This is a genomic window from Janthinobacterium psychrotolerans (assembly GCF_001677885.1).
GTDB classification, from domain to species: Bacteria; Pseudomonadota; Gammaproteobacteria; order Burkholderiales; family Burkholderiaceae_D; genus Janthinobacterium; species Janthinobacterium psychrotolerans.
The window spans coordinates 1-47281 of sequence record NZ_LOCQ01000032.1 but is presented as its reverse complement, the minus strand read 5'-3'; the positions used below and the strand labels follow the sequence as shown (position 1 = coordinate 47281).

The window sequence follows — 47281 nt, the reverse complement described above, 5'->3', positions numbered from 1 at the left end:
ATCTATAACCACAACATCCCGCAGCGTGCTCTCAACAACGAAACGCCGATTCAGGCAATGAAGAAATGGCAGGCAAAAAAGCCAGAATTATTCGTTAAACGTGTTTATAACCAGGCGGGTCTTGACACCTAACCGGCCAGCGGCCGGCGGACGTGCTCAAGATGCGCGACAGTGATTTGAAAGACGGCGCCCTGCAGGTACGCCAGAACAAGGGCAACAAGCTGCTGCGCATCGTCCTTGAACATGATGGCGTCCCGTCCGAGCTGGCCAAGGTCATCGAGCGTATCCACGCGCGCCCTGACCGGCCGCGTACAACCTTCATCGTTTCGCTGCCGAATGGTTCCCAGGTCAAGAAGTGGCATTTGCGGCTGCGCTTCGATAACGCCCGGAAGTCTGCGGCAGAACTGGCGCTAAAGGCGGGTAACGAAGAGCTGGCCGGCCGCATCAAGGCGTTTCAATTCCGCGATATCCGGGCGCGCTCGGCAAGCGACATTGTTGACTTGAGCGCTGCAAGTTCTTTGTTGGGACATAGCGAAAAAGTAATTACAGAAAAGGTCTATCGACGCATAGGACAAGCTGTTAGGCCAACCCGGTAAATTATCTAAATATATTAAACCGCTGGCGGATACGCATGGAAAAATCCATCCTCAAATAAATTTATTAATTGAGCAGAACTATTAAATAGAGAGTTTAACTGCAAATCATTTGAATCAAGAGCGACCCGGCTCTTTGATTCAAATGAACCGCCAGTAGCTGATTTACTTATATTTTTCAATATATCATTCAACTTTTTTCTCTCTAATTTTTTAAGAAAGTTATTTGATAAAATATAAGATTGCCTTCGAATATCTTCAAATATAAATTTTATTTGGGTGGATAACTCAAAACCTTTTTTTTCATCAGTATAATAGTCTATACATAAGTCGCGAAGAGACTTCAAATCTTCGTCCAACTTATCGAGGCGAGTTCGAAGATCTTTTCTTGCATCCTGTTTTGCAGCTGATGACCGCTGAATTCTATAGACAACTATCCAACCCAATACAACCATCACAGATGGCAAAATTATTTTTATTAACTCAAGATTGTTTGGGCCACACTCAATGGGCACGAGCTTGCTCCTCCGAAATATAATCCCATATCATAGATTGATATATCTCTCTTGAGTCAACAAAAATAAATCTTTCTTTTAATTCCTTTTCAGTTTTTCTATTATTTCGCAAGAGGCCTGCAAAAGCCTCATCTAGGAAAGAAGAACCATATCCTAATGTGTCGTCTAGATTAATTTCAATGGCGTCTCTTGAACCTTCAAGAAGCGGCACCAAAAATTCCTCTCTAAATCTTTCACCAGAATTCGGCCCATCTTCCGGGACACGCCCGGCGGGAAACTCTGAAAACTGACTTGCAACTGATAATTTTCTCATAATCAAAAACCCTTCATTCGGATTTCAATTTTAATGTCCATTGAACTAACGTGCCTTTTATCGATTGCCGGTGTGTAACTGCTTTATCTTTTTTTGAAAACGCGTTATATGTATAACTACCCGCGCCACTTTGCGCTCGAAAACCGCCTTCATCTTGATTTTTAATAAAATCCAACATCTGTGGCAAGCCTTTTCCACGGTATTCCAATCCTGTGCTAGATCGACTAGTGCTACTCGCTAGTTTAATTAGGGTCTTATCGTGACTAGACTGCCGACCGATCATAAACAGCTTCCTAAGATAGTCTTCCATTTTCGGCTTATCTAGCAATGATTTAGGAATTCCAATTCCAAGATCACAAATGGCAACCTGCAAAATATCATCACGAGCTTGAGAAAACATCCACCAATTATTAAGAAATTCGCTTTCTTTTGGATAGGCATGCTTTTTTGTATTCGTAACAGCTTCGCTCATACAATCATAAAGATTTGATCGGACAAGAACACCTCCCATTGCCTCACTATGCTGAAATAACAACGCCTTAAAAGCACTAGTTGTTGCATCGGAACCTGTTGCATAATGCCAATTAACAACATTATCAGCAGTAACGGCCAAACCAGAGCTTCTACCCAGCTTTGAAAGCAATCCGAGATGCTTAAATAATTGCTCCACTATATTATCTTTAGGTAGTTTACAGCTTATCACTCCAGGAAACCGAACTAAAAGATTATCTAAATTAGCCATCATGTAAAGAGTGCCGCATGGATGGAGTTTAATCGTATCCGTAAAGTCAATTTTTACCTTCAAGCCGGCATCGAGATTGCGTTCCAATTCTCGTAAAAAGAAAATTATGCTATCTCGATGACGATCATCATTTAAAATAAAAACTTTTGGAGCTGGCACTAATATTGGCTTATTAAGACGAACTATTTCAAGCCGCCGAAGGTGTTCCACATTACGCTTCAGGCCTGATGCTCTCAACTGATGTCGCCTAATACGAATTTGTTCACTATTTCGATGAAGCCGGGCTTTAGTAGAAATTATTTTCATTGTTTTAGTGCCAAGGCGATTGACGCATGTCAAGTAAAAAATTCAAGCCTACGACACAAGATGTGGGCGTCGGCTGACAAAGCAAGTGGCTTGAGAGCTCAGTACTTGCATTAATCGTACACTATTGAGGTAAGTTTGAGCATGAGTGTGAGGAGGCGAACATGACATTGATCACATACGCGAAAATTGACACCGTGCAATATTTGACAGGCATGCGCATGATACCCAAGGAGAGTTGCGGAAGTCGCTTCCGCAACAACAGGCAGGAATGTTGACACAACTTCTATGAAATCACTCATTAAAAATCATGAAAAAATTAAAAATTCATAATAATCAATGAGTTACAACATTATTTGGCGGAAGCGGTGAGATTCGAACTCACGAACAGTGTAACCCGTCGCTAGTTTTCAAGACTAGTGCCTTCAACCACTCGGCCACGCTTCCAGAGCCTGCATTATACATAAAGCTTGCGGGCTTACCAATGGCTGCGCTGAAGATGGGGCAATTGTTGATGGGATGTTTACAAGTTCCAGTTCAGCCGCAGCACGCACTCGAACTCTTCGGCTGCCAGCGGGCGCGAGAACAGGTAGCCTTGCACTTCGTCGCAGCCCGCACTGTTCAGGAAGGCCATCTGTTCGGCCGTTTCCACGCCTTCCGCGATCACCTTGTGGTGCAGCTGCTGGGCGATGCTGATGATGGTGGTGGCAATCGCACAGTCGCTGGCGTCGGACGGGATGCCGGTGGTAAAAGACCGGTCGATCTTTAACGTGTCGATCGGAAAGCGCTTCAGGTACGACAGGCTCGAATATCCGGTGCCGAAGTCGTCGAGCGACAGCGCCACGCCCAGGGCCGTGATACGGTCCATGATGCCGATCACGCGCTCGATGTTGTGCATCAGGGTGCTTTCGGTGATTTCCAGTTCCAGCCAGGCCGCTTCCAGGCCATAGCGTTCCAGCATGGCGGCCACCCGGCCTGGCAGGGCCGAGGTGAATTCGCGGGCCGAGACGTTCACCGCGATGCGGATCGGCGGCAGGCCGGCCTGTTTCCATGCTTGCGCCTGGGCGCAGGCCGCTTCCAGCACCCATTCGCCCACTTGCACCACCAGGCCGGTCGATTCGGCCAGCGGGATGAATTCGGCCGGCGGGATCATGCCGTGCACGGGGTGGCGCCAGCGCACCAGCGCTTCGGCGCCGATCATGCGGCCGCTGCCCAGCGCGTATTTCGGCTGGTAGTGCAACAGTAGCTGGTTTTCCGCCAGGGCGTGGCGCAGGCCGGTTTCCAGGCGCATGCGCGCTTGCATGCCCAGGTTCATGTCCTGGCTGTAGAAAGCCACGCTTTCGGCGTCGCCGCCGCCGTCCTGCTTGGCCCGGTACATGGCGATGTCGGCCAGGCGCAGCAGGGTTTCGGCGTCGTGGCCGTCTTGCGGGTAGACGCTGATGCCGATGCTGGCGCCCACGCGCAGGTCGTGGCCTTCGATCAGGAAAGGTTGCACCAGGGAGGCCAGCAGCTTTTGCGCCACCGTGCTCGCTTCGAAATGCTGGCTGATGTCGAACAGGCCGACGGCGAATTCATCGCCGCCCAGGCGCGCCACCAGGTCCTGGTCGCGCAGCACCTGGCGGAAACGCACGGAAACCTGGCGCAGCAGTTCGTCGCCGATGCGCCGGCCCAGGGTGTCGTTGATCAGCTTGAAACGGTTCAGGTCGATGAACAGCATGCAGCCGAGCATCTTGCTGCGCTGGGCCACGGAGAGGGCCTGGTCCACCAGCTTGGTCAGCAAGGTGCGGTTCGGCAGGCTGGTCAGCGCGTCGTAATAGGCCAGATGATGCAGCCGCTCTTCGGCGATCTTGCGTTCGGTAATGTCGGTCAGGTAGGCGATCAGGCCAACCGGGCGCTCGTCGAGGTCGCGCAGCGGCGACAGCGACAGGCTGGCCCAGAAGATCTCGCCCGACTTCTTCCTGCGCCGCACTTCCATCAAACGTCCGCCCTGCTCCAGGAAAGCGTCGTGGAAACCGGTGTCTTCGTCGTCGTACAGGAACAGGATGTTGCGGCCCACCGCTTCCACCGACGAGTAGCCGAACAGGCGTTCGGCGCCCTTGTTCCAGCTGGTGATGTAGCCGGTCAGGTCCATCGTCAGCACCGATTCGTGCAGCTGGTCGAGGATCTGCGTCTGCTGCGCCAGCAGGGCTTCGACTTGCGCGAACGCATGCGTGGAACGCTGCGCCAGCGAGTGTACTTGCAGCACGCCGGCCGTCAGCGAGGCCAGGCTGGACAGGTCGCGTCGGTCGGTGTCGTCATAGCTGGGCTTGCCGGCGACGCGGTAGTGGCCAAAGCAATGGCCGTCGAAACTGATTTCCTGCAGCAGCGCCGCCTCGTTTTCGGCCAGCAGCGCGACGGGGACCTCGCCGCTGGCGGACGGCAGGAATTCGCCGTGCGCGCTGGCCATCACGCTGCCGGCGATGCGGCCCAGTTCGGTAACCAGCGCCGCACCGCGCAGGCGCACCACCGCGTCGCACAGGGCGGCGCTGTCGCTGAGGGTAGTCGACACCGGCAGCATGGTCATGCTAGATGTTCCGGCTGACGGTGATGGCCCACTGGTAGGCCTGCAGCAGGCTGCGCCAGTAGGTTTTGCCATCGACGCCGGCGCGCGCCAGGCTGGCGGACGCTGGCGTGGCGCCGCTTTCGGCCAGCGCCAGCATGGCGCCCAGTTCGCCGCTGCGCCCGAGCAAGGCGGCACTGACGGCCGGGTCCAGGTTCAGGGTGGCGATAATGTCGGCCATGTCCATGCCCAGCAAAATGTCGAGCAGGGAAAATACGCCGGTCATGAAGGCCAGGTCCTGCGCCGCGCGGTCGCCGCCGCGCAGCTGGCACAGCGACTCCATCTGCGCCGCGCGCACGGCCGCCAGCGGCAGCAGGGCATTGAGCTTGCCATCGTCCTGCTGGCGCGCATACAGCAGCAGTTGCAGCCAGCGCTGCAGCTGGCGCCGGCCCAGCAGGGTGATGGCCTGGTTGAAACTGGTGATGGTCGCCGTGAAACCGAAGGCGGCCGAGTTGACGAGTTTGAGCAAATGATAGGCCAGCGCGGGATCCTGCTTCAGCGGCACTTCAAGCTCCTGCACGTCGGCGTCGCGCGCCAGCAGGCCCAGCAGCGCCAGCAGGCGGCGGCGCGAGGTGCCCTGTTCCGCTTCGCTGTCGCGCCGTGCGCCGTGCAGCGCATAGTCGCCGGCAAACCAGCTGGCGCCCAGCGCGCAGACCGCCGCCAGGCTGGCGGAATCGGCAATATTGTAGGCCAGGTGGGGACCAGGCAAGCTCATCAGGTGCTGCAGGCCCGGCAGCTCAGCGGACGCATCGATGCCGAGCGCGCGCGCGTCGACCTGGGCCGCCGTCACCGGGCCGGCGCCAGGGCCGTCCAGCACGATGCGGTAGCCGGCATCGCGCCATTGCAGGCAGCGTTGTTGCATGTGTTGGTTGCTTGCCGCGGTGGTGCTCAGGCGGAAAATGGTGCGCTGTGGCACGAGTTGCGGCAACAGCTGCGCCAGCGTGGCCTCGTCGAGATGCGGCTCGCCAACGGGAATGATGCAGTCGAGCGGCGCCAGGTGCGCATAGACATCGGCGGCGCACAGCGCGGCCAGCAAGGCTCCCTGTGCCTGCTGCGGCACATGGAAGCTGACGGCGACCCACTCGTTATGTGCATTGGCAACTGCCTGCAATCCCACCAAAGGAAACAGGTTTGATTCAGACGTTGACATCGATCATCTCGCGTGGATAAGGCAAAAAGTGTTCATGAACTGGCGGTCGACAGGCAACTGCCATAAGACATGACAGTTCGACAGCAAGAATCATTCTATCTGAATCTCACAGATGAAACAGTTTTATATTAGCAATAAGTGTTCAAAAAAAACATTCCATCAAGAAAGTGCAATCGACGGTTGCCGGCGCCCGTCAGGCGGCGCCGCCGTCGAATTGCGCGTGCTCGACCGCATATTTGATCAGTTCGGCCTGTCCTTCGATGCCCAGCTTGCGCTTGATGTTCAGGCGGTGGGTTTCCACCGTGCGCACGCTCAGGTCCAGGTCGCGCGCGATCTGCTTGTTGGACTGGCCGGCGGCGATATGCTGCAGCACCTGCTGCTCGCGCAACGTCAGAAACGTATCCTGCACTTGCGGCCGCGACAGTTGCCGCGCCAGCGCCGCGCTGTAATAAATGCCGCCGGACACCACGGTCTCGATGGCGAAGACGATATCCTTGCCCGGTGCATCCTTGAGCACATAGCCGCGCGCGCCGGCGGCGATCGCCTGCGACACATATTCGAGCTTGTCGTGCATGGACAGGATCAGCACGGCGATCTGCGGAAACGCCTGCTTGAACAGGCCGGTCGCCTCGATGCCATTGATGCCGCGCATATTGATGTCCATCAGCACCAGGTCGACCTGGTGCGCGCGCGCCTGTTGCAGCGCTTCGTCGGCGCCGCCGGCCTCGGCCACCACGTCGAAATGCGGCACCGCTTCCAGGCGCGCGCGCAAGCCGTCGCGTACCAGCGGGTGGTCGTCGACCAGCAGGATGCGTATTGTGTCGGTCATGATTTTTTGTTGTCCCCAGGGGTAAATGGCAGGCGCGCCAGCACCACCGTGCCGCTGGCGGACGAGGCAATCTGCAGGCTGCCGCCGATGGCTTCCATGCGCTCGGTCATGTTGCGCAGGCCGATGCCGCGCTGCGGATGCAGGGCGATGCCGTCGGCGTCGAAACCGCCGCCATTATCGGCGATGCGCAGCTCGACCGCACCGTCCGCGCCAGTCGCCTCCTGCAGGCTGACCAGCACCTCGCTGGCATCGGCATGGCGCTCGCTGTTGGTCAGCGCTTCCTGGGCGATACGGAACAGCACGGTGTTGACCATGTCGGGCAGGCCTTCGCCGGCGCCCGCCGGGCTGGCCGTGAAGCTGGCCTGGGCGCTGCTGCTGTCATTGTATTCGTGCACCAGGTGGTCCAGCGCCGCCGCCAGGCCCAGGTCGTCCAGAATGGCCGGGCGCAGGTTGTGCGAAATGCGCCGCACTTCGCCGAGCACCTTGTTCAGCTGCTCGGCGGCCCGCTCAAACGTGGCCGGCGCACGGGCCTGCTGGTCGGCATTGCCCGCCAGGCGCGCGATGCCGGCCTCGATCTGCAGCTTGATCGACACCAGCCACTGGCTGATGCCGTCATGCAAATCGCGTGACAGCCGCGCCCGCTCCTCCTCCTGCGACTCGACTACTCTTTGCGCCAGCACTTTCAGTTTCGCATCGGCCACGCGCAGTTCGCGGATATTCAACACCAGGCCGCAGCCGGCCACCACCAGCGCACCGAGGATGGCAATGGCCGCGATCCACAGCATGGTCGAGCGGATATTGGCAAACTGCTGGGCGCCCACCTTGGCCAGCGCCTGGTCCACATCATCCATATAGATGCCGGTGCCCATCATCCAGCCCCATTCCGGCATCAGGATCACATAGCCGAGCTTGGGCGCCGATTTGTTGCTCGACGGCTTGACCCAGTTGTAGCGCTCGAAGCCGCCGCCACTGTTGGCACGCTGCATCAGGCGCTGGATGGTGAGATTGCCATCCGCGTCGCGCAGCTCCCAGAGGTTCTGCCCCACCAGTTCGGGCTGGCGCGGGTGCATCAGTGAGTTGCCCTGCAGATCGTAGATAAAGAAATAGCCGTCGTCGCCATAGCTGAGCGCGGCCAGGATGCGCTTGGCTTCCTCCTGCGTGGCGGCGTCCTTGCGTCCCGACTTGACCAGCTTGGCAATCGAATGGCTGGCCAGGGTCACGTAGTGCTTGAGTTCCGATTCCTTGCTGGCCAAATACGCCTGCTCGATGGTGGCGCGCTGCTGCTCGGCCAGGATCAGCGCCTGATGGCGTACGGCAAAGGCGATCGCGCACATGGCCAGGATCAGCGGCGTGATGGCCAGGAAGATGACTTTCTGTCGTAGTTTCATGACCTGGCGCAATGGTAGTGGAAGTAAACAGTCGAAACTGCGATTTTACGCGCTGCCTGCGCCTGGCCCTGCGTAGTAATACTGAGTGACACTGCGTAGTGCTGCGCTTGTCAGCATTATACGATTGGTGAATACTCGGCATAAGCTGCGCTGACTGAGCAAACTGGCAACGACCAGTGCAATACAGGGTAAGGACACAGGGTGCAGCGCCCGTCAATTTCTGGAGGAAGCATGAACCGCATTTTCAAACAGCTCGGCTGGGCAGCGCTTGCGCTGGCCGGCGCGGCGTCACTGGGCGTGGTCGCCCTGCAACGCGGCGAACCGATCAGCGCCATCTGGATCGTCATCGCCGCCGTCTGCGTCTATCTGATCGCCTACCGTTTCTACAGCCTGTTTATCGCCGACAAAGTGCTGGGCCTCGACGCCCGCCGCATGACGCCGGCCTACAAGCACAACGATGGCCTCGACCACGTACCGACCAATAAATATGTGCTGTTCGGCCACCATTTCGCCGCGATCGCCGGCGCCGGCCCGCTGGTCGGCCCGGTGCTGGCCGCGCAGATGGGCTACCTGCCCGGCATGCTGTGGATCCTTGCCGGCGTGGTGTTTGCCGGCGCGGTGCAGGACTTTATCGTGCTGTTCATTTCCATGCGCCGCGACGGCCGCTCGCTGGGCGACCTGATCAAGGCCGAACTGGGCGAGATTCCCGGCATGATCGCCCTCCTGGGTTGCTTCATGATCATGGTCATCATTTTGGCCGTGCTGGCCCTGATCGTCGTCAAGGCGCTGACCGGCTCGCCATGGGGCAGCTTTACCGTGATGGCCACCATTCCCATCGCCCTGTTCATGGGCGTGTATTCGCGCTTTATCCGCGTCGGGCGCATCGGCGAAGTGTCGGTCATCGGTTTCATCTTGCTGATGCTGGCCATTATCGGCGGCCAATATGTGCAGGAACACGCGGTGCTGGGCGCCATGTTCACCTTTACCGGCACCGAACTGACCTGGATGCTGATCGGCTACGGCTTTGTCGCTTCCGTGCTGCCAGTGTGGCTGCTGCTGGCGCCGCGCGATTACCTGTCGACTTTTCTTAAAATCGGCACCATCCTCGGCCTGGCGATCGGCATCATTGTCGTCGCGCCTTACCTGAAAATGCCGGCCATGACCAAGTTCATCGACGGCTCCGGCCCGGTCTGGTCAGGCAATCTGTTCCCCTTCCTGTTCATCACGATTGCCTGCGGCGCCGTGTCCGGCTTCCATGCCTTGATCTCGTCGGGCACCACGCCGAAGATGATCGAAAACGAAAGCCATGCCCGCTTTATCGGCTATGGCGCCATGCTGATGGAGTCCTTCGTTGCCATCATGGCCCTGGTGGCCGCCTCGACCATCGAGCCGGGCATTTATTTCGCCATGAACAGCCCGGCCGCGCTGATCGGCACCACGGCCGAGTCCGCCGCGCAGGCGATCTCGCAGTGGGGTTTCTATGTGACGCCCGAGATGCTGACGCAAACGGCCAAGGACGTCGGCGAGCACACCATCATCTCGCGCGCCGGCGGCGCGCCGACCCTGGCGGTGGGCATGGCGCAAATCTTGTCCGGCGCCATCGGCGGCAAGGCCATGATGGCCTTCTGGTACCACTTCGCGATTCTGTTCGAAGCGCTGTTCATCCTGACCGCCGTCGATGCGGGCACGCGCGCCGGCCGCTTCATGCTGCAGGACTTGCTGGGCAGCTTTGTGCCAGCGCTGAAACAGACGGAAAACGTGATCGCCAACCTGCTGGCTACCGGCCTGTGCGTGGCGGCCTGGGGTTATTTCCTGTACCAGGGCGTGGTCGATCCGCTGGGCGGTATCAACACCTTGTGGCCGCTGTTCGGCATCGCCAACCAGATGCTGGCGGCCATTGCGCTGATCCTCGGCACCTGCGTGCTGTTCAAGATGAAGCGCGGCCAGTATGCATGGGTGACGATCACGCCGACCATCTGGCTGCTGCTGTGCACCCTGACGGCCGGCTGGCAAAAGATTTTCGACGCCAATCCGCGCGTCGGCTTCCTGGCCCATGCCGACAAGTACTCGACCGCGCTCGACGCCGGCCAGTTGCTGGCGCCAGCCAAGTCGGTAGCGCAGATGCAGCAGATTATCTTCAACGATTACCTCGACGCAGGCCTGGCCGGCTTCTTCGTGATCGTGGTGGTCAGCGTGCTGTTCTTCGGCATCCGCACCATCATGAAGGCGCGCGCCGACAGCCGTCCGAGCACCCGGGAAACGCCTTACCAGGCCATGCCGACGGTGCCATAATGATCGACGAGCTCCTCAAGGCAGGCCGCTATCTCGGGCAAAGCATGCGGCTGATGTGCGGCCTGCCCGAGTACGATACCTACGTGGCGCACCGGGAAGTGACCCATCCCGGCGAGCCGATGATGACGTACGAGGAATTCTTCCGCGAACGCCAGGAGGCCCGTTATGGCGGCGCCGGCAAGCGCGGCGGTTGTTGCTGATCTATTCCCCCGCGCCGACAACCTTGTTGGCGTCGGTGGTGGTGTCGGATTGCGCGAGGTGGAGCCTCGCCAATCCGACCTGCCGCCCTTCCTTCCGGTTCCCCCCTCTCCCCCCTTCCCCATCCTTAGACCCACATCAACATCCGGGTCCATCATCACGCTTATATTTTTCCCATGGGAATTAATTAAAAAATAGCAATAATTGCCCCGGAGGATGTCCGTCCCCATGTTCAATTTTCAACGCGCCAGCATCAGCCAGAAACTGACCATGATTGCGGTGTTGTCCTCCGGCAGCGCCTTGCTGCTGGTGTTCCTGGCGTTTGCCGCCACGGCCGTGGTGAGCCACAAGGAAGACGAAAGCCGCCAGTTGCTGTCGCTGGCTGGCGTGATCGGCGCGGCCGGTGCGGGACCCATGCTGGCCGGTAAAACTACTCAGGCGCAGCAGTTGCTGGCGGCCCTGCAGGCGCGCGACGAGATCGTGCAGGCGGCCTTGTATGACCGTCACGGCAAGGTGTTTGCCCTTTACCGCGCCGGGCACCCGCGCCTGGACAGCGCGCCGGCCGAGGCGATGGCGCCGGCGCTGTTGTCCGAACTGCTCGACGCGCCCGTGATGCCGGGCGCGCGCGCGGCGCTGGCGCGCTCGATGCGGCTGTACCGACCTGTGCTGTACCACGACGAGGTGGTCGGCGCGATCATGATCGAAACCGACCTGTACCAGATGTGGCGCGAGATCGCGCGCCATTTGGGCGCCATCAGCGGCGCCACCTTGCTGTCTTTCCTGGTGGCGCTGGTACTGGCCGGGCGCTTCAAGAGCCTGATCGCCGAGCCGATTACCAAGCTGATCGAGACGGCAAAAAAAGTCTCGAGCAGCCAGACCTACGGCCACCGCATCGCCCACCAGCGCAGCGACGAACTGGGCCTGCTGATCGACAGCTTCAACGACATGCTGGCGCAGATCGACAGCCGCGACACCACGCTGGCCAACTACCGCGACCAGCTCGAACGGCAAGTGGGCGTGCGTACCGAGCAGCTGGAAAAGGCCAAGGATGCGGCCGAGGCCGCCAGCCAGGCGAAAAGCGCGTTTCTCGCCACCATGAGCCATGAAATCCGCACCCCCATGAATGGCGTGCTGGGCATGACGGAGTTGCTGCTGGCCAGCCCTTTGAGCCCGCAGCAGCGCCACTACACCAGCATGGTGCAGCGCTCGGGGCAGAACTTGCTGGTGATCATCAACGACATCCTCGACTTTTCCAAGATCGAGGCGGGCAAGCTCAGCGTCGAATATATCCGCTTCAATTTCCGCGAGCTGCTCGACGACATCGAACATGTGTTCGCGCCGCAGGCGCAAGCAAAGGATATCCACCTGGAATTTGATATCGCCAACGATATTCCGATCGCCGTTTGCGGCGACCCGAACCGCCTGCGCCAGATTATCGTCAATCTGCTGGGCAACGCCATCAAGTTTACCGAAACCGGCAAGGTGACGGTCAAAGTGGAAGTATGCCGCGAAGACACCCCCAGCGTGGGCTTGCGCTTCGAAGTGCACGATACCGGCATTGGCGTGTCGAGCGAGGCGCGCATGCGCATCTTCGATTCTTTTTCGCAGGCCGATGGTACGACCACGCGCAAGCACGGCGGCACCGGCCTGGGCCTGGCCATTTCCAAGCAGCTGGTCGAACTGATGGGCGGCACTATCGGGGTCGATAATGCTTTAACGCAAGGCTCCATCTTCTGGTTCGACGTAAATTTCGATAAGCGGCGCGTCGACAGCGACGACCCGTCTTTCAATCTGAACACTACGCGAGGGATACGCGCCTTGATCGTCGACCATACACCGGCCACCCGCGCCGTACTCGAACGCCAGCTGGCCAGCTGGCATATCGCCAGCGACAGCGCCAGCTCGGCCGGCGACTGCCTGGCCAGGCTGCGCGCCGCGGTGGACGCCGGCCAGCCCTATGCGGTCGCCCTGCTCGACATGGAATTGCCGCGCACCAGCGGCCTGGCGCTGGCCGCCACCATCAAGAGCGACCCGCAACTGGCCGAGCTGAAACTGCTGCTGCTCAGTACCGAACGGGGCGCGGCCGATCCGGTGCAGCGGCGCGAAGCGGGAGTCGCCTTCCAGCTGATCAAGCCGGCCCGTGAATGCGACCTGTTCGACTGCATCGTCACGCCGCCACGCGCCAGCGAGGGCCTGCGCATCCATCCGCCGCATGCCGCCAGGCACACGACGCGCCGACAACGGCGCCGCGTGCTGCTGGCCGAGGACAACCCTGTCAACGTGGAAGTGGCGCTGGCCATGCTCGACAGCCTGGGGCTGGACGTTGTGTGCGCCCACAACGGCGAGCAAGCGCTGTATGCGGCCCAGGCCGAGGATTTCGACCTGGTGCTGATGGATTGCCAGATGCCGCTCATGGACGGCTTTGCGGCGACGGCGGAAATTCGCCGCCAGGCACTGCACGATGGCCACGCGCGCATGCTGCCCATCGTGGCGATCACCGCCAACGCGCTGCAGGGCGACCGCGAAGCGTGCCTGGCGGCCGGCATGGACGACTACCTGAGCAAGCCGTTTACCCAGCAGGAACTGGCCAGCACGCTGGCGCGCTGGATCGCCCTGCCGCGCGCGGCCACCGTGCACCATGCGGACGAGCTTGTCGCCAAGCCTGCATCCAGGCCGCAGGCGGTGAGCATCCCCCCGGCAGTTTTGAATCTGCAGGCGCTGGACAATATCCGCGCCCTGTCCGGTGTCGGCGGCGAGGTGCTGCTGGAAAAAGTCATCCACGCTTTTACCATTGACACGCCGCGCCAGCTGGCCTGCTTGCGCACGGCCATCGCCGCGCAGGATACCGAAGCAATGCGCAAGGCTGCGCACAGCCTGAAGTCCGGCAGCGCCAACATCGGCGCCGACGCGCTGGCGCTGCAGTGCAGGGACATGGAAAAGCTGGGCCGCACCGGCAGCACCGGCGGCGCGGCCAGCTTGCTGCAGGCGATGGAACAGCAATTCCTGGCCGTCGGCGACGCCCTGGGCCGGCTGCTCGTGAAGGAACACTGACATGACAGCGCCTCTTTCCGACAAACGCGGCCTGGTGCTGGTGGCTGACGACGACCCCGTGATGCGCATGCTGATGCGGCAAATGCTCACGCAAGTGGGCCTGGATGTGATCGAAGCCGAAGACGGCGTGCAGGCGCTGGCCAGCTACAAACTGAGCGGCCCCGACCTGGTCATGCTCGATGTCGACATGCCGGCCATGGACGGCTTCGGCGTGTGCCGCGAAATCCGCCGCCAGGAAGGCAATGTCACCGTGCCCATCATCATGGTCACCGGTGGCGACGAAATCGAGGCCGTCACCCACGCCTATGAAGTGGGCGCCACCGATTTCATTTCCAAGCCGATCAACTGGCCGATCCTGGGCCACCGCGTGCTGTACGTGCTGCGCGCCAGCGACGCCATCGCCCGCCTGCGCATTGCCGACGCGCACAATCGCGCCGTGCTGGCGGCGATACCCGACACCTTCTTTCGCCTGAACCGCGACGGCTATTATCTCGATTACGAACAGGGCCACGACGCCAGCGCCGGCTTTTCCATAGAGAACTGCGTCGGCGGCCATATCAGCGAAGTCTTGCCAGCGGAAATCGCCGCGCGCCTGGTCGAGCAGATGCACAAGGTGCTGGCCACCCAGCATATCGGCTCGGTCGATTACACGCTCACGCATGGCGACAGCACGCGCCATTTCGAGGCGCGGCTGGTGTCGACCGGGCCCGATGAAGTGCTGGGCCTGGTGCGCGATATCAGCGAACGCAAGCGCACCGAGGAACAGATACGGCGCCTGGCCTATTGCGACAGCCTGACCGGCATTCCGAACCGGCAAGCCTTCCTGGAAACGCTGGAACGCGAGCTGATGCGTTCGAAAGAACACGGCAAGAAATTCGCCGTGCTGTTCATGGACCTGGATGCTTTCAAGCGCGTCAACGATACCCTGGGCCACGATGTGGGCGACCATCTGCTGAAGATCGTCTCGGAACGGCTGCGCGAAACCATCCGCCCCAGCGACCTGGTGCTGCGCGCCGAACACGAGCTCGACGGCCAGTCGGGCGGCAGCAACCTGGCGCGCCTCGGCGGCGACGAATTCACCATTTTGATCCCCGACCTGGAACGGGTGGAAGACGCGCTCAACGTGGCGCACCGGGTCAAGGAAGCCATGCGCCGGCCATTCATGATTGCCACCCATGAAATTTTCGTTACCGCCAGCATCGGTATTTCCCTGTATCCCGAAGACGGCGAGGACTGCAATTCGCTGCTCAAATATGCCGACACGGCCATGTACCACGCCAAGAACTGCGGCAAGAACAACGCCAAGCTCTACAGCTCTTCATTGACCATGGAAATCATGAGCCACGTCAAGATGGAAGTGGGCCTGCGCAAAGCGCTGCAGAACAACGAACTGTATTTGCTGTACCAGCCGCAGATCGACGTGCCCAGCACCCGGATCGTCGGCGTGGAAGCGCTGGTGCGCTGGCGCCACCCGGAACGCGGCATCATTTCACCGACCGAATTCATTCCGCTGGCCGAGGAAACCGGGCTCATCGTGCCGATCGGCGAATGGGTGCTGCGCACGGCCTGCAGCCAGGCGAAGGCCTGGCAGCGCGGCGGCCTGCAGGCCATCCGCATGGCGGTCAACCTGTCGGCCAAGCAGTTCAAGGATGAAAACCTGATGCAGATCGTGCTCTCGGCACTGGCCGACACCGGCCTGGACGCGCGCTTGCTGGAACTGGAACTGACGGAAGGCACTTTAATGGACGACGCGCGCGCCACCATGGTAACGCTGGAACAACTGCGCGGCATCGGCGTCTACCTGTCGATCGACGACTTCGGCACCGGCTACTCGTCGATGAATTATTTAAAGCGCTTCGACGTGCGCTCCCTGAAGATCGACCGCAGCTTTATCGCCGGCCTGCCGCAGGACGCGGAAAACGCGGCCATCACGCGCGCCATTATCGCCATGGCGCATGGCCTGAAAATGGTGGTGGTGGCCGAAGGCGTGGAGACGGACGAGCAATTGCTGATGCTGGAAGAATACGGCTGCGACATGGCCCAGGGCTATTTTCTGGGCCACCCGTCGCCGCACGACGCGATCACCGCCATGCTGGCGCGCCAGGCCCGGCCGCCAGGCAACAAGCTCGACCTTACTGCACTTCGAAGACGAGGAGTTGCGTGACCTGCTGGGGGTTGAAGTTGTCGTCCGACACCAGCACCAGGCTGCGCCGGCCATTGGCCAGGCGCGGACCCCAGGCGATGCCTTCCAGGTTATCCACGCGCCCCAAGCCGATCTTTTGCAGGTCCAGTACCAGCCGCTTGCGCGCCGGCGCATAGCTGGCCCCCTTCAATGCCGGCAGGTCCTTGATATCGGTGGCGCCTTCCACATCCATCTCGTAGAGACGCACGTGATTCAGATACAGGCCCTCGGCATTTTCCACGCCGGCGCGTTCGAGCACCAGCAGGCGGCGGGCGTCGATGGCCAGGATTTCCGACACGCCATTGTCCGCATTGCGCCCCGGCGCCGGCCTGGATGCGATCGCTTCGATATCATAGGCATATTGCGCCAGCACCTGGCCGGCGCGACTGAGCTGCGTGATGCGCACCACCGAACCGTGCTCGGCCGTGGCCAGCGGTCCATCCTGGTACAGCGCGCCTTCCATGCCCAGCCACAAACTCTTGCCGTCGGCTGAAAACGACAGCCCTTCGAACGCCATGTTGTTGCGCGAACCGAGTTCCTGCTTGCTGACCCTGAACATGGGCGGCGTCGGCAAGGTGGCGATAAAACGGCCGTCGCGGCTGGCATGCGTCACGAACGGATCGAGTCCCACCTTGCGGTTGCCTTCGCTGCCATACCAGAGGCTGCCATCGACCGGATCGACGCGGATGGTTTCGATATCGGGCACCTGCTCGCCACGCTCCAGCTTGGCATGCGCCAGATTCGGATAATTGCCACCCGAGGCCTGCTGGAAGAAATGCACGCTGTTCAGGGTCACGCCGGAAAAGCCGTTGCTGTCGTAGTGCAGGCTGGCGCGATAAAAACGCGCCGGATTGAATTCCGAGCGGTCATCGCTTTCCAGCACCCAGTCGCCGCTGGCCGCATCGTAGGCAATGCCGGACAGGCCGCCGACCAGCGTGCCCTGGAATGGCTGCTTCAAGGCGATGCGCTGTTCGCCGATCAGGCGCAGGCTGGTAATGGGGGCGTCGGCGGGGATGCTGGCGCAGGCCGAGAGCAGTACGATGGCCGATGCCAAAACGGAGATGGCGCGAGCGCCGATAAAAAATCGAGACATTTCAAGTTCCAGTGCGTAGGTCGCGTTAGGCCCATCGGGCCGTAATCCGACAACATTGTTGGCGGTGAATGTCGGATTACGCGCTACGCGCCAATCCGACCTACCATCCCTGGGGTCTGAATGATTACACCACCCCGTCGGCCTTGAGCCTGGCAATGGCCGCCGCATCAAACCCCAGCGACGCCAGCACCTCGTCATTATGCTGGCCCAGGGTCGGTCCCAGCCACTGTGTCTTGCCCGGCGTGGCCGACAATTTCGGTGTAATGGCCGGCAGCTTGACGGGCGTGCCGTCGGCAAACTGGTGCTGCTCGAACATGTCGCGCGCGAGAAATTGCGGGTCGCTCATCATGTCGCGCACGGAATAGATTTTGCCGGCCGGTACATCGGCCGCCTGCAGCACGGCCATGGCGCTATCGATGGTGTGGGTGGCGCACCAGGCGCCGATGGCCTCGTCGATTTCCTGCGTGCGCGCGACGCGCCCGTCGTTGCGCGCCAGTTGCGGGTCGCCCGCCATGTCGATGCGGCCCATGGCCAGCATCAAGCGCTTGAAGATGGCGTCGCCATTGCCGGCGATGACGATATTTTCGCCGTCGCCGGTGGTATAGGTATTCGACGGCACGATGCCGGGCAAGGCGCCGCCCGTACGTTCGCGCACCACGCCGGCCTGGTCGTATTCGGGCACCAGCGACTCCATCATGTTGAACACGGCTTCATACAGCGCCACGTCGACCATCTGGCCTTCGCCGGCGTCACGCCCGCCCGTCACATCGCGGTGGCGCAGCGCCATCATGGCGCCGATCACGCCGTGCAGGGCCGCCACCGAGTCGCCGATGGAAACCCCTACGCGCACGGGCGGACGGTCGGCAAAGCCGGACACATAGCGCAGGCCGCCCATCGATTCGCCGATGGCGCCAAAGCCGGGCAAGTCTTTCATCGGTCCCGTCTGGCCGAAGCCGGACAGGCGCACCATGATCAGGGAAGGCTTGTCTTTTTTGAGCTGCTCGTAGCCGAGCTCCCACTTTTCCAGCACGCCGGGGCGGTAGTTCTCGATGATGATGTCCGCCTCCAGCGCCAGCTGGCGGGCGATCGCGCGCCCTTCGGGCGCCTTCAGGTTCAGGGTCAGGCTTTTCTTGTTGCGCGCCTGCACCGACCACCACAGCGAAGTGCCGTCTTTCAGCACGCGCCAGGAACGGATCGGGTCGCCGCCATCGGGCGACTCGATCTTGATCACGTCGGCACCGAATTCGGCCAGCATGCGGGCACAGAAAGGGCCGGCGATCAGGGTGCCCAGTTCCAGCACCTTGATGCCGGCCAGCGGTCCGGTGGAAGTCGTCTTGTCCATGGGTTTCAGGTTGCCCTGCGGTCGAGCATCGCGCGCGCAATCGTGCCCGCGTCGACGTATTCCAGTTCGCCGCCCACCGGCACGCCGCGCGCCAGGCGGCTCACGCGCAGGCCGCGCGCTTTGAGCATCTCGCTGATGTAGTGGGCGGTCGCTTCGCCTTCATTGGTGAAGTTGGTGGCCAGCACCACTTCGGTGACCACGCCATCGTTGGCGCGGCCCAGCAATTTTTCGAGATGGATATCTTTCGGACCGATGCCGTCCAATGGCGACAAGCGTCCCATCAAGACAAAATACAGGCCCTTGTAGGTCAGCGTCTGCTCGATCATCAGCTGGTCGGCCGGGGTTTCCACCACGCACAGCAGGCGCTTGTCGCGCGCCTCGTCGAGACAGTTCTCGCAGATCTCGTGTTCGGTAAAAGTGTTGCACAGGGCGCAGTGATGCACGGCATCGACGGCCTGGAACAGGGCGCGCGACAGCATGGACGCGCCTTCCCTATCGTGCTGCAACAGATGAAACGCCATGCGCTGCGCCGACTTGGGGCCGACGCCGGGCAGGCGCCGCAGCGCCTCGGTCAGAAATTCCAGCGACTTGGACATGGATCAGTCCACTCCCGCCACCACGATCGGGCGCATGCGGCTGCTCATCAGAATGGCATTTTGAAGCCAGCTGGCAAGTTCATGCCGCCGGTCAGGCCTGCCATTTTTTCGGCGGAGGTCGCTTCAGCCTTGCGCACGGCGTCGTTGAAGGCGGCGGCCACCAGGTCTTCCAGCATGTCCTTGTCGTCGGCCAGCAGCGACGGGTCGATCGACACGCGCTTGACGTCGTTCTTGCAGGTCATGACGATTTTCACCAGGCCGGCGCCGGACTGGCCTTCCACTTCCACCAGCGCCAGTTGTTCCTGGGCTTTTTTCATATTGTCTTGCATCGCTTGCGCCTGCTTCATCAGGCCAGCCAGTTGGTTTTTCATCATGAGAAATGCTCCGTATTATTTATCAAGTTAATCAATGCAAGGTCGGCGCAGTGCCGGCCGGTGCAGGTGTAATCGTCCCCGGCACCACGAAGGCGTCGAATGCACGCTTCATATCGAGTACAAAAGGGTCGGTTGCGATGGTTTCTTCCGCTTGCAGCTGGCACGCTTCGCGGTGCGCCTGCGCTTCGGCGCTGGCCGTGTACCAGACGGCGCCCAGCTCGGTGTCGACCTGGACCTTGCGGCCAAAGCGCTCGGCCAGGGCCGCCGCCAGTTTTTCCACGTTGGCCGGGCTGCGCCAGGTATCGATCGGCACGCGCAGGCGGAAGGTGGTGCTGTGACCATCGTGCAGGCACTCGATCAGCTCGGCTTGCACGGCCAACTGCTGGGCCACGCCGCGCAGCGGCAGCACGGCCGCCACGGCCGGCCAGTTGCCGTCCCAGTCCAGCCCCGGCACAGGGGTAATCACATACGGTGCGCTGGGCGCGGCCTGCCTGGGCGCGCGCTGCGGCATCACCACGGCCGGCTGCTCGCCGCTGGCCTGGGCCGGCACGCCTTGCACGGCGGCCGAGGCGCTGTCGTCGGAAAATTCGGTGACCCAGGGTGGCAGCTCGTCGTCAGGTTCGGATTGTGGCGGCGGCAGCGCCTGGCGCGCTGGCGCTGGCGTGTCCATGACGGCCACGGCTGGCGCTGGCGCTGGCGCCGGGTCAGCTGCATCGTCCCACGGCGCGGGCGACCTGGCGGCGGCAGGCGCCGCAGTCACCGGGGCAGCGGCAGGCGAAGGTGACGGTGCGGGCGCAGGGGCAGGCGCTTTCGGCGCCGAAGCCGGCGCCGACGGTGCGCTGCCGGGACGGCCTTTCGAGGCGGCGCGAGCCGCTTCGAGCGCCGCATTGATGGCGGCGCGCGCCGAGCTGACCGGTGCCGCAGGGGCAACCGGCGGCGCAGCAGCAGCAGCAGGCGCCGGTGTTTCATGGCGCACCATCGTTGCGGCGGCGGCAGCCACTACGGCTGGCGGCGTCACGGCCGCATGGCTGGCCACGCTGTGGGCGGCGGCCCGTGCCGGCGGCGCTGGCTGGGCGGCGGCGCGCGCGGCGGCAACAAAGGCCGGACGATTTACTGGTGCTGCGGCCGGCGCGGCGGCCGGCAAGCCTTCGGCGCCGCCCATGCCGGGACGAAACGCCAGCATGCGCAGCAAGGTCATGGAAAAGCCCGCATATTCGTCGGGCGCCAGGCCCAGCTCATTGCGGCCATGTACGGCGATCTGGTAGAACAGCTGCACTTCCTGCGCGTCAAAGGCCTGAGCCAGGCGCACAATATCGGCGTATTCGGGCAAATCCTGCGGCACGGCCGTGGGCACGCTTTGCGCCAGCGCGATACGGTGCAGCAAGGTGCCGAGGTCTTGCAACGCATTGTTATAGGACAAGCTGCGCGAAGCCATCTCATCGGCCACGGCCAGGAGGTCCGCGCCGTCCTGCTGCGCCAGCGCGTCGAGCAAACGCACCAGGTAAGACTGGTCGAGCGCGCCCAGCATGCCTTGCACGGCGTCGAGCGTCACTTCGCCTGCCGCATAGGCGATCGCCTGGTCGGTCAGCGACAGCGCATCGCGCATGGAACCGTGGGCGCCCTGGGCCAGCAGGCGCAAGGCCGGCTGTTCGAAGGCGATGCCCTCCTGCCCCAAGATATTGTCCAGGTGGCTGATGATATGACCGGGCGGCATCTGCTTGAGGTTGAACTGCAGGCAGCGCGACAGCACGGTAACGGGAATTTTTTGCGGGTCGGTGGTGGCCAGGATGAATTTCACGTGTTCAGGCGGCTCTTCCAGCGTTTTCAGCATGGAATTGAACGCGTGATTGGTGAGCATGTGCACCTCATCGATCATATAGACCTTGAAGCGCGCATTGCTCGGCGCATACACCGCCTGTTCCAGCAGCTGCGCCATTTCATCGACGCCGCGGTTCGACGCCGCATCCATCTCTATATAGTCAACGAAGCGTCCCGCATCGATCGCCGTGCACGCTTCGCACTGGCCGCAGGGCTGGGCCGTGATGCCGCCCGTGCCATCGGGGCCGATGCAATTGAGCGACTTGGCCAGGATGCGCGACAAGGTGGTCTTGCCGACCCCGCGCGTGCCCGTAAACAGATAGGCGTGATGCAAGCGGCCGCTGTGCAGCGCATGCGTGAGCGCGCGCACGACGTGCTCCTGGCCGACGAGCGTCTCGAAATTCTTGGGGCGGTATTTACGGGCGAGGACTTGATAAGACATGCTGAGATTTTACCATGCGATGTTGCGGTGACCCTGCGCGGCGGGCGCAAGCCTCATGGCCGGGCCAGCCAAGGCGGCAATTGTATCGCATGCGCATAATCCATCGCCAAAACAAAAAAGCTGCCCTGGGGCAGCTTTGCGATTGTTTCCCGAAGGAGGCGAGCCTGATCTGCGGCACTCATGGTTAATAGCCGTGGCTGCTTCGTTCCCGACCTGACCAGGTTAGCCATGCCACGATGCGCAGGGGCCCGCCGGGGGTAATTATAACCGGTCTGCGAGCAATTGGGGAAGCAAGCTGAAATCCGGGGTCAGGCCCTCAATGCCGCTGACACCAGCCGGTCTACAGTCCCAGTTCTTGCCAGATACGATCCACCTTCGCCTTCACTTCCGGCGTCATGGCAATCGTCGTGCCCCACTCGCGCGTGGTTTCGCCGGGCCATTTATTGGTGGCGTCGATCCCCATCTTGCTGCCCAGGCCGCTGATTGGCGAAGCAAAATCGAGATAGTCGATCGGCGTGTTGTCGACCAGGGTGGTGTCGCGGATCGGATCGACGCGGGTGGTAATGGCCCAGATGACTTCTTTCCAGTCGCGGATATTGACGTCCTCGTCGACCACCACGATGAACTTGGTATACATGAACTGGCGCAGGAAGCTCCACACGCCGAACATCACGCGCTTGGCGTGGCCCGCGTATTGTTTCTTGATCTGCACCACCGCCATGCGATAGCTGCAGCCTTCGGGCGGTAAATAGAAATCGGTGATTTCGCTGAACTGCTTTTGCAGCAGCGGCACGAACACTTCGTTCAGCGCCAGGCCCAGCACGGCCGGCTCGTCGGGCGGTTTGCCGGTATAAGTGGAGTGGTAGATCGGGTCGCGCCGCATGGTGATGCGGTCAATGGTAAACACCGGGAAACTGTCCTGCTCATTATAGTAGCCGGTATGGTCCCCATATGGGCCTTCGAGCGCATGCTCGTAGCCGCTCGGATGGTTGGCGTCCGGATAGATATGGCCTTCGAGCACGATTTCGGCCGAGGCCGGCACGCGCAGTTCGCTGCCGATGGCTTTGACCAGCTCGGTGCGGCTGCCGCGCAGCAAGCCGGCGAACTGATACTCGGACAGGCTGTCGGGCACCGGCGTGACGGCCCCTAATATAGTAGCGGGATCGGCGCCGAGCGCGACGGCGATCGGATACGGTTTCCCCTTGGTCTGCAGCGCATGCTCGCGGAAGTCCAGCGCCCCGCCCCGATGGGCCAGCCAGCGCATGATGACCTTGTTACGGCCCAGCACCTGCTGGCGGTAAATGCCCAGGTTCTGGCGCTTTTTATTGGGTCCCTTGGTAATCACCAGGCCCCAGGTAATCAAGGGGGCGATATCGCCGGGCCAGCAGTGCTGGATCGGCAGGCGCGCCAGGTCGACATCGTTGCCTTCCCAGACGATTTCCTGGCATTTTGCGCCGCGCAACTCTTTCGGCGACATGTCCCAGACGGATTTCACCAGCGAACCCAGGCCCAGCAGATCCTTGAAATCCTTCGGCGGCTCGGGCTCCTTCAGGCGCGCCAGCACATGGCCGATCTTGCGCAGTTCGCTGACATCCTCGGCGCCCATGCCCAATGCCACCCTGCGTGGCGTACCGAACAGATTGGCCAGTACCGGCATGTTATGGTCGGTGGGTTGATTGAACAGCAAGGCCGGTCCGCCCGCGCGCAAGGTGCGGTCACAGACTTCCGTCATCTCCAAATACGGGGAAACAGGCGTCGAAATGGTCTTAAGTTCGCCCATTTGTTGCAGTTGAGAAATAAAATCTCGCAAATCTGAATATTTCATGTGTTTTTAAATTTTTTTGACGTCGGACGCCGTTGCTGAAGGAACTATGCCAAGTAATTGATTTTATTGGCTTTTGGCACAATGCAAGACAAAAAGTAAGACATAAAAGTAATAAAGAATGAATTCGTTAGTATTGACTTGATATAAAACGGCTCTTACAATTCGCCCAACTTGAACGAGGACGCCGGCCCAGAGCTTGATTTTAGCGTCTCTCTTTCATTCACGGAGTCGGGGCTCCACATGACATTTTAAGGAGTGTTTTCAAAAGGCGTCTGCCTTACCCCCGGTAAAAGTTGTATTGCAACTGATCCAATACCACAGGGACCGATCAGCTCAAGCAAGCAATGACGGCGTCTCTCGCGCGCATCCATACGCGGCGACAGACGATGATATTTCTGATGCACGGCATTGGCAGTACCCACGACCGCGAGACCGCGGAGGGACTGTCTGTTGACGCGACATTTCGGGGAAACTCTATGACTCATCGTAGCACTGAAGCAGCAATGCCTGTTTCAACCGTGGCTGGCCAGCCAGCGTTAGCGCGTTTGCGCGCGCGCGCAACGGCAATCTCGGCACGTGGCGTGCTGACCACCGCCCAGCACACGTTCACCGTGTTCGGCATTTCAGCGCTGGCACTGATCGCCTTGCTGATGTTCCGCCCTGACCTGGGCAAGCAACTGACGCACAGCCTGTTCCCGCTGCAAATGACGGAAGCGCAAGCCGTCGAAGCGCCAGCCCTGTCGGCCCTGATGCAAGCGCCCGCTTCCGTGCAGACCGTGGCAGCGACCGCGGCACCGCTGAGCAAGGAAGAAAAAGCCTTGCTGGGCACGCAAAAGCAGCAGCAATGGGTGACCAACTGGCTGTCCAAACGCTACCGCGTGGCCAATGACGCGACCAATATGCTGGTCTCGACGGCCTACCTGACGGCGCGTGAAATCAAACTTGATCCGCTGCTGATCCTGGCCGTGATGGCGATCGAATCGGGCCTGAACCCGTTTGCCGAAAGCCCGGTTGGCGCGCAAGGCCTGATGCAGGTCATGTCGAAAGTCCACCATGAACGCTTCCAGGAAATGGGCGGCGTGCAAGCGGCCCTGAATCCGGTCGCCAATATCCGCGTCGGCTCCTTGATCCTGAAAGACTACGTCACCCGTGGCGGCTCGGTCGAAGCCGGCCTGAAAACCTATGTCGGCGCCGCCAACTTCGCCACCGATTCGGGCTATGGCTCGCGCGTGCTGGCCGAGTACCGCCGCCTGAAACAAGTGTCGGCCGGCCAGCGCGTGCCGACCAGCAATGCCGTGATGGCGTCCAATACACCGGCCCCATCAAAAGCGCCTGCAGCGGCGCCAGCGGTGGAAACCGGCAGCCTGACCATCAAGGTCGTACCGCACAACGAAATCGCCGGCCTGTAAGCGCTTGAGGGCGCCGCCGGCGCCTCACCATGAAAAAAGCCACCGAGACTTGCAACCCGGTGGCTTTTTTACTGCCCTGCGCTTTCACGCAGGACACACACTATATAGAGCATTACTTGCGCTTGCTGGCGACTTCGTCCTCGCGGTACTTCGCTGCCAGTTTGTCCAGCACGCCGTTGACATACTTGTGGCCGTCGATACCGCCAAACGACTTGGCCAGCTCCACCGCTTCGTTGATGACGACGCGGTAAGGAATTTCCATATTGTTCTTCAGTTCGAATGCGCCGATCAGCAGGATGCCGTGTTCGATCGGCGACAGTTCGGCGATATTGCGGTCGATCAGCGGCGCCATGCTGTCGCGCAGCGCTTGCGAATCCTTGATGGCGCCGTACAGCAGCACCGTGAAATGATCGCCGTCCGCCTTGTCGAAGCCGTGCGCCGCGCGAATATTGTTCACGACGGTGGTCGCATCTTCATTGTTCAGCAGCCACTGGTACAGCCCCTGCAAGGCAAACTCGCGCGCGCGGTGACGCGGCGTGCGGTTTTTGCTGGGATTGGCGAGCAAATTTTTCTCAGTCATGATTGTTACCTGTTCTAAATACTTGTTCACTACACGTACTGACGAGACGGCCGCAGGGAGCTCTTTGTAAAAGCACACCAGCGGCATAATCGAGATTAATCTTCGTCAGTGTCTTGCAACTCTTCTAGCGCTTGGGCTAAATTGGCCATTTCTACCGCTACCCGTGCCGCTTCCGCACCCTTGACCAGCATGCGCACTTCCGCCTGCTCGTCGTTTTCGGTCGTCAACACGGCGTTGGCGATCGGGATGCCGTAATCGAGACCGACGCGCGTGATGCCTGCGCCCGATTCATTCGATACCAGCTCGAAGTGATAGGTTTCACCGCGAATTACGGCGCCAAGAGCGATCAGGGCGTCGAATTGATCGGTTTCCGCCATCTTCTGCAGAATCAACGGGATTTCCAGGGCGCCCGGCACGGTCACGTGCAGGATATCTTCATCGGCCACGCCCAGCTTGCTCAACTCTTCCAGGCATGCCGACAGCAAGCCACCACCGACGATTTCATTGAATCGTGCCTGGACAATACCGACGCGCAAACCTTCGCCGGCAAAATTGGTTTCATACGTTCCTACGGTCATCTTGTGCCTCTTTAATCTGGTGGTTCAAGGCGACACTCACATGCCGCCAGCGTTTACTCTCACATCGACGCCTGACAAAATCGTAGCGAGCGGCAGTGATTTGTGGCCGAGAAGCGCAACTGTACGAAGGTACAGTGAGCATCGCAGGCCGCAAATCGCGACGCGCAGTAGATTTAGTCAGGCGTCTGGCCGGGATGGCACTGAAAACCGGTTACTTCCAGGTCGAAGCCGACCATCGACGGCATCTTGCGCGGGCTGGCCAGCAATTGCATCTTGCTCACGCCCAGGTCGCGCAGGATTTGCGCGCCAATACCGTAGCTGCGCAGGTCCATGCTGGCGGCGCGGCCCTTCGGCTTGGCTTGCGGCGTGTCGAGCGCGGCAAACTGGGCGAACAGTTCGCCCGAGGTTTCACCGCAGTTCAGCAAGACCATCACACCGCGTTCGGACTGCTTGATGGCGGCCATCGAGGCGGCCACGGTCCAGGAGTGGGTGGTCGCTTCGCTTTCCAGCACGTCCAGCAGGGACACCGGCTGGTGCACGCGCACCAGGGTTTCGAGCCCTTCGGCCAGTTCGCCATGCACCAAGGCGAGATGGGCCGAGGAGCTCGGCTTGTCGCGGAAGGCAATCATGCGGAACTCGCCATGGGCAGTGCGCAAGGTGCGTTCGGCAACGCGCTCGACCAGGGACTCGGTCTGGCTGCGGTAATGGATCAGGTCGGCGATCGTGCCGATTTTCAGATTATGCTGTTCCGCAAATACCATCAGGTCCGGCAGGCGCGCCATGGTGCCGTCGTCCTTCATGATTTCGCAGATCACCGACGCCGGCGTCAGGCCGGCCATGGCGGTCAGGTCGCAACCGGCCTCGGTATGGCCTGCGCGCATCAGCACGCCGCCCTTTTGCGCTTTCAGCGGGAAGATATGGCCGGGCTGGACGATGTCCGCTGGCTGCGTGCCCTTGGCCACGGCCACCTCGATGGTCTTGGCGCGGTCGGCGGCGGAAATGCCGGTGGTCACGCCTTCGGCCGCTTCGATCGATACCGTGAAATTGGTGCCGTAGGCGGTGCCGTTGCGCGAGGTCATCATCGACAGGTTCAGCTCGTCGCAGCGCTCTTCGGTCAGAGTCAGGCACACCAGGCCGCGCGCATGGGTGATCATGAAATTGATTGCTTCAGGCGTCACGAAATCGGCGGCCAGCACCAGATCGCCTTCATTTTCCCGGTCTTCTTCATCGACCAGTATCACCATGCGGCCGGCGCGCAGTTCAGCGACGATCTCTTCGGTGCTTGAAATAGACATCTTCATCCTCTTGATAAACTGAAAACTGGTACAGGGAGCGCGAATATTCCGCGAGTTTCCGGAAATTTTCTTATAACCTGCTATTTTAAAGGATTTACGTGTTTCAGACCTGAAATAAGAACAATCGGCAGCGATCTGCGCCCGCACAACACCTGGCCGCCTGGCAGGCGACAGCCGGCTTGCAAATCACATAAGATCAAGGGCGGCCCACCCCAGGGCCGCAAGCTGCGCCGGGCCCTGCCCCGCGCATCCTCATTTTGTGCACACTCACAGGAGTTACCATGAAAACAAGCGGTTCAGCCGTCTGGTCTGGCGGCATCAAGGATGGCAAGGGCGCCATCAGCACCAAAAGTGGCGCGTTGCAAGCCTATCCGTATGGCTTTGCCAGCCGCTTCGAAGGCAAGCCCGGCACCAATCCGGAAGAGCTGATTGGCGCCGCCCACGCGGGCTGCTTCACCATGGCGCTGTCGCTGATCCTCGGCGAAGCGGGCCTGACGGCCGAGCAGATGGACACCACCGCCGAAGTGACGCTGGACAAACAGGACGACGGCTTTGCCATTACCGCCGTGCACCTGGTGCTGAAAGCCAAAATCCCGGGCGCCGACCAGGCAAAATTCGAGGAACTGACCGCCAAGGCCAAGGCCGGCTGCCCGGTATCGAAGCTGCTGAAAGCCGACATCACGCTCGACGCTACACTCCTGGCTTGAGTTCCTTCAGTGGCGTCGCGGCCGTCACCTGGCCCACCGGCGCCACCGAAGGCCGTTGCGAGTCGCTGGCCGGCAACGGCCGGTTCATCAGGCCCGGATTCAAGGCGGCGTTGTTGATGTTATAGGCGGCAATCGCCGCCGCCACCGCCGGGTCTTGCGAGGACGGCTGCTGCACCGCCAGGGCGGCGTTCTGCGCCGCTTGCTGCTGGGCCAGCGCATTTTGCTGCGCCTGCTGGGCCTGGACTGTGGTGACCAAGCCCGCATCGAGCTGCACCTGGGCTTCGCGCGCCACGCTCTGCGCGCGCTCGGTGGCCGCGCGGGCCGTCCGCTGGGCCTCGCTGGCCGCCAGTTGCGCCCTGGCCGCGTCATCCGCCGCTTCTTGCACCTGCTGCTGCAATTGTGCCTGGCGCGTTTGTCCGGCCTGCAACTCTTGCACGCGCTCGTCCTCCACCCGAGCCGCATCCTGCTGTTCCAGTGCAGTTTCCTGCGCCACGCGTTGCGTTTCCACATCGTCGCGCGCGATGCGCTCGGTTTGCAGGCGATCCTGCTCGTCGTCAAGCCCCTCTGCCTGCACTGAGGGGTTGTTACGCTGCGTTTGTTGATTCTGTTGCAATTGCTGGGCCGCCTGCAAGGTGCCGGCCTGGTCCAGCTGGGACTGGCTGGCCTCGGGAGCCTGCAAAGTGGCATTTTGTTGCAATTGTTGCTGGCGCAATTCCTGCAAACCCTGGGTCAGGTCTTCCGTTCCCAGCTGCTGCCGCACTTCCAGCTGACGCTGGGCCAGTGCCTGCTGCTGGGCGAGCTCTTGCTGCCCGGGCTGTATTTGTGTCTGCTCAGGCGGCACGGCCGGGTTCGGCTGTCCGGCTTGCGCCACGGTCGCGGCGGTGAGGTCAGTGGCAGCGATATCGGCCGGCACGACTTGCTCGGCCTGGGTTGGCGGCGCCGCGGCCAGGTCGTCCAATGCCTGCGCGGCGGCCGGCAGGCCCTGCTGCAAGGTCAAGGCGGCGCCGACTTCGGCCAGCACATCGGTACCCTGCTGCAAAATGTTCAAGGTGGCGCCACGGTCGGCCTCGAAGGCCGCCTGCAGCGCGGCCACGTCGACGGGGCGATTGTTTTGCAGGTCGATGCCGATGCGCGCCAGATCGGCTTGCGTCAGGGCATCGGCATTTTGCGCCAGCGCCTCGGACGCGCCCGGCGTGACCGGCCCACTCAACAAGGCGAAGCGCTGCGCCAGGTCGTCCTGCGAGCCGGCCGTCATCGCCAGCCGGCCCGCATCGACCCCGCTGGCGCGCAGCTGGGCAAACGAATCGCTCAGCTGCTGGGCCAGCGCCACCAGTACGTCATTGGCCACCACCGCCGGATTGGCGGGAGTGCCCACCTCATCGTCTATCCCTTGCAACGCCAGCAATTGCCGGCGCGACAAGGCCACGCCCGACAGATATTGCCCGAGCGGCGAAATATCGACCTGGGTCGATGAAGCAAGGGGCTTGACGAGCGCCGCATTGGCCAGGATGGCGGCCGACGCAGGCGTGACGGGCGCGCTGCTGCCGACCCGGGCAGAGGCTGGCACCACATTGGCCAGCGTCGCAGACGAAACGGGATCCATGGCATTCCTTCACAGCGCAAAGCGCCATTATGCGCGCTTGGCGAAAAAGGATCACACGGTTGAGGGCCGCTGCTGGCCCTCCCTGCCGCAGGCTAAGCGGCGACCTTGGCGACAGCCTGGTCCAGCGACAGCATGCGCTCGACATAGCGCGCGATCAGGTCGATCTCCAGGTTCACTTTGGCGCCCACCGTCAGGTGTTTCAGGGTGGTCATGGCGATGGTGTGCGGGATCAGGTTGATCGAGAAGCGGCAGCCATTGACGGCGCCGGCGCCCAGGTCTTCCACGCGGTTGACCGTCAGCGATACGCCGTTGACCACCACCGAGCCCTTGAAGGCCAGGTATTTCGCCAGGTCCTGCTGGGCTTCGATCACCAGTTCCCACGATTCGCCGACGGCTTCGAACTTGCGCACCACGCCCAGGCCATCCACGTGGCCCGACACCAGGTGGCCGCCCAGGCGCTCGGCCATGGTCAGCGCTTTTTCCAGGTTCACTTCGGTGGTGGTGTCCAGGCCGACGGTGCAATTGAGGCTTTCGCGCGAGACGTCGACGACAAAGCTGGTGTCGGACTTTGCCACCACTGTCATGCAGGCACCGTTGATGGCGATCGAGTCGCCCAGCGCCACGTCTGCCAGCGGCAGGCCGCCCGCGTTGATGGACAGGCGCACGCCTGCGTCGAGGCCGCCTTCGAGTGCTTGCACGGTGTCGATTTTGCCGATGGCGGCAACAATTCCTGTAAACATGATGGACCTGTCAATAAGTGGGAGTAAGGTGATTGAAACGGGCGAGGATGCGCAGATCGTCGCCTGTTTTTGTGATGTCATGGAAACGCAAACGGTATTGATGATCGAGGTCGGCCAGCGCCGGCAAGCCGAACATGCCTTGCGCGTCGCCGATCAGGGCCGGCGCCAGGTACAGCAGCAATTCGTCGACGCAGCCTTCGCGTATCAGCGAACCGTTCAGTTTTGAGCCGGCCTCGACATGCAGTTCATTGATCTGGCGCCGGCCCAGTTCCAGCATCAGCGCCGGCAGGTCGACCTTGCCTTGCGCGTTCGGCAGCAGAATGACCTCGGCGCCCAAGGCGCGCAGCTGCGCTTCCTTGGCAGGATTGGCGACAGCGGCCACGATCCAGGTGTCGCCGCCTTGCAGGACGCGCGCGTCCAGGCTGATCTCGAGCCGGCTGTCGACCACGATGCGGAGCGGCTGGCGCGGCGTGGCGACGGCGCGCACGTTCAGTTGCGGATCGTCCGTTTTTACGGTGCCGATGCCGGTCAGGATGGCGCAGGCGCGCGCGCGCCAGGCGTGGCCGTCGTCGCGCGCCGCCTGGCCGGTGATCCACTGGCTGCGGCCATTGTGCAAGGCCGTCATGCCGTCGAGGCTGGCGGCGCACTTCATGCGCACCCAGGGCTTGCCGCGCTCCATGCGCGAGAAAAAGCCGATATTGAGTTCACGCGCTTCGTCGGCCAGCACGCCGCTGGCAACCTCGATGCCGGCCCCCTGCAGCTTGGCCAGGCCCTGCCCCGCCACCAGCGGATTGGGGTCGGTCATGGCCGCCACCACACGGCCCAGGCCCGCGCGCACCAGCGCGTCGGAGCACGGCGGCGTGCGGCCGTGGTGATTGCACGGCTCCAGGGTCACATAGGCCGTGGCGCCGCGCACATCATTGCCGCGCGCAGCGGCGTCGGCCAGCGCCTGCACTTCCGCATGATTCTGGCCGGCCGGCTGGGTCACGCCGGCGCCGATCACCTTGCCAGCGGCGACGATCACGCAGCCGATGCGGGGATTGGGCGAGGTCGTATACAGGCCCTTGCGCGCCCATTCCAGGGCCAGGCGCATGCCGTCCACATCATTGAGTATTTCCACAGGCTTCTACAATTCGATCAGGGTTGACGGGTACATCAGCGCTGCAGACATCAGCCTTCGCCAACGCCGCTGCAATTGGCCGTATCGCGTTGCGGATCGCATACGCGCACGCGGCCCAGCATATTGATTTTAATATGTCGTGCCTGATTTCCCAAAATCAAGGACATCGTGCCCCAGCGCGCCGCCAGGCTATTGCTGGCGCTGCAACTGCGCCCCGCGCCATTGTAGGCGATATACAGCGGCTTGGCGCCCGAGGTAAAACCAAACCGCACCTCGATGCCGCTGGCCAGCGGCCCCTGGCGGAACAGCAGTTCGTCGCCGGCGTCATAGGCCAGATTGCCGTTGCGGTCGACAAACACCAGCCAGCCCAGGCGCCAGTCGAGGCCGCCGCTGCCGGCCGGCATCAGCAGCACTCTGCGCCCGCGCGCCATCGCCAGCGCGCGCGTCAGTTCGATCGCCGAATACAGGTCGTTCGAGGCGGCCCGCAAGCGCTGGCGCGCCAGCATCTCTTGCAGGCTGGGCAAGGCGGCGCCCGCCAGCAAGATGGTGATCGCCAGCACGGCCAGCAGTTCGAGCAGGGTATGGCCATGCTGGTCACTGTGACGCGGGCCGGTCACGACGTGCGCCCTCAAGGCCAGCATTGCGCGGCCGGGCCAGTGCTGCCGCGCTCGCCCGTGCTGCTCAAGGTCAGGGTGCCGCAGTCGGCATCCTTGAATTGCTGGTCCACCCTGTCCGTGCCGGGCGTCGCGCGCAGCAGCACGCATTGCGCAAGCGTTGAATCGGGGCAAGCGATGGCGTCGATTTCATAGGCGCTGCGCACGGCGCCTGCTTGCGGCTCGTCGCCGGACCACCATTGAAACTGCTTGCCCTGCACGTCTTGCGCATCCGCCGAGAACGCCAGATAGCGGTTGTTTTGCGAGTAATAGCGTTCCTGCTGCTGCATCAGTTTCAGCAGGCTGGCCTGCCCCTGCACCCGCCTGGCGCGCACCACCTGGCCATGGTAGACGGGCAAGGCCAGCGCCAGCAGCAAGGCGACAATTACCAGCGCGGCCATCAGCTCGATCAGGCTGAAGCCGCCGCTACGCCGACAAGTCCAACGGGCCAATGGCATGCGTGAGTTCCCCTTCATCTGACACTGCTATTTTTTCGCCGCCTCATGCAACTCGCGCCAGTTCGCCACTTCGCGCCAGCCCAGGCGTTTGGCCGGCAGCGCTCCGCTGGCCGCTTTCACCGCTGCCACACCGGGCATGCCCGGCTGCACCACGGCAAACTGCTTGCGCCCCTCGGCGCGCCCGGTGGCGCCGGCCGCGCCAAGCTGGCGCCCCAGTTCCAGCAACTGCGGCGGCGCGCGCGCCAGGCCATCGAGCAGCTTGCCCGTCTGCTCGCCCGCCCGCACGGTGCCAACAGCGTCGGCGGCAAAACCGCTCAGCACATCGAGCACATACAGGCGCGTTGCCGGCCGGGCACAAGCGTCGCGCCCCGGCAGCACCGTATTGAACGCCACCCTGCCCGCCGCCAGCACGGCGCCGTGCACGCTGCGCTCGCCGGTTTTTTCCGTAGCGACAAAGTCGAGGTACCAGCCATGCCTGGCGCCAGCACCCGTATGGCGGACTTCGCCGCCATCGATGGCCAGGCTGTCCGCGCCTGCCGCCACGCCCACCGTGCGCGCGGCAAGGTCGTCGCGGCCGCGCGTCGGCGCCTGCTCGTTCAGGTCGTCATGCACGGCGTAGAACGATTGCGGCAGCAGGGCCGCCGGCCAGGTGTCAGCAGCTTCGACCAGCTTGCCGGTGCCAAACAACAGCAGATAGCCGCCGCCGGGGGCGTAGGCCACCTTCAATTGCTGCGTCACGCTCTGGCGCCGGCCCTGCGCATCGCGCGCGACAAACACCAGCTTGCGCCCGACGTCATCCTTCCACGGTGGCCCGGTGGCCATGTCGATGCGCCAGATATTGCCTTGCAGATCAGCGGCATACAGATAGGCCAGCGCGCCGTCATTGCCCACCACCAGGGCCGGCGGCGCCAGCGCATGGGCGTTGCTGGCGCCTTCGTCATCACGCAGCGGCAGTTTCAGGCGGAAGTAATTACTGCCCAGCAGCCAGGGCGTGCCGCGTGGCTTGTCCAGCGCCAGCAGGAAGATGGCGGCCGCAGGACTGGTAGGCGACCTGTCCTTGCCGTCGTCCTGGGTATTGTTGTAACCGCTGGCCACCACCAGCATGTCGCGGTAGACCGGCTTGCCCTGCTTGCCGCCCATGTTCAGCCGCGCAAAACCGGGCGGCGCCCTGATATTGCCCATCATCGCATCGTCGCGGTCGGTAAATTCCCACAGCGCGCCCTCCTCGGCAAAGCGCGCCGGATCGGAGATATCGAGCGCAAACACGCCTTGCGCTGCGGCGCCCATGCCGGCGGCAAGCACGGTTTTCCAGCGCCCCGCCACCAATACTTCCGCGCTGGCCGCCGCGCCATCGAGCAAGCTTCCCGCATCGACCGCGGTGCCACCGGCCAGCGCCGCCTTGGCCAGCAAGGCTTGCGGCAAGTACGCAAACTGTTCGCTGCCGCTGCCCGCGTCAACACCGCGCAGCAGGCCGTCGCCGGTGGCCAGGTACAGCATCTTGCGCCGCTGCTGGGCGCGTTGCCGGTGCTGCAGATAGTCCAGGCCGGGCAAGCCCAGTCCCGGCGTGCCGACATACACCAGATTGCCATGCGGCGCCGCCGCCAGGCCAGCGGCGCGGCGGCGCAAGAAGCCGCCCGGCTGGCCCACCTCGTGCGCGCGATCGCCGAGCAGATAGGCCAGCCGCGCTGGCCCCTGGCCATCGCCATCGGGATCAAACGCGCTGCGCTGTTGCGTATCGAGGCGATCCCAGGCCAGCGGCATCAGGGCGCCCTGTGCGTCGAGGGTATGGACAGCAGGCTTAGGCACGGCCTCGCCATCGAGCCGCCATACGGCTTTGCCGGCCAGCACGCCGCCGTCAGCGCCCAATTGAAAAGCGTCACGCGCCACGCGCATCACGCCATCGGCCAGATTGATCTGCGAACGAAACCAGTACGCCTGCTCGGCGCCGCTGGCCAGCGCCATCAATGACGGCCCGGCGATGCTGGCAGCGACCGTGGCGCGGCCCGCTTGCCTGACGGCGGCGCGCAGCAGCGCAATCAGGGCCGGTGGATCGTTGCCGGGCAAATAATGGCCGGGCCAGCGGCCATCGACGCTCCATTCAAGATAGGCATCGCCAGTGCTGGCGCGAAACGGATTGCCGTCGCCGTTTTCGTCGGCAAAACCGCCATACTTGGCCGCCAGCAGCAGCGGCGTGGGCAAGGCCGGCACATCGGGCCTGGACGCCATGGCACTCAGGTTGCCCGCGTAATGCTCGACCGGCAAGCCGCCGGCACGCAGCGCCTGGCGATGCGACCAGTAGGCCAGGCCGGCCGCATAATAGCTGGCGCCGTGCTGGCCGTAATTGAGGCGGTCAAGCGCCGCCAGCGCCGGCAGCGGCTGTGGATTGCCTTGCGCGCCATCGCTTTCCAGTGCGCCCACGGCGCGCGTCCAGGCCGTCACATCGAACGGCGGCGTGGCGTAGGCATCGGCGCCACGCGCACGCTCGCCCGAATCGGGCGCCGGAACATGGCCGGGTACATAGCGGTCCGGCGCGGCGCCGGCGTCACCCAGGGTCAGCACGACTTGCCGCTGGCAACTGGCCTGCCGCGGGTCGCTCCATGATGCCGAGCCGGCCACGGTGCTGGCCTGGCGCCCCTGCAGATAGCGCAGCGATTCATACAGCAATTCGGCTTGCGGCGCGGCCGCCGCATACGCGCCCTGGCTGGCCTCGTCACTGCGTCCCGGCGCATTGATCGCGGCGATCACGCCCTTGCTGCCGGCATAGACGCCCGTTGCAAGGTTCCACTCGGCATCGAGGTTGTCTTGTGGCAGGAAGTCGGGCGCGCTCCAGCGCTGCGCACCGGCATACGCCAGCGGCGCCCACAGCACGCCGCCATACGCCGCCACCCCGCTCGCATGACCAAAAACGCCGACACGCACACGCTGGCCTTCGCGCTGCAGCGCACCCACCGGCTTGTAGTGCTTGCCGTAGGCCATGCAAAGCTCGGCACGCACCGGCCCGTCGGTGCCATCGCATACCTGCACCCGCGCCAGGAAAACACCAAGCGCACCGGCCTTGCCGGGGTCTTCGCAGCTGCCACCCGGCGGCTGCGCGCCATCGCCGAACAGCAGCCGGTTGCGGCAGGAGATGATGGACAATTGTTCGACCAAGAATGGCGTGGCCTCGCGCACGCCGGCGCGCAGCAGCTTGCGGGGAAAATAATCGGGATGGGCATAAAAATCGACGCCGTTGTGACCGTCAGGCAAGTAAGCGCGCTGCAACACCGTCTTGCGCACCTCATCGATCACGCGGTCGCCGCCCGTCAGGGCATAACGCACGATATCGAGCAGGCTGGCGCCGGCCCAGTTCAGGAAATTGCCGCTGAAACTGTCGCCTCCGCAACCATGGCGCGCATCGGCCACCTTGCTGGCGGAAAAGTAGGCTGTCGACACGCGCCAGTCCGGCAGATTCACCCCACCACTGCTGCGGTAGGGATAGCTGTAGCACATGCGCGCATCGAAGTAGCCGGCATAGACATGCGTGGCAACGTAATCGCCCTCGTAAGCGGCGCCGGCTGCGGCGTGGCTCAAAGACAGATTGAGCAGCACATTGGCTGGCACCCGCGCGCCATGCAAACCCGTGTCCGCCCGCGACAAGTCCACCAGCGGCGAGGCGGCAAGCGCATGCGCGCCAGCCATCAGCCAGATCAGCAAGCCAGGCAGCCGGTGCGCCGTCACGGTGTTTCCCCCTGCTTTCTGTAAAAGGTTTGCAGCACCACCTGCGTGTCTTCCTGCGCGCCGAAACCGATGGCGGTCACGCGGTACAGATAACCGGCGCCGGACGGTACTCCAACGGCTGCGCCCGCCTCCTCGCCGGGCGGATGAAACGGCAGCAATTCGATCATGTAGCGCGGCTTTTTAAATGGCAGAAAGCCCTGCCCCGTCTGCATCGCCGCGCCCGTGAACTGGCCGTAGGCAACCGTACCCGAGTCCGCCACGCCCAGATCGGTGCCGAGCCAGACCGGCGGCGCGCCGCTGGCGGCCGGCAGGCACAAGCCTGGCTCGCCTTTGCAGGCAGCGGCAAAACCGGCCGCGCTGTCGGGTGCGAACACGGTGCTGCGGCCAGGCAGCCCGGGCAGGCCTTCGATATCGTGCTGCGCATCCATCAGTGCCTCCTCGGCCGCCTGGAAAGCGATATGCCGGTCGCGCTCGCCGCGCGCCGCCTTTTCTCCTTGCAAGGCCATCTGCGCGGCCGACACACCCAGCAACAAGATGGCCACCAGCAGGCACAGCGCAAACACCAGGGTCGCGCCACGCTCCCGCCTTTGATACTGTTCAGGCCGGCCCATTGCGCAGCAGGATGGTCGCTTGCACCAGCTGGCGCAGCCGCGCGCGCTGGCCTGGGGGCAGGCTGGACGGCACGATGCGCACGCCCGTGTCCGTCGCGCCATGCGCCTCTGCATAGGCCGCGCCGAACAGGTCGAATTGCGCCGGGCCGGACTCGGCGCTGGCCTGGCCGCCACCATGCAGCAGCAAGGCCACGCGCACGCTGGCGACGCGCTTCCAGTGCGTGCGCCGCTGCAAATCGCGCGCCTTTTCGGCCTCATCGGCGCCGACCAGCACCAGCGCGGCGTCACGCGCGTCGAGGCTGCTCGCGTTCACATACTGGTTGGCGACGCCATCGGGCGGGTTATCGGTGTCGAGCCCGTACAGCACCTGGAAACTGTCGACGCCACGGATCAGGGCGTCAGCGCCCCAGCCGGCGCCAATGCTGCTGCGATATTTGCAGCGCAATTCTGCCTCGCCATCGCCGCCCTCGTCCTGCGCCACATAGAAAATGCTCCAGCCGCGCTGTGCTTCCTTGCTTGCGCTGCCTATGCCAAAGCCGGCGCAATTGAGCACGGCGCCATCGCCGCCCTCGCCTTCGCCGGTGCCGTAGAAACGCAGGGCCAGCACGTCGCTGCCATTGACGCTGCTGGCGACGGGCGCGCTGATGCCCTCGCTGTTCTTGCTCACGCTGCGCGCATCGAGGCCGGCGATATTGGCGCTGTCGTGCGCTGCATGCGTCAACGGCGCGGCGCTGGCGTCCCAGTCCACCCACGCCGTCTGGCGCAGCGCCCGCGCGATGGCATCAACCGCGTAGCGGCCGTTGTCGGCCAGGCGCGCCGACTCCAGCTGTTCCATATAACTGCGGCTGGCGGACAGCAATACCGAACTCGACGCCAGCATCAGCATGGCGCCCAGGCCCAGCGCCACCAGCAGCTCGACCAGGGTCATGCCACGCTGGCGCCGCCCACGGCACAGGTCCATCATGGCGCACCCGCCGCCAGCTGCATGGCGATTTTCGGCATGGCCCCCGCCTCTTGCGCGACGCGCTCGCGGCCCTGCCGGCCACGCCAGCCCAGCTTGATGACGAACGGCGCGCCACTGCCGCCGCTGCAACTCCATTGCAGGCCCTGCGCGGCCGCATCCCAGGCCAGCGCGTCGCGGCAGATGCGCAGGCGCGCGCCGGGCAGGTCCTTGCGCAATTGCTGTTTCCATTCGGCGATATCGAATTGCGCCAGCTGCGCGGCGCTGCAGCCAGTGTCGCCAAGGCAGGCGGGCGCGCCGCCGGCCTCTTCAAGCGGCCCGGCCTGGTAATCGAGGCCCAGGTAGGGATTGTCGGCATCAAGCGCCTGCATCTGGGCAGGGTTGGCGCGCATGCGCTCGGCCATGCTGGCCGCCAGTTGCGTGGCGGTCGACAGCAGGGCCGATTCATGGCGCGCGCGCAAGGAGGACAATTGCATCGCGCTGCCACCCAGCAGACCCACGGCCAGCAGCAACAGCGCGACCAGCACTTCGACCAGGCTGGTGCCCTGGGCAGTAACAGGAAGAGGACGAGGATGGCGCATGCGTGCCTCCGCTTTCAGGGAAAGAGAAGAGTCGTGGCCCGTATCGGCCGGCCCAGCTACAGGGTAGGCGCGCCGGCGGGGTCAGGGATGCGGCAGCGCAAAGGGCGCGCGAATAAACGGAAGAGGCAGAAAAAAAGCGGCCACTGGATTGACCAGGCCGCTTGCTTGAAGAAAACAACCATGCTGATTAACTCTTGCGCGGCTGGCCCACTTCGGCAATCGCATCCTGGAATTCGGCCAGGTCCTCGAAATTCTTGTACACGGAGGCGAAACGGATATAGGCGATCTTGTCGAGCCGCTTCAACTCTTGCATCACCAGTTCGCCGATATAGCCGGAATCGACTTCGCGCTTGCCGCTGGTGAGCAGTTTTTCTTCGATGGTGGCGATCGCCATGTCCAGCGAGGCGGCCGCGACGGGGCGCTTGCGCAAGGCCAGCATCAGGCTGCCGCGCAACTTATCCGCAGCGAACTCCGTCCGGCTGCCATTCTTTTTGACCACGGCCGGCATGATCAGTTCAATCCGCTCGTAGGTGGTAAAACGCTTGTCGCATTTGCCGCAACGGCGACGGCGGCGGATCGCATCGCCTTCCTCGGATACGCGCGTATCGAGGACCTGGGTCTCGTCATGGTGGCAGAATGGACATCTCATGGGCAGCGGCACAGCCTTTTAGTTCGACAAATGGAGCGCGGGCGCGCCGAAACACTCGGCGCGCCCGCGGGCAGGACAGGAATGTGTCAACCAGAATCTTACTCTGGAAGACACATACTGGACAAATAATTATGCAGCGTAGACCGGGTTGGCGTCCGCCAGCACTTTCACGGCCGCTTTCACGCGCTCGATGGTGGCGGCGTCATGCGGGTTGTCCAGCACGTCGGCGATCAGGTTACCCACTTGCACCGCTTCGGCTTCCTTGAAACCGCGCGTCGTCATCGCCGGGCTGCCCAGGCGGATACCCGAGGTGACGAAGGGCTTTTGCGGGTCGTTCGGGATGCCGTTCTTGTTGCAGGTGATATGCGCGGAACCGAGGATGGCTTCGGCTTCCTTGCCCGTCAGGTTCTTGGCGCGCAGGTCGACCAGCATCACGTGCGACTCGGTGCCACCGGACACGATGCGCAGCCCGCGCGCGATCAGCGTCTTGGCCAGCGCGTCGGCGTTTTTCACGACCTGCTTCTGGTATTCGACAAATTCAGGGCTCAGCGCTTCCTTGAAGGCAACGGCTTTGCCGGCGATCACGTGCATCAGCGGGCCGCCCTGGATACCGGGGAAGATGGCCGAGTTGATGGCTTTTTCGTGCTCGGCCTTCATCAGGATGATGCCGCCGCGCGGGCCGCGCAAGGACTTGTGCGTGGTCGAGGTGACGAAGTCGGCGAACGGCACCGGGTTCGGGTACAGGCCGGCGGCGATCAGGCCGGCGTAGTGGGCCATGTCGACCATGAACCAGGCGCCAACTTCCTTGGCGACTTTCGAGAAGCGTTCGAAGTCGATCTTTTTCGAAAACGCCGAAGCGCCGGCGATGATCAGCTTGGGCTTGCGCTCACGGGCCAGGCGTTCCATGGCTTCGTAGTCGATGTCTTCTTCGGCGGTCAGGCCGTAGGAGACGACGTCAAACCATTTGCCGGACATGTTCAGCGGCATGCCGTGGGTCAGGTGACCGCCTTCGGCCAGCGACATGCCCATGATCAGGTCGCCTGGTTTCAACATGGCGAAGAACACGCCCTGGTTCGCCTGCGAGCCCGAGTTTGGCTGCACGTTGGCCGCCTCGGCGCCGAACAGTTGCTTGACACGGTCGATGGCCAGCTGCTCGGCCACGTCGACGTATTCGCAGCCGCCGTAGTAGCGCTTGCCCGGATAGCCTTCGGCATATTTGTTGGTCAGCTGCGAGCCTTGCGCTTCCATTACGGCTGGCGAGGTGTAGTTCTCGGACGCGATCAGTTCGATATGGTCGTGCTGGCGCGTGTTTTCTTTTTGAATAACGGCGAACAGTTCAGGATCGACGTTGGCGAGGTTGTGATCTTTTGCAAACATGTAAAAACTCCAAGGATGTGGGTGCTTTGTACTGGCAGGTTGGATCGAATGAGGGGAGCCGGCGTTAAATGAATAACAACAACGGACAGGCAGCCTCTTCGCGCAATTCCATCGGTGGGCTGCCCAGGCGAACGGCTGATGAAATCTCACGTTTCCCGGTGGATGCCCACCTTTCGCCGGCAATCATCGCACCAAAATGGGGACAGTTGCAGCTTTTCGCCAGTCACGTGAGACGTAATGGAAGCCAAATTGTAAGTTAAGTACCCAAATTGAGCAAGGAAAGGCAGCGCACCGCCCGTGCTGCGGCTATAATCCCCGCGCACCATGCCGCGACAGCACGATGACAAGCCGCCTGGCACGAAAAGTTGCTCTTGCTTAAGCTGCGCTTAAACCTGGCACCTGCTTGTAAGCGTATGTTACGGGGCTTGTCATTCTACTCAGCTAGCTGGGAACATGCTGCATTGCAATGTTTGGTGCAATGCACATGGCATTTCGGCAAGCGCTTTCAGTCATGATAAGAAAAATCGCGTAAAATGTTGCTTAATCACACTACCGGCACCAACAACATGCCTTCAGTCTTTCACTGGGACGTACGGGTCTATTATGAAGACACCGACGCCGGTGGCATCGTCTATTACGCCAACTACCTGAAGTTTTTCGAACGCGCACGTACCGAATGGCTGCGCGCGATCGGTGTTGGCCAACAGGAGTTGCTGGAGCGTCACGATGCGCTGTTCGTCGTCAAAAGCGTCAGCGCCGACTATCATGCGCCGGCCAAGCTCGATGACACGGTAAGATTGACTTTAAGCATAGCCAAAATGGGACGCGCTTCCATCGTTTTCCTGCAACAAGCCTGGCGTGGCGAAACCCTGCTCAATACCGCCCAGGTCAAGGTCGGCTGCGTCGACTCCGGCATGCGCCCGCGCGCCGTGCCCGAGCCGGTCGCCGAACGCATGCGCGCCGCCTGAACCGCCCCGCCACTCCCGGATAATTCACCACAGACTGCCTGCCAATGAACGTTACACAAGATCTTTCTTTCCTCGCGCTCATCACCAATGCCCACCTGATCGTGCAGTTGATCATGGCCCTGCTGCTGCTGATCTCCCTGACCAGCTGGACCTATATCTTCCGCAAGATGTTTGCCGTGCGCGCCGCGCGCAAGCAGACCATCGAATTCGAACGCAGCTTCTGGGCCGGCGGCAACCTGCATGCGCTGCACCAGAACGCCAGCGGCAACCGCGACCAGAGCGGCGCGCTGGCCCGCATCTTTGATGCCGGCATGGGCGAATTCATCAAGGGCAAGGCATCGTACGGTTCGCGCGAAGCGCTCGACGTCGGCGCCGTGCTCGACGGCGCGCGCCGCGCCATGCGCGCCGCTTTCCAGCGTGAAATGGACGTACTCGAATCGCACCTGGCCTTTCTGGCGTCGGTCGGCTCCGTCTCGCCGTATATCGGCCTGCTCGGCACCGTATGGGGCATCATGAACGCCTTCCGCGGCCTGGCCAACGTGCAGCAAGCCACCCTGGCGGCAGTGGCGCCCGGCATTGCCGAAGCGCTGATCGCCACCGCCATCGGCCTGTTCGCGGCGATTCCCGCGGTGGTCGCCTACAACCGTTTTTCGCACGATATCGACCGCCTGGCGATCCGCTTCGAAAGCTTCGTCGAAGAATTCTCCAACATCTTGCAGCGCCAGTCGCGCTAACCGGGAGGACTGCTGATGGGTTCCTCATTCAATAGCGGCGGCATGCGCGGCGGCCGCGGCCGCAAGTTCAAGTCGGAAATCAACGTCGTGCCGTATATCGACGTGATGCTGGTGCTGCTGATTATCTTCATGGTCATGCCGTCGTCGAACAATCCGAGCGTGGTGGACTTGCCAAACGCGGAAAAAACGACCAAACCGCCCGATGACTATATCCAGATTGTGCTCAAGCCCAACGGCTCTCTGTCGATCGGCGTGATCGGCAAGCAGCAGCTGGCGCCGGAAACCGAACCGAACCGCGACGCCCTGCTGCGTAATCTGCGTGGCCTGCATGAAAGCAATCCGGACTATCCGGTGCTGATCGCCGGCGACAAGGAAAGCAAGTACGACGATGTGATCCAGCTGATTTCGGAAGCGAAAAAAATGGGCATCAACCGCGTCGGCCTGGCCACCAAGTAAGCGCAAGCGCAACTACGAACCTGACGTTTTAAAGACTGAACTTTGCAGACGAAACCTACCGACCATGTACTCGGCGTGCCTTACCGGGTGCCGCGCGAAAGCAGCCGCTGGCCCTCGCTGGGCCTGGCGCTGGCGATGCATCTTGGCCTGCTTTTTTTCCTGTGGATCGGCATACACTGGCAAAATACGGAACCGGTGGCCGTGGAAGCGGAAGTGTGGGACCTGAAAGTGCAGACGGCCGCGCCGCCGCCGGAAGTGACGACCGATCCTGAACCGGTACCGGCGCCAACGCCGCCGCCCGAGCCGGAAGTGGAACAGCCCGCGCCACCGCCACCACCACCGGTGGCCGCGCCCGAGCCGAAGGTCGACCTGCGCGAAGCGGAAATTGCGCTCGAACGCAAGAAGGCCAAGCTGAAGGAAGAGAAAGCCAAAGCCGCCGCCGAAGAGCGCCGCAAAGAGGAAGCGAAAGAGCGCGAGGAAGAGAAACGCGAACTGGAAAAGCAGAAGCAAAAAGACAAGGCCGAGAAGCTGGAAAAAGAGAAAGAAAAAGAGAAAGCCGACAAGCTGGAAAAGGCGAAAAAGGACAAGGCCGACAAGGAAAAAGCCGAGAAGGCGGAAAAAGCGGCGGAAGAAAAAGCCGAGAAGGAAGCTGCCCAGAAAAAAGAGGCAGCCGAGAAAGCGGCCAAGGCGAAAAAAGCGGCGGCTGACAAAGCGGCAGCCGACAAGGCACGTGCCGATAACCTGAAACGCATGATGGATCAGGCAGGCAACGGCACGGCAGGCACGGCCGCGAAAGCGACCGCGCCACGCAAGGACAGCGGCTATGTCGCTGCCCTGACGAGCAAGATCAAGGGCAATATCGCGTACAGCGGTAGCACCGACGTGCCGGGCAACCCGCGCGCCGTGTTCAGGATCGAGCAACTGCCAACTGGGGAAATTATTTCTGTCCGAAAGATCAAGAGCAGCGGACTGCCGGCGTATGACAGCTCGGTGGAAAACGCCATTAATAAATCGTCACCCCTGCCGAAGAAAAAAGACGGCAGCGTGGAACGTGAAATTGAACTCATATTCGAGATGAAGGAATAGCCAATGATGATCATGAAAAAAATGAGTTACGTGGTGCTGTGCGCCGGCCTGCTGCTGGGCGCCTCGGGCGCCCAGGCCCAGTTGCGCGTGGAAATTACCGGTATCGGCAGCAACCAGATTCCGGTGGCCATTGCCAATTTCGCCAACGAATCGGTGGCGCCGCAATCGCTGTCGGGCATCATCAAGGCCGACCTGGCGCGCAGCGGCGTGTTCAAGATTATCGATGGCGCGGAAATGTCGGAAACGGCGCCCGTCAGCTACGATCAATGGAAGTCGCGCGGCGCCGACGCGCTGGCGGCCGGCAGCGTGCAGGCCATGGCCGATGGCCGCCTGGACGTGCGCTACAAGCTGTACGACACCGTCAAGAGCGCCCAGCTGTCGAGCATGAACAACGCGGCCGCGCCGCAGTTCAACCGCTTGCTGGCGCACAAGATCGCCGACGATATCTATGAAAAACTGACCGGCACCAAGGGCGCGTTCGCCACCCGCATCGCCTACGTGACGCAATCGGGCCGCGAATACCGCCTGGAAGTGGCCGACGCCGACGGCGAAGGCATCCAGGTCGCGCTGCGTTCGAACGAGCCGATCATCTCGCCATCGTGGTCGCCCGACGGCACCAAGGTTGCCTATGTATCGTTTGAAAAGAAAAAGCCGATCGTCTACGTGCAGAACCTGGTAACGCGCCAGCGCACCATCGTCTCGAATGAAAAAGGCAGCAACTCGGCGCCAAGCTGGAGCCCGGACGGCACCCGCCTGGCCGTGGCCCTGTCGCGCGACGGCCATACCCAGGTCTATACTGTCAATGCCGACGGCAGCGGCTTGCGCCGCGTCAGCAACAGCAGCGGCATCGATACCGAACCCCAATTTTCGGCCGATGGCCAAAGCATTTACTTCACCAGCGATCGCAGCGGCGGACCACAGATCTACCGCATGTCGACCAGCGGCGGCGATGCCAAGCGCGTGACGTTTGGCGGCTCCTACAACATCAGCCCGCGGATCTCGTCCGACGGGAAGACACTCGCTTATATTTCCCGTCGCGACGGCAATTTCCAGCTCTATGCGCTCGACCTGGCTAGTGGCCAGGAACTGCGCCTGTCGGACACCGCCAACGACGAATCACCGAGCTTTTCGCCCAACGGGAAATATATCATGTACGCGACCGAATCCGGACGACGCAAGTCGCTGGCAGTGGTATCGGTGGATGGCCGCGTCAAACAGCGTTTGACTACGCAAGCTGGCAATATCAAGGAACCCACCTGGGGTCCTTTCATGAAGTAAATGCTGTACAGTTGCACCTTTAACCATTGACCCGGAGAATATAAAAATGAGTAATTTCAAAAGCTTGGCATTCATCGCCGCCGCAGCGACCCTGCTGTCCGCTTGCAGCACCCCAGTGAAACTGGCGGAAACCCCAGTCGTCGAGCGCGCGCCTCAAGCCGCTGCCCCGGCAGCTGCCGACCCACGCCAGGTTCAGCCAGTGACGACCGGTTCGGTCGATCCGCTGGACGATCCAAAAGGCGTGCTGGCCAACCGTAGCGTCTACTTCGACTTCGACAAATACGTCGTGCGCGAAGCCGACACCGCCGTGGTACAAAACCACGCTGGCTACCTGGTCAAAACCCCATCGCGCAAGATCCTGATCCAGGGTAACACCGATGAACGCGGCGGCGCCGAGTACAACCTGGCCCTGGGCCAGAAACGTGCTGAAGCCGTGCGCAAATCGATGGCAGCCCTGGGTGTGCCGGAAGGCCAGATGGAAGCCGTATCGCTGGGCAAAGAAAAGCCTAAAGCACAAGGCAGCAACGAAGCAGCATGGGCTGAAAACCGCCGCGCTGACATCGTTTATTGATATCTTGCACGATGACCGGCCCGGCGCGATAAGCATATCGCTTGCCCGCGGCCAGTCACAGGCATAATAATGGGGCGCTGCGCGGATATACCGCCCGGCGCCCTGTTTGCATGTATGCGTAACTTTTGAAAGCCCGACCCATGATGACATTCTCAAAAGCCGGCCTCGCCGCCGCCTTGATGGCAGCCTTCGCCTGTCTGCCCCTGCACGCCAACGCCGCCCTGTTCGACGACGACGAAGCCCGCAAAGCCATCCTGGAGCTGCGCAGCAAGGTCGATGCCCTGGCGCGCGACCTGAACGAGCGCGTCGAAGCCAAGGCCGACAAGACCAGCACCCTGTCCCTGATCAACCAGCATGACCAGACCATGCAAGAGATCGCCCGCCTGCGCGGCCAGATCGAAGTCGTGGCCAATGACCTGGCTACCACGCAAAAGCGCCAGAAAGATTTTTATACCGACCTCGACGCCCGCCTGCGCAAGCTCGAGCCGCGCCAGGTCACCATCGACGGCCAGGAAGCGGCCGTCGGCGTGTCCGAACAGACCGCCTACGACACCGCCTTTGGCGTGTTCAAGTCGGGCGACTACAAGGCCGCCGCCACCGCCCTCGACGCCTTCGTCAAACGCTATCCGGAATCGGCCTACGCAGCCAATGCGCAATACTGGCTGGGCAACGCCTATTACGCCCAGCGCGACTGCAAGAGCGCCATCAGCGCCCAGCAAGTGGTGCTGAAGAACTACCCGGACAGCCCGAAAGCGCCGGACGCCATGCTCAATATCGCCAGCTGCTACACCGAGCTGAAAGACAAGGCCAACGCCACCAAGACCCTGAACGCCCTGATCGCGCGCTACCCCGACTCCAGCGCCGCCCAGACGGCCAAGGAACGCGGCGGCAAGAAGTAAGTTGAGATGCAACCCGGGGAAAAAGTTGCCGGCAGCGTTTGACAGAATCCTGGCCACCCCCTATAATCTTTCTTCTTCGGGTCGTTAGCTCAGCTGGTAGAGCAGCGGACTTTTAATCCGTTGGTCGCAGGTTCGAATCCCGCACGGCCTACCACGAATACGCAGTCCTGATCTGCTTGCAGAAGTTATCGCAAGCATTTTTTTACTGCACAGTGTTACCGAAGTTGTTGTAAAAGTTTTTGGGTCGTTAGCTCAGCTGGTAGAGCAGCGGACTTTTAATCCGTTGGTCGCAGGTTCGAATCCCGCACGGCCTACCAAATACTTGAAAAAGCCCACGAATTTCGGTTCGTGGGCTTTTTTGTTTTTGGTCGCGCTGAAAAACTTGCTCTTTCCTTTGCAATGCTGAGTATCACTTCCATGCAGTTTATAGCTTGAGAATATCCCCCCAAAAAAAATTACACAATACAAAGAAGCTAGCTGTCAAGACCCGCCTGGTTATAAACACGTTTAACGAATAATTCTGGCTTTTTTGCCTGCCATTTCTTCATTGCCTGAATCGGCGTTTCGTTGTTGAGAGCACGCTGCGGGATGTTGTGGTTATAGAT

40 protein-coding genes, 3 tRNA genes, 1 other RNA gene, 3 pseudogenes and 1 riboswitch are annotated in these 47281 nt (G+C 62.0%); of the genes and pseudogenes, 17 read left to right on the top strand and 30 right to left on the bottom strand.

The window, feature by feature from the left end; all coding sequences use genetic code 11:
* Together ASR47_RS27765 and ASR47_RS01545 are read left to right on the top strand one after the other, a co-directional pair.
* A pseudogene (locus ASR47_RS27765) lies at nt 1-132 on the top strand (IS481 family transposase); the annotation flags it as partial.
* An 11-nt stretch (nt 133-143) separates the two neighbouring features.
* A pseudogene (locus ASR47_RS01545) lies at nt 144-596 on the top strand (site-specific integrase); the annotation flags it as partial.
* 14 nt (nt 597-610) lie between these two features.
* On the opposite strand, the gene ASR47_RS26805 reads toward ASR47_RS01545, so the two are convergent.
* From ASR47_RS26805 to ASR47_RS01520, 8 genes are all read right to left on the bottom strand, one after another.
* Entirely contained in the window at nt 611-1108 is a 498-nt protein-coding gene (locus tag ASR47_RS26805) for a hypothetical protein (RefSeq protein WP_150127626.1), read from the bottom strand.
* Nucleotides 1098-1421: an STAS-like domain-containing protein gene (locus ASR47_RS26300; protein WP_150127625.1), complete on the bottom strand. Its 324-nt coding sequence runs from the start codon at nt 1419-1421 to the stop codon at nt 1098-1100. Before ASR47_RS26300 ends, ASR47_RS26805 begins: the two co-directional genes overlap by 11 nt.
* 13 nt (nt 1422-1434) lie before the next feature.
* Nucleotides 1435-2469, bottom strand: a complete 1035-nt coding sequence (locus ASR47_RS26800) for a hypothetical protein (RefSeq protein ID WP_150127624.1) — start codon at nt 2467-2469, stop codon at nt 1435-1437.
* A gap of 354 nt (nt 2470-2823) precedes the next feature.
* Nucleotides 2824-2913, bottom strand: a tRNA-Ser gene (locus ASR47_RS01540).
* A gap of 76 nt (nt 2914-2989) precedes the next feature.
* On the bottom strand, nt 2990-5029 hold the full coding sequence (locus ASR47_RS01535; RefSeq protein ID WP_065306008.1) for a putative bifunctional diguanylate cyclase/phosphodiesterase: 2040 nt from the start codon (nt 5027-5029) through the stop codon (nt 2990-2992).
* 1 nt (nt 5030) lies between these two features.
* On the bottom strand, nt 5031-6215 hold the full coding sequence (locus tag ASR47_RS01530; protein WP_065306007.1) for an EAL and HDOD domain-containing protein: 1185 nt from the start codon (nt 6213-6215) through the stop codon (nt 5031-5033).
* A gap of 193 nt (nt 6216-6408) precedes the next feature.
* On the bottom strand, nt 6409-7044 hold the full coding sequence (locus tag ASR47_RS01525) for a response regulator (RefSeq protein ID WP_065306006.1): 636 nt from the start codon (nt 7042-7044) through the stop codon (nt 6409-6411).
* Nucleotides 7041-8432 (bottom strand): cache domain-containing protein, encoded by a 1392-nt coding sequence (locus ASR47_RS01520; protein WP_065306005.1) that lies wholly within the window; start codon nt 8430-8432, stop codon nt 7041-7043. Before ASR47_RS01520 ends, ASR47_RS01525 begins: the two co-directional genes overlap by 4 nt.
* A 231-nt stretch (nt 8433-8663) precedes the next feature.
* Here ASR47_RS01520 and ASR47_RS01515 point away from each other — a divergent pair, with 231 nt between their 5' ends.
* From ASR47_RS01515 to ASR47_RS01500, 4 genes are all read left to right on the top strand, one after another.
* A complete protein-coding gene (locus tag ASR47_RS01515; protein ID WP_065306004.1) occupies nt 8664-10724 on the top strand; it encodes a carbon starvation CstA family protein in 2061 nt (686 codons plus the stop codon).
* Nucleotides 10724-10924: a YbdD/YjiX family protein gene (locus ASR47_RS01510; protein ID WP_065306003.1), complete on the top strand. Its 201-nt coding sequence runs from the start codon at nt 10724-10726 to the stop codon at nt 10922-10924. Before ASR47_RS01515 ends, ASR47_RS01510 begins: the two co-directional genes overlap by 1 nt.
* 226 nt (nt 10925-11150) lie before the next feature.
* Complete coding sequence (locus ASR47_RS01505) at nt 11151-13973, top strand: hybrid sensor histidine kinase/response regulator (protein WP_065306002.1); 2823 nt, start codon at nt 11151-11153, stop codon at nt 13971-13973.
* 1 nt (nt 13974) lies between these two features.
* Entirely contained in the window at nt 13975-16137 is a 2163-nt protein-coding gene (locus ASR47_RS01500; protein ID WP_065306001.1) for a putative bifunctional diguanylate cyclase/phosphodiesterase, read from the top strand.
* On the opposite strand, the gene ASR47_RS01495 is transcribed toward ASR47_RS01500, so the two are convergent.
* The 7 genes from ASR47_RS01495 to ubiD all read right to left on the bottom strand — a co-directional run bounded on the left by ASR47_RS01495 (nt 16106) and on the right by ubiD (nt 23645).
* Nucleotides 16106-17248 (bottom strand): esterase-like activity of phytase family protein, encoded by a 1143-nt coding sequence (locus tag ASR47_RS01495; RefSeq protein WP_065306000.1) that lies wholly within the window; start codon nt 17246-17248, stop codon nt 16106-16108. The two genes, ASR47_RS01500 and ASR47_RS01495, sit on opposite strands and share 32 nt — an antisense overlap.
* A 124-nt stretch (nt 17249-17372) precedes the next feature.
* Nucleotides 17373-18590, bottom strand: coding sequence for a CaiB/BaiF CoA transferase family protein (locus ASR47_RS01490; protein ID WP_065305999.1), 1218 nt, complete (start codon nt 18588-18590; stop codon nt 17373-17375).
* Between the two features lie 5 nt (nt 18591-18595).
* Complete coding sequence (gene recR, locus ASR47_RS01485; protein ID WP_065305998.1) at nt 18596-19186, bottom strand: recombination mediator RecR; 591 nt, start codon at nt 19184-19186, stop codon at nt 18596-18598.
* Nucleotides 19187-19233: 47 nt separating this feature from the next.
* Nucleotides 19234-19560, bottom strand: coding sequence for a YbaB/EbfC family nucleoid-associated protein (locus tag ASR47_RS01480; protein ID WP_034759121.1), 327 nt, complete (start codon nt 19558-19560; stop codon nt 19234-19236).
* Nucleotides 19561-19591: 31 nt separating this feature from the next.
* The gene (locus ASR47_RS01475; protein WP_065305997.1) at nt 19592-21820 is read right to left on the bottom strand and encodes a DNA polymerase III subunit gamma/tau; all 2229 of its coding nucleotides are present in this window, start codon (nt 21818-21820) and stop codon (nt 19592-19594) included.
* Between the two features lie 154 nt (nt 21821-21974).
* Nucleotides 21975-22073: signal recognition particle sRNA small type (gene ffs, locus ASR47_RS01470), an RNA gene on the bottom strand.
* An 87-nt stretch (nt 22074-22160) separates the two neighbouring features.
* Complete coding sequence (gene ubiD, locus ASR47_RS01465; RefSeq protein ID WP_082988651.1) at nt 22161-23645, bottom strand: 4-hydroxy-3-polyprenylbenzoate decarboxylase; 1485 nt, start codon at nt 23643-23645, stop codon at nt 22161-22163.
* A 476-nt stretch (nt 23646-24121) separates the two neighbouring features.
* On the opposite strand from ubiD, the gene ASR47_RS01460 reads away from it, so the two are divergent.
* Nucleotides 24122-25054 (top strand): transglycosylase SLT domain-containing protein, encoded by a 933-nt coding sequence (locus tag ASR47_RS01460; protein WP_065305995.1) that lies wholly within the window; start codon nt 24122-24124, stop codon nt 25052-25054.
* Between the two features lie 112 nt (nt 25055-25166).
* Here ASR47_RS01460 and nusB read toward each other — a convergent pair whose 3' ends face one another.
* The 3 genes from nusB to ribBA form a co-directional block, all read right to left on the bottom strand.
* Nucleotides 25167-25634 (bottom strand): transcription antitermination factor NusB, encoded by a 468-nt coding sequence (gene nusB / locus ASR47_RS01455; RefSeq protein WP_065305994.1) that lies wholly within the window; start codon nt 25632-25634, stop codon nt 25167-25169.
* Nucleotides 25635-25729: 95 nt separating this feature from the next.
* Complete coding sequence (gene ribH / locus ASR47_RS01450; RefSeq protein ID WP_065305993.1) at nt 25730-26212, bottom strand: 6,7-dimethyl-8-ribityllumazine synthase; 483 nt, start codon at nt 26210-26212, stop codon at nt 25730-25732.
* A 173-nt stretch (nt 26213-26385) separates the two neighbouring features.
* Nucleotides 26386-27507 carry a bifunctional 3,4-dihydroxy-2-butanone-4-phosphate synthase/GTP cyclohydrolase II gene (ribBA, locus tag ASR47_RS01445; protein WP_065306012.1) on the bottom strand — a complete coding sequence of 374 codons (1122 nt, stop codon included), beginning with the start codon at nt 27505-27507 and terminating at the stop codon, nt 26386-26388.
* 281 nt (nt 27508-27788) lie between these two features.
* Between ribBA and ASR47_RS01440 the strand changes: the two genes are divergently transcribed.
* Nucleotides 27789-28214: an OsmC family protein gene (locus ASR47_RS01440; protein WP_065305992.1), complete on the top strand. Its 426-nt coding sequence runs from the start codon at nt 27789-27791 to the stop codon at nt 28212-28214.
* Here ASR47_RS01440 and ASR47_RS01435 read toward each other — a convergent pair.
* The 11 genes from ASR47_RS01435 to glyA all read right to left on the bottom strand — a co-directional run bounded on the left by ASR47_RS01435 (nt 28198) and on the right by glyA (nt 40684).
* Nucleotides 28198-29817 carry a hypothetical protein gene (locus ASR47_RS01435; RefSeq protein ID WP_065305991.1) on the bottom strand — a complete coding sequence of 540 codons (1620 nt, stop codon included), beginning with the start codon at nt 29815-29817 and terminating at the stop codon, nt 28198-28200. The two genes, ASR47_RS01440 and ASR47_RS01435, sit on opposite strands and share 17 nt — an antisense overlap.
* Nucleotides 29818-29909: 92 nt before the next feature.
* Nucleotides 29910-30557 (bottom strand): riboflavin synthase, encoded by a 648-nt coding sequence (locus tag ASR47_RS01430; protein ID WP_065305990.1) that lies wholly within the window; start codon nt 30555-30557, stop codon nt 29910-29912.
* 10 nt (nt 30558-30567) lie between these two features.
* Nucleotides 30568-31677 (bottom strand): bifunctional diaminohydroxyphosphoribosylaminopyrimidine deaminase/5-amino-6-(5-phosphoribosylamino)uracil reductase RibD, encoded by a 1110-nt coding sequence (gene ribD / locus ASR47_RS01425; RefSeq protein WP_065305989.1) that lies wholly within the window; start codon nt 31675-31677, stop codon nt 30568-30570.
* Between the two features lie 50 nt (nt 31678-31727).
* Nucleotides 31728-32294 carry a GspH/FimT family pseudopilin gene (locus tag ASR47_RS01420; RefSeq protein ID WP_245714225.1) on the bottom strand — a complete coding sequence of 189 codons (567 nt, stop codon included), beginning with the start codon at nt 32292-32294 and terminating at the stop codon, nt 31728-31730.
* Between the two features lie 11 nt (nt 32295-32305).
* Entirely contained in the window at nt 32306-32788 is a 483-nt protein-coding gene (locus ASR47_RS01415) for a type IV pilin protein (protein WP_065305988.1), read from the bottom strand.
* A 27-nt stretch (nt 32789-32815) separates the two neighbouring features.
* Entirely contained in the window at nt 32816-36505 is a 3690-nt protein-coding gene (locus ASR47_RS01410; RefSeq protein ID WP_065305987.1) for a pilus assembly protein, read from the bottom strand.
* Nucleotides 36502-37116, bottom strand: a complete 615-nt coding sequence (locus ASR47_RS01405; protein ID WP_065305986.1) for a pilus assembly PilX family protein — start codon at nt 37114-37116, stop codon at nt 36502-36504. The genes ASR47_RS01410 and ASR47_RS01405 overlap by 4 nt, the downstream gene beginning before the upstream one ends.
* Nucleotides 37103-38080, bottom strand: coding sequence for a PilW family protein (locus ASR47_RS01400; RefSeq protein ID WP_065305985.1), 978 nt, complete (start codon nt 38078-38080; stop codon nt 37103-37105). Before ASR47_RS01400 ends, ASR47_RS01405 begins: the two co-directional genes overlap by 14 nt.
* Nucleotides 38077-38658 (bottom strand): type IV pilus modification protein PilV, encoded by a 582-nt coding sequence (pilV, locus tag ASR47_RS01395; RefSeq protein ID WP_065305984.1) that lies wholly within the window; start codon nt 38656-38658, stop codon nt 38077-38079. Before pilV ends, ASR47_RS01400 begins: the two co-directional genes overlap by 4 nt.
* A gap of 187 nt (nt 38659-38845) precedes the next feature.
* Entirely contained in the window at nt 38846-39307 is a 462-nt protein-coding gene (gene nrdR / locus ASR47_RS01390; RefSeq protein WP_065305983.1) for a transcriptional regulator NrdR, read from the bottom strand.
* A 129-nt stretch (nt 39308-39436) separates the two neighbouring features.
* On the bottom strand, nt 39437-40684 hold the full coding sequence (glyA, locus tag ASR47_RS01385; RefSeq protein ID WP_065305982.1) for a serine hydroxymethyltransferase: 1248 nt from the start codon (nt 40682-40684) through the stop codon (nt 39437-39439).
* A 114-nt stretch (nt 40685-40798) separates the two neighbouring features.
* Nucleotides 40799-40921, bottom strand: a riboswitch (ZMP/ZTP riboswitch).
* Nucleotides 40922-41250: 329 nt separating this feature from the next.
* Here glyA and ybgC point away from each other — a divergent pair.
* From ybgC to ASR47_RS01340, 9 genes are all read left to right on the top strand, one after another.
* Entirely contained in the window at nt 41251-41652 is a 402-nt protein-coding gene (gene ybgC, locus ASR47_RS01380; protein WP_065306010.1) for a tol-pal system-associated acyl-CoA thioesterase, read from the top strand.
* 44 nt (nt 41653-41696) lie between these two features.
* Nucleotides 41697-42386 (top strand): protein TolQ, encoded by a 690-nt coding sequence (gene tolQ, locus ASR47_RS01375; protein ID WP_065305981.1) that lies wholly within the window; start codon nt 41697-41699, stop codon nt 42384-42386.
* Nucleotides 42387-42401: 15 nt separating this feature from the next.
* Entirely contained in the window at nt 42402-42842 is a 441-nt protein-coding gene (locus ASR47_RS01370; protein WP_065305980.1) for an ExbD/TolR family protein, read from the top strand.
* 42 nt (nt 42843-42884) lie between these two features.
* Nucleotides 42885-43928: a cell envelope integrity protein TolA gene (gene tolA / locus ASR47_RS01365; protein ID WP_065305979.1), complete on the top strand. Its 1044-nt coding sequence runs from the start codon at nt 42885-42887 to the stop codon at nt 43926-43928.
* A 3-nt stretch (nt 43929-43931) separates the two neighbouring features.
* Entirely contained in the window at nt 43932-45206 is a 1275-nt protein-coding gene (gene tolB / locus ASR47_RS01360) for a Tol-Pal system beta propeller repeat protein TolB (RefSeq protein WP_065305978.1), read from the top strand.
* A gap of 46 nt (nt 45207-45252) precedes the next feature.
* Nucleotides 45253-45777 (top strand): peptidoglycan-associated lipoprotein Pal, encoded by a 525-nt coding sequence (pal, locus tag ASR47_RS01355; RefSeq protein WP_065305977.1) that lies wholly within the window; start codon nt 45253-45255, stop codon nt 45775-45777.
* Nucleotides 45778-45917: 140 nt separating this feature from the next.
* Nucleotides 45918-46676, top strand: coding sequence for a tol-pal system protein YbgF (ybgF, locus tag ASR47_RS01350; protein ID WP_065305976.1), 759 nt, complete (start codon nt 45918-45920; stop codon nt 46674-46676).
* Between the two features lie 78 nt (nt 46677-46754).
* Nucleotides 46755-46830: transfer RNA gene (locus tag ASR47_RS01345), tRNA-Lys, on the top strand.
* An 87-nt stretch (nt 46831-46917) separates the two neighbouring features.
* A tRNA-Lys gene (locus ASR47_RS01340) sits at nt 46918-46993 on the top strand.
* A gap of 156 nt (nt 46994-47149) precedes the next feature.
* Here ASR47_RS01340 and ASR47_RS27760 read toward each other — a convergent pair.
* Nucleotides 47150-47281 (bottom strand): annotated as a pseudogene (locus ASR47_RS27760) (IS481 family transposase); the annotation flags it as partial.

Coding starts and splice junctions, on each gene's coding strand:
- ASR47_RS01495 (WP_065306000.1), bottom strand. CDS start 17,248: ATGTCTCGATTTTTTATCGGCGCTCGCGCCATCTCCGTTTTGGCATCG.
- tolQ (WP_065305981.1), top strand. CDS start 41,697: ATGAACGTTACACAAGATCTTTCTTTCCTCGCGCTCATCACCAATGCC.
- ASR47_RS01460 (WP_065305995.1), top strand. CDS start 24,122: ATGACTCATCGTAGCACTGAAGCAGCAATGCCTGTTTCAACCGTGGCT.
- ASR47_RS01535 (WP_065306008.1), bottom strand. CDS start 5,029: ATGACCATGCTGCCGGTGTCGACTACCCTCAGCGACAGCGCCGCCCTG.
- ASR47_RS01505 (WP_065306002.1), top strand. CDS start 11,151: ATGTTCAATTTTCAACGCGCCAGCATCAGCCAGAAACTGACCATGATT.
- ASR47_RS01530 (WP_065306007.1), bottom strand. CDS start 6,215: ATGTCAACGTCTGAATCAAACCTGTTTCCTTTGGTGGGATTGCAGGCA.
- ASR47_RS01405 (WP_065305986.1), bottom strand. CDS start 37,116: ATGGGCCGGCCTGAACAGTATCAAAGGCGGGAGCGTGGCGCGACCCTG.
- nusB (WP_065305994.1), bottom strand. CDS start 25,634: ATGACTGAGAAAAATTTGCTCGCCAATCCCAGCAAAAACCGCACGCCG.
- ASR47_RS01400 (WP_065305985.1), bottom strand. CDS start 38,080: ATGATGGACCTGTGCCGTGGGCGGCGCCAGCGTGGCATGACCCTGGTC.
- ybgF (WP_065305976.1), top strand. CDS start 45,918: ATGATGACATTCTCAAAAGCCGGCCTCGCCGCCGCCTTGATGGCAGCC.
- ASR47_RS01435 (WP_065305991.1), bottom strand. CDS start 29,817: ATGGATCCCGTTTCGTCTGCGACGCTGGCCAATGTGGTGCCAGCCTCT.
- ASR47_RS01515 (WP_065306004.1), top strand. CDS start 8,664: ATGAACCGCATTTTCAAACAGCTCGGCTGGGCAGCGCTTGCGCTGGCC.
- ASR47_RS01510 (WP_065306003.1), top strand. CDS start 10,724: ATGATCGACGAGCTCCTCAAGGCAGGCCGCTATCTCGGGCAAAGCATG.
- ybgC (WP_065306010.1), top strand. CDS start 41,251: ATGCCTTCAGTCTTTCACTGGGACGTACGGGTCTATTATGAAGACACC.
- ASR47_RS26300 (WP_150127625.1), bottom strand. CDS start 1,421: ATGAGAAAATTATCAGTTGCAAGTCAGTTTTCAGAGTTTCCCGCCGGG.
- tolB (WP_065305978.1), top strand. CDS start 43,932: ATGATGATCATGAAAAAAATGAGTTACGTGGTGCTGTGCGCCGGCCTG.
- ASR47_RS01525 (WP_065306006.1), bottom strand. CDS start 7,044: ATGACCGACACAATACGCATCCTGCTGGTCGACGACCACCCGCTGGTA.
- ASR47_RS01415 (WP_065305988.1), bottom strand. CDS start 32,788: ATGCCATTGGCCCGTTGGACTTGTCGGCGTAGCGGCGGCTTCAGCCTG.
- pilV (WP_065305984.1), bottom strand. CDS start 38,658: ATGCGCCATCCTCGTCCTCTTCCTGTTACTGCCCAGGGCACCAGCCTG.
- ubiD (WP_082988651.1), bottom strand. CDS start 23,645: ATGAAATATTCAGATTTGCGAGATTTTATTTCTCAACTGCAACAAATG.
- glyA (WP_065305982.1), bottom strand. CDS start 40,684: ATGTTTGCAAAAGATCACAACCTCGCCAACGTCGATCCTGAACTGTTC.
- ASR47_RS01500 (WP_065306001.1), top strand. CDS start 13,975: ATGACAGCGCCTCTTTCCGACAAACGCGGCCTGGTGCTGGTGGCTGAC.
- ASR47_RS26800 (WP_150127624.1), bottom strand. CDS start 2,469: ATGAAAATAATTTCTACTAAAGCCCGGCTTCATCGAAATAGTGAACAA.
- ASR47_RS01480 (WP_034759121.1), bottom strand. CDS start 19,560: ATGATGAAAAACCAACTGGCTGGCCTGATGAAGCAGGCGCAAGCGATG.
- ribBA (WP_065306012.1), bottom strand. CDS start 27,507: ATGTCTATTTCAAGCACCGAAGAGATCGTCGCTGAACTGCGCGCCGGC.
- ASR47_RS01430 (WP_065305990.1), bottom strand. CDS start 30,557: ATGTTTACAGGAATTGTTGCCGCCATCGGCAAAATCGACACCGTGCAA.
- ASR47_RS01440 (WP_065305992.1), top strand. CDS start 27,789: ATGAAAACAAGCGGTTCAGCCGTCTGGTCTGGCGGCATCAAGGATGGC.
- nrdR (WP_065305983.1), bottom strand. CDS start 39,307: ATGAGATGTCCATTCTGCCACCATGACGAGACCCAGGTCCTCGATACG.
- ribH (WP_065305993.1), bottom strand. CDS start 26,212: ATGACCGTAGGAACGTATGAAACCAATTTTGCCGGCGAAGGTTTGCGC.
- pal (WP_065305977.1), top strand. CDS start 45,253: ATGAGTAATTTCAAAAGCTTGGCATTCATCGCCGCCGCAGCGACCCTG.
- ASR47_RS01490 (WP_065305999.1), bottom strand. CDS start 18,590: ATGGACAAGACGACTTCCACCGGACCGCTGGCCGGCATCAAGGTGCTG.
- ASR47_RS01475 (WP_065305997.1), bottom strand. CDS start 21,820: ATGTCTTATCAAGTCCTCGCCCGTAAATACCGCCCCAAGAATTTCGAG.
- ASR47_RS01370 (WP_065305980.1), top strand. CDS start 42,402: ATGGGTTCCTCATTCAATAGCGGCGGCATGCGCGGCGGCCGCGGCCGC.
- recR (WP_065305998.1), bottom strand. CDS start 19,186: ATGTCCAAGTCGCTGGAATTTCTGACCGAGGCGCTGCGGCGCCTGCCC.
- ASR47_RS01520 (WP_065306005.1), bottom strand. CDS start 8,432: ATGAAACTACGACAGAAAGTCATCTTCCTGGCCATCACGCCGCTGATC.